Origin of the sequence: Rhizobium tibeticum (assembly GCF_900110205.1) — a bacterium.
Taxonomy (GTDB): Bacteria; Pseudomonadota; Alphaproteobacteria; order Rhizobiales; family Rhizobiaceae; genus Rhizobium; species Rhizobium tibeticum.
In genome coordinates this window covers 283,880-340,119 of the sequence record NZ_FOCV01000001.1, presented here as the reverse complement: position 1 = coordinate 340,119, position 56,240 = coordinate 283,880, and the positions used below count along the sequence as shown (strand labels likewise).

The 56,240-nt window shown below is 59.6% G+C and carries 60 protein-coding genes and 1 pseudogene (2 of these 61 running past the window's edge); 52 read left to right on the top strand and 9 right to left on the bottom strand.

Going from position 1 to position 56,240, the window contains the following annotated elements:
* The 7 genes from cheB to visR all read left to right on the top strand — a co-directional run.
* Positions 1-405: the 3' portion of a protein-glutamate O-methylesterase CheB gene (cheB, locus tag BSG20_RS01675; protein ID WP_072371026.1), read on the top strand. The gene continues 639 nt to the left of window position 1, outside the view; only the last 405 of its 1,044 coding nucleotides appear in the window; its start codon lies off the left edge, out of view; its stop codon occupies positions 403-405.
* A complete protein-coding gene (locus BSG20_RS01670) occupies positions 405-794 on the top strand; it encodes a response regulator (protein ID WP_007530058.1) in 390 nt (129 codons plus the stop codon). The genes cheB and BSG20_RS01670 overlap by 1 nt, the downstream gene beginning before the upstream one ends.
* Positions 791-1,345: a chemoreceptor glutamine deamidase CheD gene (gene cheD, locus BSG20_RS01665; RefSeq protein WP_024313038.1), complete on the top strand. Its 555-nt coding sequence runs from the start codon at positions 791-793 to the stop codon at positions 1,343-1,345. Before BSG20_RS01670 ends, cheD begins: the two co-directional genes overlap by 4 nt.
* Before the next feature lie 17 nt (positions 1,346-1,362).
* Positions 1,363-1,755, top strand: coding sequence for a chemotaxis protein CheT (cheT, locus tag BSG20_RS01660; RefSeq protein ID WP_072371023.1), 393 nt, complete (start codon positions 1,363-1,365; stop codon positions 1,753-1,755).
* A gap of 108 nt (positions 1,756-1,863) precedes the next feature.
* Positions 1,864-3,555, top strand: a complete 1,692-nt coding sequence (gene fliF, locus BSG20_RS01655; RefSeq protein WP_072371019.1) for a flagellar basal-body MS-ring/collar protein FliF — start codon at positions 1,864-1,866, stop codon at positions 3,553-3,555.
* Between the two features lie 372 nt (positions 3,556-3,927).
* Complete coding sequence (visN, locus tag BSG20_RS01650; protein ID WP_072371017.1) at positions 3,928-4,674, top strand: transcriptional regulator VisN; 747 nt, start codon at positions 3,928-3,930, stop codon at positions 4,672-4,674.
* Positions 4,675-4,686: 12 nt separating this feature from the next.
* Positions 4,687-5,433 carry a transcriptional regulator VisR gene (gene visR / locus BSG20_RS01645; RefSeq protein WP_072371014.1) on the top strand — a complete coding sequence of 249 codons (747 nt, stop codon included), beginning with the start codon at positions 4,687-4,689 and terminating at the stop codon, positions 5,431-5,433.
* 20 nt (positions 5,434-5,453) lie between these two features.
* Here visR and BSG20_RS01640 read toward each other — a convergent pair whose 3' ends face one another.
* The 6 genes from BSG20_RS01640 to motA form a co-directional block, all read right to left on the bottom strand.
* Positions 5,454-5,894, bottom strand: a complete 441-nt coding sequence (locus tag BSG20_RS01640) for a hypothetical protein (protein WP_072371011.1) — start codon at positions 5,892-5,894, stop codon at positions 5,454-5,456.
* Between the two features lie 4 nt (positions 5,895-5,898).
* Positions 5,899-6,978, bottom strand: a complete 1,080-nt coding sequence (gene flhB / locus BSG20_RS01635; protein ID WP_072371008.1) for a flagellar biosynthesis protein FlhB — start codon at positions 6,976-6,978, stop codon at positions 5,899-5,901.
* Between the two features lie 129 nt (positions 6,979-7,107).
* Positions 7,108-8,148 (bottom strand): flagellar motor switch protein FliG, encoded by a 1,041-nt coding sequence (gene fliG / locus BSG20_RS01630; RefSeq protein ID WP_072371005.1) that lies wholly within the window; start codon positions 8,146-8,148, stop codon positions 7,108-7,110.
* A 29-nt stretch (positions 8,149-8,177) separates the two neighbouring features.
* Positions 8,178-8,762 carry a flagellar motor switch protein FliN gene (gene fliN, locus BSG20_RS01625; protein ID WP_072371003.1) on the bottom strand — a complete coding sequence of 195 codons (585 nt, stop codon included), beginning with the start codon at positions 8,760-8,762 and terminating at the stop codon, positions 8,178-8,180.
* 64 nt (positions 8,763-8,826) lie between these two features.
* Entirely contained in the window at positions 8,827-9,765 is a 939-nt protein-coding gene (locus tag BSG20_RS01620; protein WP_072370999.1) for a FliM/FliN family flagellar motor switch protein, read from the bottom strand.
* Between the two features lie 6 nt (positions 9,766-9,771).
* A complete protein-coding gene (gene motA, locus BSG20_RS01615) occupies positions 9,772-10,644 on the bottom strand; it encodes a flagellar motor stator protein MotA (RefSeq protein WP_024313028.1) in 873 nt (290 codons plus the stop codon).
* A gap of 250 nt (positions 10,645-10,894) precedes the next feature.
* On the opposite strand from motA, the gene flgF reads away from it, so the two are divergent.
* From flgF to fliP, 13 genes are all read left to right on the top strand, one after another.
* A complete protein-coding gene (flgF, locus tag BSG20_RS01610) occupies positions 10,895-11,629 on the top strand; it encodes a flagellar basal-body rod protein FlgF (RefSeq protein ID WP_072370996.1) in 735 nt (244 codons plus the stop codon).
* Between the two features lie 14 nt (positions 11,630-11,643).
* Positions 11,644-13,035: a flagellar protein export ATPase FliI gene (gene fliI / locus BSG20_RS01605; RefSeq protein ID WP_072370993.1), complete on the top strand. Its 1,392-nt coding sequence runs from the start codon at positions 11,644-11,646 to the stop codon at positions 13,033-13,035.
* Between the two features lie 11 nt (positions 13,036-13,046).
* Positions 13,047-13,598, top strand: a complete 552-nt coding sequence (locus tag BSG20_RS01600) for a flagellar protein (protein WP_072370990.1) — start codon at positions 13,047-13,049, stop codon at positions 13,596-13,598.
* Positions 13,599-13,774: 176 nt separating this feature from the next.
* Positions 13,775-14,167 carry a flagellar basal body rod protein FlgB gene (flgB, locus tag BSG20_RS01595; RefSeq protein WP_024313024.1) on the top strand — a complete coding sequence of 131 codons (393 nt, stop codon included), beginning with the start codon at positions 13,775-13,777 and terminating at the stop codon, positions 14,165-14,167.
* 4 nt (positions 14,168-14,171) lie between these two features.
* A complete protein-coding gene (gene flgC, locus BSG20_RS01590) occupies positions 14,172-14,588 on the top strand; it encodes a flagellar basal body rod protein FlgC (RefSeq protein WP_037114251.1) in 417 nt (138 codons plus the stop codon).
* Positions 14,589-14,590: 2 nt separating this feature from the next.
* Positions 14,591-14,917, top strand: coding sequence for a flagellar hook-basal body complex protein FliE (gene fliE, locus BSG20_RS01585; protein ID WP_072370987.1), 327 nt, complete (start codon positions 14,591-14,593; stop codon positions 14,915-14,917).
* A 19-nt stretch (positions 14,918-14,936) separates the two neighbouring features.
* Positions 14,937-15,725: a flagellar basal-body rod protein FlgG gene (gene flgG / locus BSG20_RS01580; RefSeq protein WP_072370984.1), complete on the top strand. Its 789-nt coding sequence runs from the start codon at positions 14,937-14,939 to the stop codon at positions 15,723-15,725.
* A 17-nt stretch (positions 15,726-15,742) separates the two neighbouring features.
* Positions 15,743-16,228 carry a flagellar basal body P-ring formation chaperone FlgA gene (gene flgA, locus BSG20_RS01575; RefSeq protein ID WP_072370981.1) on the top strand — a complete coding sequence of 162 codons (486 nt, stop codon included), beginning with the start codon at positions 15,743-15,745 and terminating at the stop codon, positions 16,226-16,228.
* On the top strand, positions 16,225-17,346 hold the full coding sequence (locus BSG20_RS01570) for a flagellar basal body P-ring protein FlgI (protein ID WP_072370978.1): 1,122 nt from the start codon (positions 16,225-16,227) through the stop codon (positions 17,344-17,346). The genes flgA and BSG20_RS01570 overlap by 4 nt, the downstream gene beginning before the upstream one ends.
* On the top strand, positions 17,343-17,876 hold the full coding sequence (locus BSG20_RS01565) for a MotE family protein (protein ID WP_072370974.1): 534 nt from the start codon (positions 17,343-17,345) through the stop codon (positions 17,874-17,876). The genes BSG20_RS01570 and BSG20_RS01565 overlap by 4 nt, the downstream gene beginning before the upstream one ends.
* Positions 17,873-18,589 carry a flagellar basal body L-ring protein FlgH gene (gene flgH, locus BSG20_RS01560; RefSeq protein ID WP_072370971.1) on the top strand — a complete coding sequence of 239 codons (717 nt, stop codon included), beginning with the start codon at positions 17,873-17,875 and terminating at the stop codon, positions 18,587-18,589. The genes BSG20_RS01565 and flgH overlap by 4 nt, the downstream gene beginning before the upstream one ends.
* 11 nt (positions 18,590-18,600) lie before the next feature.
* Positions 18,601-19,116: a flagellar basal body-associated FliL family protein gene (locus BSG20_RS01555; RefSeq protein ID WP_072370968.1), complete on the top strand. Its 516-nt coding sequence runs from the start codon at positions 18,601-18,603 to the stop codon at positions 19,114-19,116.
* A complete protein-coding gene (fliP, locus tag BSG20_RS01550) occupies positions 19,113-19,850 on the top strand; it encodes a flagellar type III secretion system pore protein FliP (RefSeq protein ID WP_072370966.1) in 738 nt (245 codons plus the stop codon). The genes BSG20_RS01555 and fliP overlap by 4 nt, the downstream gene beginning before the upstream one ends.
* Positions 19,851-19,948: 98 nt before the next feature.
* On the opposite strand, the gene BSG20_RS01545 is transcribed toward fliP, so the two are convergent.
* Positions 19,949-21,874, bottom strand: a complete 1,926-nt coding sequence (locus tag BSG20_RS01545) for an O-linked N-acetylglucosamine transferase, SPINDLY family protein (protein ID WP_072370963.1) — start codon at positions 21,872-21,874, stop codon at positions 19,949-19,951.
* A 352-nt stretch (positions 21,875-22,226) separates the two neighbouring features.
* On the opposite strand from BSG20_RS01545, the gene BSG20_RS01540 reads away from it, so the two are divergent.
* From BSG20_RS01540 to folD, 26 genes and pseudogenes are all read left to right on the top strand, one after another.
* Complete coding sequence (locus BSG20_RS01540) at positions 22,227-23,117, top strand: flagellin N-terminal helical domain-containing protein (RefSeq protein WP_024313012.1); 891 nt, start codon at positions 22,227-22,229, stop codon at positions 23,115-23,117.
* 277 nt (positions 23,118-23,394) lie between these two features.
* Positions 23,395-24,285: a flagellin N-terminal helical domain-containing protein gene (locus tag BSG20_RS01535; protein WP_072370960.1), complete on the top strand. Its 891-nt coding sequence runs from the start codon at positions 23,395-23,397 to the stop codon at positions 24,283-24,285.
* Positions 24,286-24,526: 241 nt separating this feature from the next.
* Positions 24,527-25,435: a flagellin N-terminal helical domain-containing protein gene (locus BSG20_RS01530; RefSeq protein WP_024313010.1), complete on the top strand. Its 909-nt coding sequence runs from the start codon at positions 24,527-24,529 to the stop codon at positions 25,433-25,435.
* Between the two features lie 266 nt (positions 25,436-25,701).
* Positions 25,702-26,667 carry a flagellin N-terminal helical domain-containing protein gene (locus tag BSG20_RS01525; protein WP_072370957.1) on the top strand — a complete coding sequence of 322 codons (966 nt, stop codon included), beginning with the start codon at positions 25,702-25,704 and terminating at the stop codon, positions 26,665-26,667.
* A 164-nt stretch (positions 26,668-26,831) separates the two neighbouring features.
* On the top strand, positions 26,832-27,467 hold the full coding sequence (locus BSG20_RS01520; protein WP_072371125.1) for a hypothetical protein: 636 nt from the start codon (positions 26,832-26,834) through the stop codon (positions 27,465-27,467).
* Positions 27,464-28,762, top strand: a complete 1,299-nt coding sequence (locus BSG20_RS01515; protein ID WP_072370954.1) for a MotB family protein — start codon at positions 27,464-27,466, stop codon at positions 28,760-28,762. Before BSG20_RS01520 ends, BSG20_RS01515 begins: the two co-directional genes overlap by 4 nt.
* A 3-nt stretch (positions 28,763-28,765) precedes the next feature.
* Complete coding sequence (gene motC, locus BSG20_RS01510; protein ID WP_072370951.1) at positions 28,766-30,073, top strand: chemotaxis protein MotC; 1,308 nt, start codon at positions 28,766-28,768, stop codon at positions 30,071-30,073.
* A gap of 1 nt (position 30,074) precedes the next feature.
* The gene (fliK, locus tag BSG20_RS01505) at positions 30,075-31,493 is read left to right on the top strand and encodes a flagellar hook-length control protein FliK (RefSeq protein WP_072370948.1); all 1,419 of its coding nucleotides are present in this window, start codon (positions 30,075-30,077) and stop codon (positions 31,491-31,493) included.
* Entirely contained in the window at positions 31,435-31,998 is a 564-nt protein-coding gene (locus BSG20_RS01500; protein WP_037114196.1) for a lytic transglycosylase domain-containing protein, read from the top strand. Before fliK ends, BSG20_RS01500 begins: the two co-directional genes overlap by 59 nt.
* A 282-nt stretch (positions 31,999-32,280) precedes the next feature.
* Positions 32,281-32,952, top strand: coding sequence for a transcriptional activator Rem (gene rem / locus BSG20_RS01495; RefSeq protein WP_072370930.1), 672 nt, complete (start codon positions 32,281-32,283; stop codon positions 32,950-32,952).
* Positions 32,953-33,082: 130 nt separating this feature from the next.
* Positions 33,083-34,393, top strand: coding sequence for a flagellar hook protein FlgE (locus BSG20_RS01490; protein ID WP_072370927.1), 1,311 nt, complete (start codon positions 33,083-33,085; stop codon positions 34,391-34,393).
* A gap of 18 nt (positions 34,394-34,411) precedes the next feature.
* Positions 34,412-35,878: a flagellar hook-associated protein FlgK gene (gene flgK / locus BSG20_RS01485; RefSeq protein WP_072370924.1), complete on the top strand. Its 1,467-nt coding sequence runs from the start codon at positions 34,412-34,414 to the stop codon at positions 35,876-35,878.
* A 3-nt stretch (positions 35,879-35,881) separates the two neighbouring features.
* Positions 35,882-37,003, top strand: a complete 1,122-nt coding sequence (locus BSG20_RS01480) for a flagellar hook-associated family protein (protein ID WP_072370921.1) — start codon at positions 35,882-35,884, stop codon at positions 37,001-37,003.
* 36 nt (positions 37,004-37,039) lie between these two features.
* Positions 37,040-37,387: a flagellar biosynthesis regulator FlaF gene (flaF, locus tag BSG20_RS01475; protein ID WP_024312999.1), complete on the top strand. Its 348-nt coding sequence runs from the start codon at positions 37,040-37,042 to the stop codon at positions 37,385-37,387.
* The gene (gene flbT / locus BSG20_RS01470; RefSeq protein ID WP_072370919.1) at positions 37,384-37,833 is read left to right on the top strand and encodes a flagellar biosynthesis repressor FlbT; all 450 of its coding nucleotides are present in this window, start codon (positions 37,384-37,386) and stop codon (positions 37,831-37,833) included. The genes flaF and flbT overlap by 4 nt, the downstream gene beginning before the upstream one ends.
* Positions 37,824-38,252: a flagellar hook assembly protein FlgD gene (gene flgD / locus BSG20_RS01465; RefSeq protein ID WP_007796653.1), complete on the top strand. Its 429-nt coding sequence runs from the start codon at positions 37,824-37,826 to the stop codon at positions 38,250-38,252. Before flbT ends, flgD begins: the two co-directional genes overlap by 10 nt.
* A gap of 64 nt (positions 38,253-38,316) precedes the next feature.
* Positions 38,317-38,583 carry a flagellar biosynthesis protein FliQ gene (fliQ, locus tag BSG20_RS01460; protein WP_016552783.1) on the top strand — a complete coding sequence of 89 codons (267 nt, stop codon included), beginning with the start codon at positions 38,317-38,319 and terminating at the stop codon, positions 38,581-38,583.
* A gap of 88 nt (positions 38,584-38,671) precedes the next feature.
* A complete protein-coding gene (flhA, locus tag BSG20_RS01455) occupies positions 38,672-40,759 on the top strand; it encodes a flagellar biosynthesis protein FlhA (RefSeq protein WP_072370916.1) in 2,088 nt (695 codons plus the stop codon).
* Positions 40,756-41,508, top strand: coding sequence for a flagellar biosynthetic protein FliR (gene fliR / locus BSG20_RS01450; protein WP_072370913.1), 753 nt, complete (start codon positions 40,756-40,758; stop codon positions 41,506-41,508). The genes flhA and fliR overlap by 4 nt, the downstream gene beginning before the upstream one ends.
* A gap of 4 nt (positions 41,509-41,512) precedes the next feature.
* A complete protein-coding gene (locus BSG20_RS01445) occupies positions 41,513-41,926 on the top strand; it encodes a hypothetical protein (protein ID WP_072370910.1) in 414 nt (137 codons plus the stop codon).
* Positions 41,927-41,957: 31 nt separating this feature from the next.
* Positions 41,958-42,524 (top strand): rod-binding protein, encoded by a 567-nt coding sequence (locus tag BSG20_RS01440; protein WP_024312994.1) that lies wholly within the window; start codon positions 41,958-41,960, stop codon positions 42,522-42,524.
* Between the two features lie 17 nt (positions 42,525-42,541).
* Complete coding sequence (locus tag BSG20_RS01435; protein WP_007796675.1) at positions 42,542-42,907, top strand: hypothetical protein; 366 nt, start codon at positions 42,542-42,544, stop codon at positions 42,905-42,907.
* Positions 42,907-43,440 (top strand): hypothetical protein, encoded by a 534-nt coding sequence (locus tag BSG20_RS01430; protein ID WP_072370907.1) that lies wholly within the window; start codon positions 42,907-42,909, stop codon positions 43,438-43,440. The genes BSG20_RS01435 and BSG20_RS01430 overlap by 1 nt, the downstream gene beginning before the upstream one ends.
* A 298-nt stretch (positions 43,441-43,738) precedes the next feature.
* Positions 43,739-44,529, top strand: a pseudogene (locus BSG20_RS01425) (WecB/TagA/CpsF family glycosyltransferase).
* A gap of 125 nt (positions 44,530-44,654) precedes the next feature.
* Positions 44,655-46,388 (top strand): GumC domain-containing protein, encoded by a 1,734-nt coding sequence (locus tag BSG20_RS01420; protein WP_072370904.1) that lies wholly within the window; start codon positions 44,655-44,657, stop codon positions 46,386-46,388.
* 119 nt (positions 46,389-46,507) lie between these two features.
* The gene (gene folD / locus BSG20_RS01415) at positions 46,508-47,407 is read left to right on the top strand and encodes a bifunctional methylenetetrahydrofolate dehydrogenase/methenyltetrahydrofolate cyclohydrolase FolD (RefSeq protein WP_072371122.1); all 900 of its coding nucleotides are present in this window, start codon (positions 46,508-46,510) and stop codon (positions 47,405-47,407) included.
* Here the strand turns inward: folD and BSG20_RS01410 are convergent.
* The gene (locus tag BSG20_RS01410; protein ID WP_072370901.1) at positions 47,386-48,432 is read right to left on the bottom strand and encodes a LacI family DNA-binding transcriptional regulator; all 1,047 of its coding nucleotides are present in this window, start codon (positions 48,430-48,432) and stop codon (positions 47,386-47,388) included. The two genes, folD and BSG20_RS01410, sit on opposite strands and share 22 nt — an antisense overlap.
* 283 nt (positions 48,433-48,715) lie before the next feature.
* Between BSG20_RS01410 and BSG20_RS01405 the strand changes: the two genes are divergently transcribed.
* The 6 genes from BSG20_RS01405 to BSG20_RS01380 all read left to right on the top strand — a co-directional run bounded on the left by BSG20_RS01405 (position 48,716) and on the right by BSG20_RS01380 (position 55,831).
* Positions 48,716-50,077, top strand: coding sequence for an ABC transporter substrate-binding protein (locus tag BSG20_RS01405; RefSeq protein WP_072370898.1), 1,362 nt, complete (start codon positions 48,716-48,718; stop codon positions 50,075-50,077).
* 163 nt (positions 50,078-50,240) lie between these two features.
* Positions 50,241-51,254 carry a carbohydrate ABC transporter permease gene (locus BSG20_RS01400; RefSeq protein WP_072370896.1) on the top strand — a complete coding sequence of 338 codons (1,014 nt, stop codon included), beginning with the start codon at positions 50,241-50,243 and terminating at the stop codon, positions 51,252-51,254.
* Position 51,255: 1 nt separating this feature from the next.
* Complete coding sequence (locus tag BSG20_RS01395) at positions 51,256-52,419, top strand: carbohydrate ABC transporter permease (RefSeq protein WP_072370893.1); 1,164 nt, start codon at positions 51,256-51,258, stop codon at positions 52,417-52,419.
* A 26-nt stretch (positions 52,420-52,445) separates the two neighbouring features.
* The gene (gene bglA, locus BSG20_RS01390; protein WP_072370890.1) at positions 52,446-54,098 is read left to right on the top strand and encodes a beta-galactosidase BglA; all 1,653 of its coding nucleotides are present in this window, start codon (positions 52,446-52,448) and stop codon (positions 54,096-54,098) included.
* Between the two features lie 20 nt (positions 54,099-54,118).
* Entirely contained in the window at positions 54,119-55,210 is a 1,092-nt protein-coding gene (locus BSG20_RS01385; protein ID WP_072370887.1) for an ABC transporter ATP-binding protein, read from the top strand.
* 267 nt (positions 55,211-55,477) lie between these two features.
* Positions 55,478-55,831, top strand: a complete 354-nt coding sequence (locus BSG20_RS01380) for a hypothetical protein (protein WP_007796711.1) — start codon at positions 55,478-55,480, stop codon at positions 55,829-55,831.
* A 78-nt stretch (positions 55,832-55,909) separates the two neighbouring features.
* Here BSG20_RS01380 and edd read toward each other — a convergent pair whose 3' ends face one another.
* Positions 55,910-56,240, bottom strand: the 3' end of a protein-coding gene (edd, locus tag BSG20_RS01375; protein ID WP_072370885.1) for a phosphogluconate dehydratase. It continues 1,490 nt past the right edge of the window; only the last 331 of its 1,821 coding nucleotides appear in the window; the start codon falls outside the window, past its right edge — the gene reads right to left on this strand; the stop codon is at positions 55,910-55,912.

Below are 56,240 nucleotides of genomic sequence, written 5' to 3'. Positions count from 1 at the left end.
GACGCCGCGCGTCTGGAGATCGGTAAGATCTACCTTGCGCCAGGTGGCGAACGCCATCTGCAGGTTGCCAACGCCCATGCGCCTTGCTGCCGTCTCATCGAACGTGATCCCGTGAACGGCCACAGGCCGTCCGTCGATGTGCTGTTCGATTCGGTGGCCGAACTGGCTGGCCGCAATGCGGTCGGCGTGATTCTGACCGGCATGGGACGTGACGGCGCGGCCGGTCTATTGAAGATGCGCCATGCCGGCGCGCGCACTCTCGGTCAGAACGAAAAGACAAGCGTGGTCTATGGCATGCCGAGAGTTGCTTACGAACTCGGTGCCGTCGAGCAACAGTTGCCGCTGAGTGGCATCGGCGAAGAAATCTTGAGAATGACAGCCGCCCGAAAGGAAGGAACCGACTAATGTCAATAGCAGAGAAAATCAAAGTTTTGATCGTCGACGATCAGGTCACCAGTCGACTGCTGCTCAGCGACGCGCTGACCCAGCTCGGCTTCAAGCAGATCACCGCTGCCGGCGACGGCGAGCAGGGCTTGAAGATCATGACCCAGCAGCCGCACCATCTTGTCATCTCCGACTTCAATATGCCGAAGATGGATGGCCTCGGCTTCCTTCAGGCCGTCCGTGCCAACCCGGCGACGAAGAAGGCGGCTTTCATCATCCTGACGGCCCAGGGAGACCGTGCGCTGGTCACGAAGGCGGCGCAGCTCGGGGCCAACAACGTTCTCGCCAAGCCCTTCACGATCGAGAAGATGAAGGCGGCTATCGAAGCCGTATTTGGAGCATTGAAATGAATCTCGACGTTGCAGCCCGCCGCGTCAATATCATCCAGGGCGAATGGAAGGTCCTGAATGATCCGAATGCGGTACTGACGACCATCCTTGGATCGTGTGTGGCTGCATGCCTGCGAGATCCCGTGGCAGGCGTTGGAGGAATGAACCATTTCCTCCTGCCGGGGACAGGAAACACGCCGATGACGGGTGGAGATGCCACGCGTTACGGCGTCCACTTGATGGAACTGCTGATCAACGGTCTCCTGAAGCAGGGCGCGCGCCGCGACCGCCTGGAGGCGAAGATCTTCGGTGGGGCGAAGACGATCTCGACATTCTCGAATGTCGGCGAACAGAACGCCGCCTTTGCTGTGCAGTTCCTGAAGGATGAAGGCATTCCCGTCGTCAGCTCAAGCACCGGTGGTGAGCACGGGCGCAAGCTCGAATACTGGCCGGTCTCCGGACGGGCTCGACAATATCCGCTCACCGGTGCGGAAACGCAGAGAACTGTTGCGCTTGAGCAGCGTCCGGTCGCTCCGCAGAAACCTGTCGAAACCAGCATCGAATTCTTCTGAGGGCGAGGACGTTATTAATGACTGTGAATGCAATGACAGAGCAGCCGTCCCCCGCCGAGGCCCTGCCCGATGTCCTGATGCGCATCGTCTCGGAACTGCATGACGTCGCCTATCTGATCGAGCGGATCGAGCCACAGCTCCTCGAAGTCGGGGGCGGTGCCGAACTGCTGAACTCGCCGGAAAGCATGAAAGTCATGCAGGGAATTGATCTTGCCGTACAGAAGACGCGCGGACTTGCCGAGTTCATCGACACCATCACCGGCGAAATCCCACAGGACTGGGCAGTCGATGTCGCAACGGCATTGAGCCTTGTCAAGCTCAGCGAAATGCAGCGCGCGCTAGGCGGCGCCATGCATCGTGGCACCGTTCAGCCTCTGGCCAAGGCCGCCGGAGAGTTCGACTTCTTCTGATCCGGGTTTCACTCGCACGTCCCACGAAACGTTCGCACAAGTTTCGGCATCTATCGTCGAAATGAGGCAATAAGCCTGCTTTGTCTGTGACGGTCGTGCGAGAACAGAATGAATCTGTTAAATCAATTAGTTCAAATTTTTAAGAACTTCAGTTCGCTAGGACGGAATCGCCTGCTGGCGCTGACCGGCGTGGGTGTCGTTTCAGTCGTGCTGATCCTGGCGGCAGCTTTTTTGGTCAACAAGCCGGCTCAGGAAACACTTTACGTCGGGCTTGATACGCCGGATCTGAACCAGATCAGCATGGCGCTCGCCGAGGCGAATATCGGATTTCAGGTCGGAAGCGACGGCACCAGCATCACGGTTCCTGCCGGCATGACCGGCAAGGCGCGGCTCCTGCTCGCCGAGCGGGGCCTCCCGAACAGCGCCAACGCAGGCTATGAACTCTTCGACAATGTGGGTTCGCTCGGCCTCACCTCGTTCATGCAGGAAGTCACGCGGGTTCGCGCCCTTGAAGGCGAAATCGGGCGCACGATCCAATCGATTTCGGGCATCACCTCTGCACGCGTCCACATCGTCATGCCCGAGGTCGGCAACTTCCGCAAAGCCGAACAGAAGCCCACTGCCTCTGTTATGATCCGCGCCAGTGCCGCGGCCGGCCGCAATGCGGCGACATCGATCCGCCACCTTGTTGCATCGGCCGTTCCCGGCCTCGATGTCGGCGATGTCACAATCCTCGATTCCGCGGGCCAGTTGCTCGCTTCTGGCGACGAGGCCAGCAATAGTTCGCTGAACCGTTCGCTGAACATCGTTCAGAATGTCCAGGGCGAAGTTGAATCCAACATCGACAAGGCACTCGCACCCTTCCTCGGCATGGACAACTTCCGCTCCAGCGTCACGGCCGAATTGAACACCGACAGCCAGCAGATCCAGGAAACAACCTACGATCCGGAATCGAAGGTCGAGCGCTCGATCCGGACGACCAAGGAAGCCTCTCAGTCGCAGCAGAAGCAGTCCGACAACGCCACGACCGTTGAGCAGAACATTCCGCAGGCAGCGCCCGACTCCGGCGGCGCCACCGGTCCGGAATCGCAAGACAAGTCTGACAAGAAAGAAGAGCAGACCAACTACGAAATCAACAGCAAGACGACTGCAACGACGCGCAACAGCTACAAGATCGACAAGCTCTCCATCGCCGTTGTCGTCAACAAGGGCCGCATTGCTCAGATGGTCGGCGAACCAGCCGATCAGGCGAAAGTCGATGCCTATCTCGCCGAGATGCAGAAGATCGTCGCATCGGCAGCCGGCATTAGCACCAACCGCGGCGACGTCGTGACCGTCACGGCCATGGACTTCCTGGAGAACCAGCTTCTCGAGGAGACGGGTAGCGGCGTGCGTGTGATGGATATGCTGAGCCGCAACCTTGCAGGCATCATCAATTCGCTCGCCTTCGTCGCAGTCGCCTTCCTGGTGATCTGGATGGGCGTCCGCCCGATGATCCGCAGTGTGACGGGCAATGGTGTGGCGGCTATCGGCGACACGTCGCCAGAAAGCGCCGGTCTCGAACTTCCGGACTTCGCCCCAGCCGCGGGCGCGGGCGCAGGTGGCGCGCTCATGGATGGCTTCGGCTCCGACTTCGGCTTCGACAGCACCGAGGACCTGCTCAGCCTTGGTGACGACGATGGCAACTTCAACCGCCGCGTCAAGGAAGGCCCGGAACGCAAACTGGCGCGCATGGTCGAGATCAACGAGGAGCGCGCCGCGAAAATCCTCAGAAAATGGGCGGTCGATAACGCAGCATAGTAAATGGCCGGGCAACCGGCCTTTTGCTTTGCCCATTTGCTGCACGGCGATCCGGTCGGATTTTGCATTTGCTCGGGCGCGCGTGAAGATTTCTGAGGATAGGCTTGACACAGGGCCGATATGGCCACGCGTTCTACGCGAATCGTATTGTCAGAATTCCCCGAATCACTTTAATTTAAGAATTCCTTAATAAGCGGAATTTGCGTGCGAATCAGCGCACGAAATGCAGAGCATGTAAATCCCAAGAACTCGGAGATGGTGGATTTTGCCACCTATCGTAATCTTGGGTGATTCGCGGAGAGGTCGTAGTTTGTTCAGGAGCGTGCGGATCAAGCTTCTGTCTTAGTCGTTCACAGCCGCAGGGTTTTGCCAATGGACATGCATATATTGCAGGCTCTCAAGAGCGATGCGCACAAGGCAAACTTCGTTGGCATCGCAGCGACAAACCTTTCCTCGCGTGACGAGTTGATCGCGCAGCTCTGCGAGATTTCGAACACGGGACGGTTGCAGCCGGGGCTCCGCGCGTTGACGGATTATGTCGGCGCTTCGCACTATCTGTTGGCGCGAGCGGACCTGGTGCAGGAGGCGGGTCTCGATTTCGTAGTCTCCTCGGACTGGCCGTTCGACCTCGTCACCAATCTGGCGCATGCCTTCGTAGGCGGGTTCGCCCGTGCGACGGAACTCGAAAAGTGCATGCTGCTATTCAAGCCGCATTTCGCCCTCCTGCCGGATACGGCGGACGCCCCTGATGGCGCCAGCCGCCAATTCTGTTCGCTGATGTTCAATATCGGCCGCTCCCGCCTCGTGCTGATGTTCCTGTTTGATGATGGGTTCATCCTGTCGCAGGAGCGGTTGCGGGATGTGGGGCTTCTGGCGGCATATTTTGCCAGCTTCCTGCAATGCGGTGCTACCAAGACTGACCGGGACTTCGAATTGACCGATCGGGAACTGGAGTGCCTTTTCTGGATCGCCGAGGGAAAGACGAGCGACGAGATTGCGATGATCCTCGGCATCTCCCGCAACACCATCAACAACTACATCACCAGTGTCATGCGAAAGACGGCTACGAAGACTCGTTCTGAAGCCATCGCATTCGCGGTGAGGAACAATCTCGTCTAAGGGGACGGCGTTATGGGGCAGCCATCCGGTAGGTCGATAGGAAATTCGGAAACGATGCGCGGCGTGCGAGTGAACAAGGTGGCGAGCCGGTCTGACCTGTTCCCGCGCCTGATCGGCATGCAGAAGCTTGCCTATGCCCAGAATTTCGCGGTCTACCGTGTCAGCGCCGCCGGTGTCCCGGCAAAGCAGCGCCTGGTTTGCGAACTGGAGAATTGGGGTTCTGTCAACAGTGGCTTCAGCCGGGCATTCATCGACGCCCATGGCGAAGCGCTGCTTGATCATATCGAGAAGTCGCTTCTGCCCGTCGTGTGGGCTGGGGGCCTCGATCGCGCCCCTCCGCGGCCTGCAAGTATTGCTCCCTTCATGGCGCGCCTGACGGGCGGTGTGGTTCCGTTCTCCGGCATGGCGTTTCCGGTGCGCCTAGGCGCCATTGGCAACGGCTTCGTTGTCTTCACCGGCGACGATCTTGAACCGGCGAGCGACATGATCGTTGAGCTGCACGCGAGGTCCTGCCAGATCATGATCGACCTGCTCTCGCTCGACGAGCGCCGTGTGGCGGCCGCCGAAGCACTCAGCGAACGCGAGATTGCCTGCCTGCAGCTTGCCGGCGACGGACGCATCAGCGAAGAGATTGCAGACAAGCTTGGCCTCTCCGTGCATACCGTCAACGCCTATCTCGGCTCGGCAACGATCAAGCTGGATTCAGTCAACCGAATCCAGGCGATCGCGAAGGCCATTCGCCTCGGATACATAAGCTGACGAGAAGGCGCGCGGGCGCTTTAGCCCGCCAATGCCCGCAATGGCTCGACGTTATAGCGTGCGTCGCGCAGACTCTGCTCGAGGACAGCGGTGTTTTCGTCCGGGTCCGTCGACGGACTTTGGAAGGCGATGTGGTTGATTTCGATACCGGCATGCTCCTCGGCAAGCGTGAGCTGCGCATAGATGGTGACGCCGCGCGGCTTGATTTCGAGATCGATCACCACTTCGGGCTTGCCGCCCCACTCCAGCGTATAGCTGCCGCCATGGCCGAAATTGACCGTGCCGGGATGGAAGAAAAGTTCGGCGGCTGACGATACCAGATCGGAAAGATTGCCGTAGTACTCGAAGCGCAGAAGAGAGATGAGGTCCGAAGCGTCCAGAAGCCGCAATTCCGTGGCCACAGGGCTGATTGCTTCAGCCAGGATTTTTTCACGCTGGGTCGAGTAGGGGCATTTTTTCATTCGGCTATCTTACCCGTTTGTTCTTGGCTTGCGTCGCGTAAACCCGATGGATGAGTTCCGCGACTGCCTTGTAGAATACAGACGGTATGACACTATCGACCGAGACTTGCGCAAACATGGAGCGCGCGAGAGGCGGGTCTTCGAAAACCGGAATGCCGTTCTTTTCCGCGATCTCTCTGATTTTCAACGCAATTAGATCCTGACCCTTGGCGACGACGACAGGTGCGTCATTTTCCTCTCGCACGTAGCGCAGGGCGACGGCAAAGTGCGTCGGGTTGGCGATCACAAGCGTGGCGCGATCGACGTTGGCGATCATGCGGCGGCGGGCACGGTCGCGCATCACCGAGCGCTGGCGGCTCTTGACGAATGGATCGCCCTGCGACTGCTTGTTTTCTTCCTTGACCTCGTGTCGCGTCATCTTCAGTTCGGTGAACCAGTGATAGCGCGTCCAGAAGAAGTCGGCGATCGCCACGACCCCGGTGGCGATCAGGACGACGATGGTGATCTTCTGCATCGACGTCATCATGCGCGTGAAGATCGTCTGCGGATCGGAGAACATGGCGTCGATTGCGTTGAAGTATTCGCTTTTCAGCACAAAGAACATGACGACGCCGACGATCACGATCTTCGTTAGCGACTTGCCGAACTCAACGAGGCCGGGCAGGCTGAACAGCCGCGACCATCCCTTGGCGATCGAAATACGCGAGACCTGCGGCCGTATGCGCTCCAGCACCGGCGTCGGCAGGTTCTGCGAGATGGACGCGGCGACGCCAAACACCATGAACAGGATAAAGGCAGGTGCGAGCAATGCCGCCGAAACCCAGCCCAGGTGAACGAATAGGGAAAGCGCATCCGGCCCGGTTTCGAGCTTCCATTGGTCGGGCTGCTCGAAAATGTCCTTCAGCGCCTCGCCGACTTTGCTGAGCCCGTCCGGCAGGAAGAAGATGATGTAGACGAAGGTGGCAAGTACGGTGGCAAAAAGCGGCACCTCGCGCGAAAACGGCACGTTGCCTTTCTCGGCAGCGTCGCTTTTCTTTTTCGCTGTCGGGTCTTCTGTTTTGCTATCCTTGTCGTCGTCGGCCAAGGCCGAGGCCCTCCATCAAAAGAAACGGCCGCGCCAGGGCGCGGCCTTTCCGGAAGGGTATCTCCCTTTTGCCGCCGCGATCAACCACGGGCGGTAGGGAGGGCGCGCTTCGTGCACAACAACAGCGGTTTAGGCCGCTGCGGAGCCTTCGGCCTCGGTCTCCTTGAGCTGGATTTGTCCGGAATTTGCCAGGCGAATCGCTTCCTGGGCAATGGCGCGCCGCGCGATGGCGATTTCGCGCGGATTGATGCCGGCCGTTCCGCTCTGCAGATCCGATTCGATCATGCGGCGCTGGCGCGGGCTGATCGAGGCGAGCACCGCCTCGCGCATTTCGGCCGCCGAGCCGCGCAACGCCATGGTGAGGATGTCTGACGAGATGTCGTTCAGCAGCATCACGCGGCTGCGCTGCGGCATGAGCATGAGGTCGTCGAAGAGGAAGATCTTCGGACGGACCTTGTTGACCGATTCGCGGCTGATCGATTCGAGCGAGGTGAGCAGGGTATCGACCTGCGGCTTGTCCATCTCGTTCATCAGCTCGGCAACCTTCGTCGAGCCGATCGAATTCTTCTCGGCGTCGATCTCGGTCAACAGGCTCATCACCTGCTTCTCGATGATCTGCGCGGCCTTGGGGCTGACGGACTTGAGGTTGACGGTACGGTTCATGATGTCTGCGCGGCGACCGTCCGGAATCTGCATTAGGACCTTGGCGCCGAACGAGGAGGGCATCATGGAGAGAATATAGGCAACCGTCTGCGGATGTTCGCGCAGGAGGAACTTGCCGATGAAAGCCGGGTCGCCTTCGCCGAGACGGTCCCAGATCGACGTCTCGTAGGCCTGGAAGGTGGTGCGACGGCCGAGGAGGCTGTCGACTTCGTCGGGGGTCAGGCCCTCTTCGAGGATGCTCTCGATTGCCTTGGCGTTGTCCATGAGACCCGCACCCTCGGTGAACAGGTCCTCGAATTCGGCCACAAGCCCAAGCAGTTCATCAGGCGGGATCGCACGCAGCGTTTGCGCCGATCCGATGATCGTCTGCAGCTCGGCCTGCGTGAAATACTTCAATAGCCTGCCGGCGACCCCTTTCCCCATAGCGAGGAGAACGGCCGCCGCCTTTTCAGCCTGGGTCAACGGTTTCTCGGCAAGAGCGCCGCCGAAATCGTCAAAGTCCATCATGGTCTAACCTCTCCGTCCCTGCACCGGGATCAGGCTTTTTTCGTACTCAAAACTTCTATCAGCTTGACGCCGAAACGCGTGTCGTCGTTTTCCAGAACGGTGATCTCGCCGCGAGCAATCTTGCGGCCGTTCACCATGATTTCGACCGGCTCACCGATCTTCTTGTCGAGCGCGATGGTTGCGCCTTCGTTCAGGTTCATCAGGCCGGCGACCTGCATGCGGCTGCTGCCGAGCATGATCTGGACGTCGATCGGGATGTCCATGATCAGGTCGAGGTTCGACTGCATGGCGCTGCCGAGCGGCGCCGGTTCGGAAGCGACCGCACCAAAGGAGGCGTCACCGAAATCGGAAGAGGCGCCAAAGTCGGAGGTTGTGCCAAAATCGCTTCCACCGAACGCAGGCTCCCCGGCCGCGTCATCGAAATCGCCGCCAAAGGTGGATAGATCGGTGCTGCCGCTGAAGGCGTCACTCTCGTCGGCGAAGTCCGGCAGGCCGCCTTCCGCGTCGGTCTTCAGGACGCCACGCAGGTCATCGATGGCCTGATCAAGCTCGGCCTCGTTGCCCGGGAGCTCCATTGAAAGGTCGCTGTTCTTGGGTGTCTTCTTCGTCGCCATGAAATCACTATTCCAGTTGAAACTTGCCTCAAGCTGCCGTGCGGCAGCCCGGTTGGAAAATGGGCTAATTCATCAAGTGGCGGATGAGATCGTCATCCGAGTTAATCGTGTCCTTCACCCGGACGGTATAATTCTCGCCCGAACGTCCAAATTCGCAGATGTACAATTCCTTGCTGTTGGCGCTCACTTCGACGCGGACGTCGCCGCGATCGTAGAAGGGGATGACATCGCCCGCTGCAAGCTTCGAAATGGTCCGCAGCGTCAAGTCCTGCAGTCGGATCTTGGCGTTGAGCGTTACCTGCGAGCGGCGCACCTGCTCGCTGAGTTGATCGCTCCATTCAGACGATTTTGCTGACTGCCCCTTGGGCTTCGGAGCCGTTACGCTCGTCTTCAGCAGAGCAGCTTGGGGAACGATCAGCGAGACATCCGAGGTAATGCCGGAAAGCGTGATCGACATGTTGATCGCGGCCGCAAACTCGTCAGGCTTGTCTTCGGCCGGCTTGGCACGCGTTTCGAACGCGTAGGGAAATTCCAGGGCCGGCTCGAAGCCGCCAGGCGCGTTCACCGCCGAGCGAAGAACATTGGCGATCTTGTCGAAGACCATGACCGCAAGCTCGAGCTCGATCACGGACAGCAGGCGGTCGGCCGGCTGCTCGACCGTCTCGGCGGACGCACCCAGCAGATGCTCCATGAGCGTGATGACGAAGCTGTTGCCGCAGGCGAGCGTAATGTTCTGCGACCAGTTGCGTAGCGTCGCCTCGACAAGCGTCGTGTTGCCGCCGAGATCGGCGACGAGGTCATTCTTGTGTCCGCTGTCACAGCCGAGATAGGCCACTTCGACGTCGAGGTTGGTCTCGCTTTTGATAACGTCGGGCAGGAAGGCCGTATAGACATCGCCGAATGCGCTGCAGATCTTCTCGATGGTGGCCTTGTCGCCGAGTCTGCCCGTCAGTTTGGCAAGAAGGGCTTCGTCCATAAGGGGTTTCTTGAGGGTAGCGTTCATGACCGTTTACGCCGCCTTGTTCTCGCCGCCGGGATTCATCATTTCCTGTTCGACTGCGTCGATCGAAGGACGCTCATAGGCCGAGATGGTCTTGCGACCGTACTCGAGGGCAACCTGCGGCACGGAGCCGTTCATGTAGGCAAGCAACGTCTGCTTGACGATGACATAGAGGCGATGCTGCTTGTTGCGGACGATCTTGATCTGGGAAACGATCGGCGAACACACACAATAGGACAGGAGAATGCCGAGGAAGGTGCCGACGAGCGCCGAGCCGATCAGGTGGCCGAGAACTTCAGGCGAATCGTTGATGTGTGCCATCGCTTTGATGACGCCGAGAACAGCCGCGACGATACCGATTGCGGGGAAGGCGTCGCCCATGATCTGGATGGCGTGATAGGGCTTCATCTTGTCGTGCAGGATCGTGTTGATCTCTTCGTCCATCAGCGCCTCGATCTCATGCGAACGAGCATTGCCGATGATGATCAGGCGGACGTAATCACAGATGAATGCCGTCAGTTCCTTGTTCTTGAGGATCGTCGGAGCGGATTGGAAGATCGAGGATTCGGCCGGATTGTCGATATGTGCCTCGATCTCGTTGCGCGACTTCGTACGAAGGTCGCGCATCAGGGAATAGAGAACACCAAGCGTATCGAGATAGTTCCGTTCCTTCGGGACCGTGTGCTTGAAGGCTTCCCCAAGCGCCTTGCCGGAATCCTTCACGACCTTCATCGGGTTGCCCATGACGAAGCTGCCCAGGCCGGCCCCGCCGATGATGACGAGCTCGAAAGGCTGCCAAAGCGCCTCCACATGGCCGCCCATCGCCATGAAGCTGCCGATGATGCAGCCGCAGGTAATCACAAATCCGATAATGATATTCATCGTCAGTCCAAACCTGATCGTTATTTTCAACCCAAGGGATAGGGTTGCTGGCTTGCGTGAGGCTGATGATTGCCCCTGCAAATCAAGCTTTTCCATGCCAGCTTCGCGCAAGCATTTGCTGTCAGCTTGTCGGTGACGAATGGGCATCCGTGCCTGTTTCTGAGATGCCGCCTCAGCGAGATCCGTGGTCCAACCGACTGCAAACACCCGGATTTCGTACCGTTCATCGCCAATGCAGGAGCCTATCGGGATGCAATCCGGTCTTTATGTTTCGTTGTCGTCGCAGATAGCACTCGAACGTCGCCTCACCACCATCGCCGACAATATGGCAAACGTGAACACGACTGGCTTCCGCGCAACGGAGGTAAAGTTCGACGAGATGCTCGGTGAGACCGGCAACAAGATCAACGCCAAGGTCGCCTATGTTTCACAGGGCAACGACTATCTGTCGGGTGACAGCGGCGAGCTCGAGCACACCGGGAACATGCTCGACTTCGCGATCAAGGGCGATGCCTGGTTCTCGGTGGATACGCCGGCTGGCAAGGTTCTGACCAAGGATGGCCGCTTCACGATGAAGGAAAACGGCGAGCTGGTTTCGGTCCGCGGTTATCCGGTTCTCGATGCCGGCGGCGCACCGATCACGCTCAGCAAGGCTGCGGGCGAACCGAAAGTCGGTGCTGACGGATTGATCTATCAAGACGGCAAGCAGGTTGGTTCGCTGGGTCTCTTCGAGGCCGATATCAGCAAGGGCTATCTGCGCTATGAGAACAGCGGCATCATGACGACCGAGCAGCCGCGTGCTGTCACCGATCGCTTCAATGTCGGCGTCCAGCAGGGCTACCTCGAAAATTCCAACGTCAACGCCATGCGCGAAATCACGCAGCTGATCGAAGTCAATCGCGCCTTCGAGAGCATGACATCGCTCTCGAAGGACAGCGAGGCTTCGTTCAGCGAAGCGATCAAGACGCTCGGCGGCAGCCGTTAGCCGAGGTCTGACACATGGCCAACACGCCGCTCACCGAAGCCGATCTCTCGCCGAAGCTCGCCCACCTCGCCGGGCTCGTCTCGCGCTATTCCAACCCCGAGTTCCTGGTCGCCCCTGGCGGCCATGTGCAGACGATCGCCGCCGGTCACTACACCGTGACCGGCCTCTCGCGCCATGTGCGGCTCGGCGAATTCGTGGCGCACAAGTCGTCGACCGGCATCCACCTCGGCGAGGTCCTCCGCGTCGAGCCTGAATTGACCTATGTTTGCCCGATCGAGCCGGGCGAGCCGATCGGCATCCATGATACGGTCATTCGCAAGGGTGCCTTCCGCATTTCGCCGTCCGACGACTGGTGCGGACGCACGATCAACTCGCTGTGCGAGCCGATCGATGGCCTGGGTCCCATCGTCGAAGGCCTCGGCCGCCGTTCTATTTCGAATACCGCGCCGCCATCCATGACGCGAAAGCGTGTGGAGAAAGGCTTCAAGACAGGCGTTCGCGCCATCGACATTTTCTCGCCGCTCTGCCTCGGCCAGCGCCTTGGCATCTTCGCCGGCTCAGGCGTCGGCAAATCGACGCTGCTCTCGATGGTGGCGCGCGCCGATGCCTTCGACAAGGTTGTGATCGCACTGGTCGGCGAACGCGGCCGCGAAGTACGCGAATTCATCGAAGATACGCTTGGGGCCAACATGAGGAAGGCGATCGCCGTTGTTGCGACGAGTGATGAGAGCCCGATGCTGCGTAAGATGGCTCCGCTGACTGCCGTCACCATCGCCGAGCATTTCCGTGACCAGGGCGACAACGTGCTCCTGATCGTCGATAGCGTCACCCGATTTGCCCATGCCATCCGCGAAGTCGCGACCGCGTCCGGTGAGCCGCCGATCGCGCGCGGCTATCCCGCTTCCGTTTTCACCGAGCTGCCGCGGCTGCTGGAGCGTGCGGGTCCGGGCCCCGAAGGCACGGGGACGATCACCGCGATCATCTCGATCCTGGTCGATGGCGACAACCACAACGACCCGATCGCCGATTCGACGCGCGGCATTCTGGACGGTCACATCGTCCTGCAGCGTAGTCTCGCGGAGGAGGGACGCTACCCACCGATCGATCCGCTTGCCTCGATCTCGCGCCTGGCGCGCAAAGCCTGGACCCCGGATCAGGAAAAGCTTGTGTCGCGCCTCAAGACGCTCATCCACCGCTTCGAGGAGACACGCGACCTTCGCCTGATTGGCGGTTACCGACCGGGCGCCGACCCTGATCTTGATATGGCGGTCAAGCAGGTACCGATTATTTACGATGTTTTGAAACAGTCGCCGGGCGACGTCGATTCGCAGGATGCCTTTGCCGATCTGGCTGGCGCCCTGAAGGCCGCGGCCGGCATCGGCGGCCAGCCGAATATCCGCAGGTAGAAAGGCGCGAAGTGACCGATTTCGATGACGATGAGAAGATCGCCCCGCTGAAGCCTCTGCGGCGCAAAACCGTCTTTCTCGACCGCGTTCTGACGATCGCCGGCCTTATCCTGGCGGGAGCGTCCGCGTTCTTTCCGTGGTACGTTTTCTTCAACGAAGACAAGTTCGGCATCAATGTTGCGCAGGGTGACCGGACGCGCGACCTTCCGGACTGGCCGGCGCGGAACGTCTTCAGCGTCTCGCCCCTCGCGATGGCCAACAAGAACCAACATGAAAAGAAGCCCGAGATCCCGGTCGATCCGCTGACGACGGCGACGGTTACCAATATCGGCAGGGAAGACGACAAGGGCGCGCCGGCCGAAGACCAGCCGTTTCCCGGAAAATCGGGTTTTCGCCTCCTCCACGTCGCAAATGGCCGCGCCCTCATCGAAGACACATCAGGAATGTACGTCGTGCGTCTCGGATCCATCCTGCCGGACGAAAGCCGGCTGGCGACACTGGAGGAGCGCGATGGCAAATGGGTCATCATCACCTCCAAGGGCGATGTCTACCAGCACAATTGAACGCGTGCCGGCCGCGCAGCGAATCAGTCGAAGGGGCTCCACCGGATACGGTCGGAGCCTTCATTGCATTCTGGAGGCAGGACCCGACGAGGTTCCGATTTCCGGGCCCGCATTCTCCGTAAGTCTGACGCAAGATTACCGCCGTAGGTTCGCCTCAGTAAAAACGGAGAGTTCCCATGCAACCGATTCAACTTTTCGACTTGGCCTCGCGGCAGGCCGAATGGCTGACGATCCGTCAGGAGGTTGTGGCCGGCAACATCGCGAACGCGAACACGCCGAAATACCGCGCCAAGGACATCACGCCCTTCCAGGCCGCCCTCGATAAGTCGGACATTAACATGGCGCGTACCAATGCTGCGCACCTGACCGGCAACGATCTGGGCACGAAGAGTGAGATCGACGTCAAGGATGCGGCTCTCGATCAGGAGATCGGCGTCCAGGAATCCGGCAACACGGTCGGGCTTGCCGAAGAACTTTCCAAGTCCGGTGAAATCAAGCGTCAATACGATTTGAACACCTCGCTGGTGAGCTCGTTCAACCGAATGATGCTGATGACGGTGAAGAGCTAAGATCATGGATCCTTTGTCAGCAGCACTCAAAATCGCAGGATCGGGGCTCGAGGCGCAATCGACGCGCCTGCGCATCGTGTCCGAAAACATTGCCAACGCCCGCTCGACCGGCGACACGCCCGGCGCCGATCCCTACCGCCGCAAGACGGTCACCTTCGGGGAAGCCGTGGATCGCGCCAATGGCGTCACCACGGTCAACGTCAAGAAGCTCGGGGAGGATGAATCGAAGTTCATCACCGAATACGACCCCAGCAATCCGGCTGCGGATGAAAAGGGCGTGGTCAAGCTTCCGAACGTCAACATGCTGGTCGAGATGGCCGACATGCGGGAAGCCAACCGCTCCTACGACGCCAACCTGCAGACCATCAAGCAATCCCGCGACCTGATCTCGGCAACGATCGATCTCTTGAAGAGCCAATAGCAATGATCAACAACGTCAATAGTGTCAGCTCCCTGTCGATGACCCGCGGCCTCGCCGCCATCGATCAGGACAACTCCTCGGCCTCCTCCGCTGCAGAAAGCGCGGCAAATGACGGTGGCTTCGGTGCGGTTCTCAGCAACGTTGCCACCGGCGCCCTGAATACCCTGAAGAATGCGGAAGGCATGTCCTTTGCCGGCATCAAGGGCACAGCCACGACGCGTGAAGTTGTCGATGCCGTCATGCAGGCGCAGCAGACCCTTCAGACCGCAATCGCCATTCGCGACAAGGTCGTTACAGCCTTTCTCGACGTTACCCGGATGCAGATGTAATTGATTTAAGGACGAAGCCATGAGAGCGCTTGCCATTGCTGCAACGGGTATGGACGCCCAGCAGACCAATCTTGAAGTCATCGCCAACAACATCGCGAACATCAACACGACGGGCTACAAGCGCGCTCGCGCTGAATTCACGGATCTGCTGTATCAAACCGAACGGGCAAAGGGCGTCTCCAACCGCGCGAACCAGTCGATCGTACCGGAAGGTGCAAACATCGGTCTCGGCGTTCAGACGTCGGCAGTCCGCAATCTGCACATTCAAGGCGAGCTCTCGCAAACCGGCAACGACCTCGACGTGGCACTGATCGGCCGCGGCTTCTTCCAGATCCAGGCGCCTGACGGCACGACGCTCTACACCCGCGCCGGCGCCTTCAACAAAAACGAGACCGGCCAGATAGTCACCGTGGACGGCTATCTGGTGGCGCCGAACATCACGATCCCGCAGGGTTCGACGCAGGTGACCATCAGCCGGTCGGGCGAAGTTTCGGCGAAGCTGCCGGGCAACACCGATCCGACCGTGCTCGGCCAGCTGCAGATCGCCGACTTCGTCAACGAAGCCGGTCTTCAGCCCCTCGGCGACAACCTGTTTCAGCAGACGCCCGCTTCCGGCGATGCCGTCGTCGGCACGCCCGACGAAGAGGGCTTCGGCTACATGAAGCAGGGTTACCTCGAATCGTCGAACGTCGATCCGGTGAAGGAAATCACCGAGCTGATATCGGCGCAGCGTGCCTATGAAATGAATTCCAAGGTCATCACCACCGCCGACGAAATGGCCTCCATCGTCAGCAAGAACCTGAAGTAATCGGGAAGGGCCGAAACATGATGTTTTGCCGGGTCAAAGGTATCCTCGGATGGGTGGCAGCTGCCGCCATTGCGATCACCGCATTTACCGCGCCGCAGGCAGCCGTCGCTGCCGGCATGGGCTATGCGGTGGTTCCGACAACGACCATTTACCCCGGCGAAACCGTTTCTGGCGCCCAGCTCCAGGAAGTGGAAGTGACCAATCCCAACCTGAGGGGCGATTATGCAAAGTCGATCCGCCAGGTCGAAGGGATGATCTCCAAGCGCACGCTCCTGCCGGGACGCACGATCTCCGTTTCGGCGCTGCGGGAGCCCTTTACCGTGACGCGCGGCTCCTCGATCCGGCTGATCTTCACGCTCGGCGCGATGACGATCTCGGCAGCCGGGTCGCCACTTGAAGACGGCATGACGGGGCAGCTCGTCCGCGTTCGCAACATGGATTCCGGCGTGATCGTCAGCGGCACCGTGCTCGCCGACGGCACCATACACGTGGCCGCAAAATGAAGATGTTGTTCCGCCTTTTCGTCGCCCTCGCGTTTCTGTCCCCGAACGTTGTCGCCGTCACGCCCGCTGCGGCCATGAACTCGCGCATCAAGGACATTGCTTCCCTGCAGGCGGGACGCGACAACCAGCTGATCGGCTATGGTCTCATCGTCGGCCTCCAGGGCACCGGCGACGGCTTCCGCGCGTCGCCGTTCACCGAGCAGTCGATGCGTGCGATGCTGCAAAACCTCGGCATCTCCACTCAGGGCGGCCAGTCCAATGCGAAGAATACGGCGGCCGTCATGGTCACGGCCAATCTGCCGCCTTTTGCCAGCCCCGGCAGCCGTATCGATGTCAGCGTTAGTTCGCTGGGCGATGCCACGTCGCTGCGCGGCGGAACGCTGATCATGACGTCGCTGTCGGGCGCCGATGGCCAGATTTACGCGGTCGCACAGGGCTCCGTCGTCGTCTCGGGGTTCAACGCACAAGGTCAGGCCGCGACCGTGACCGAGGGTGTGACGACGGCGGGACGGGTGCCGGGCGGTGCCATCATCGAACGGGAGCTGCCGTCGCGCTTCAAGGATTCCGTCAATCTCGTTCTGCAGCTGCGAAACCCGGACTTCTCGACGGCCATTCGCATCGCCGATGTCGTCAACGGCTACGCTTCCGCTCGCTTCGGCGGCCCGGTCGCGGAGGCCAAGGATGCGCAGGAAGTCATCGTCCAGAAGCCGAGAACGGCGGACCTCACGCGCCTGATGGCCGACCTGGAGAACCTCGTCGTCGAGACGGATACGCCGGCGAAGGTGGTGGTGAACGAGCGAACCGGAACGATCGTTATCGGCGCCGATGTGCGCGTGTCGCCGGTTGCCGTCAGCTATGGTACTTTGACGGTCCAGGTGACCGAAACACCGCAGATCATTCAGCCCGAGCCATTGTCGCGCGGCGTGACCGCGGTTCAGCCGCAGACCGATATCGCTGCGCAGAAGACGGGCGGCAAAGTGGCGCTGCTGGATGGGCCTGATCTCAGGACACTCGTGGCGGGTCTCAACAATATCGGCGTCAAGCCGGATGGCATCATTGCCATCCTCCAGGGCATCAAATCAGCCGGCGCGCTGCAAGCGGAGCTCGTCCTGCAATGATGAAGAACATGACTGCATCTGACTTGCTTCGGCGACTTGCCCTGCCTGCGATGGCCGTGGGGGCGCTGTCCATCCCCGGCGCCTTTGCGCAGGAGCAGCCGGCGCCGAAGGGTGAAATGACCTCGCAGGAGGAGATCAAGCAGTTCTGCACGAACATTGCCGATCCCGCTCGCGACCAGCGCTATCTCCTGCAAAAGCAGGAACTCGAGAAGCTTCGCACCGACGTCGATTCCCGCATCGCGGAAATGAACAAACGCAAGGAGGAATATCAGGACTGGCTGAAGCGCCGCGATGATTTCCTCAAACAGGCCGAAGCGGGCCTCACCGATATCTACAAGAAAATGAAGCCGGACGCGGCCGCATCGCAGCTGCAAGAGGTCAAGATCGAAGTGGCGGCAGCCGTCATCATGCGGCTGAACGCCACGCAATCGAGCCTGATCCTCAACGAGATGGATCCGCAGAAGGCTGCGATCATCGCCAACATCATCGCCAGTGCGTCCGATCCCAATACGTCGAAGGATCCCTCATGAACAAGCGTTTCCCGGTCGCGATTGCAGCCGTCGCCCTGCTTGCAGGCTGCGCATCGCCGCAGGCTGTCAATGAGATCGGTCGCGCCCCGGCCATGAGCCCGATCGGCAGCGGTCTCGCTTACGGCCAGACGCCGCAGATGGCGCTCTATCCGAAGCAGCCGCGCCAGGTCGCACAGGGCTATTCTCTTTGGAGCGACTCGCAGGCCGCCCTCTTCAAGGATGCTCGCGCACTGAATGTCGGGGACATTTTGACCGTCAACATCCAGATCAACGATAAGGCGAAGTTCGAGAATGACACCAGCCGCAGCCGGACCAATTCGAGCGGCCTCAACTGGGACGTCGACGCCAACATCATGGGCTGGAATCCGTCGTCGAAGACCGATGTGACCTATGGTTCCGACACCAGTACCGACGGCAAGGGCAAGATCGACCGGTCCGAAACGCTGAAGCTCATGGTCGCGGCCGTCGTCACTGGCATTCTCGAAAACGGCAACCTCGTGCTCAGCGGCTCCCAGGAAGTCCGCGTCAACCAGGAGATCCGCATTCTCAATGTCGCCGGTATCGTTCGCCCGCAGGACGTCAACGCGGACAACCAGATTTCCTACGAGAAGATTGCTGAGGCCCGCATCTCCTACGGCGGCCGCGGCCGCCTGATGGAAGTGCAGCAGCCGCCGCGCGGCCAGCAGGCCGTCGATCTCTTCTCGCCGCTCTGAGGCAGAACACCATGGCAGAGACAGAAGCCGCCGAAGGCCAGCCGAAGAAAAAATCGGCCGCAATGATGACCATCGCCGGGCTTGCGATCCTGACGCTGCTTGGCGCCGGCGGCGGCTGGGTGGTCGGCGGCCTGGTCGCACCCAACATCTTGGGTGCTGAACAGGCGGAGCAGGCCAAGAAAGCCAAGGACGAGGCCGCGCAGAAGGAAGGTGAGGCAGGCCTGCCTCACGTTTCGACCGAAGCCAATAATGTCGTTCAGCTTGAGCCGATCACCTCGAACCTCGCCTATCCCTCCGAGAACTGGGTTCGTCTGGAAGTGGCGTTGCTGTTTAACGGCCCGCCCGACGTGAAACTCGCAGAAGATATCCATCAGGATATTCTTGCTTATGTCCGCACGGTTTCGCTGCAGCAGATCGAGGGGCCGCGAGGCTTCGAATATCTTAAGGATGACATCCAGGAGCGTGTTGACCTTCGCGCGCAAGGGCGCGTATCGAAGGTCATGTTCAGGACCTTCGTCGTCGAATGATTCGCTTCCTACTGCTGTTTGCTGCCATGATGGCGGCACCGGAGCTGGCGCATGCGCAGCAGCTCCCGACAAACCTGTTGAACTTGCCGGTCGACGGTTCGGTCGCGGCATGGATCATCAGAACGTTCGGCCTGTTGACCGTTCTTTCGGTGGCGCCGGGCATCCTGATCATGGTGACGAGCTTCCCGCGCTTCATCATCGCGTTCTCGATCCTTAGGTCGGGCATGGGCTTGTCCTCCACCCCCTCGAATATGATCCTGCTGTCGCTCGCGCTGTTCATGACCTTCTACGTCATGCAACCGACCTTCGATCTAGCATGGCAGACCGGCGTTCAGCCGCTCCTATCGAACCAGATCGACGAGCAGCAGGCAGTGGCACGCATCGCCGAGCCCTTTCGCACCTTCATGGCGAGCAACACGCGTGACAAGGACCTGGCGCTTTTCGTGGATTTGGCGAGAGAGCGGGGCCAGAGCGTCCAGACCGAAGAAAAGATCGATTACCGCGTCCTCATTCCCGCTTTCATGATCTCGGAGATCCGGCGCGGCTTCGAGATCGGTTTCCTGATCGTTCTTCCCTTCCTCGTCATCGACCTGATCGTGGCCACCATTACCATGGCGATGGGCATGATGATGCTGCCGCCGACATCGATTTCCTTGCCGTTCAAGATTCTCTTCTTCGTGCTGATCGACGGCTGGAACCTTTTGGTCGGAAGTCTCGTCCGTTCCTTCCACTGAACACGTTTCGAGACGCCGCGCCCGCATCCCGTCTAGGCACGAGATGAAAGCCCGCCAGGAGCTTCCCCGGCGGGCTCTTTACCGTGTGAATTTGCTTTTTAGTCGAAGCTGAAGAATGGCGTTGTACGGGGTGGCAGCGCCGGCACGTCGATGTGGTCCGGTTCCAGCCGCATCTTCGCGCGCTCCACCATGATTTCGTAGGCCCTTTCGAGGTGCAGCGTGAAGCGCTCCGCATCGAAGAGGGGCATGATGCCGGCGTTCCGTCTGATGCGCTGCTTGTATTCAGCAATGCGCTCGGGACTGTTCGCAAGCACGACCGCCATGTCCTCGTAGGCTTTGATATCGGCGGCCACCAGTTCCGGCAAGCCTATGGCGTTGAGCAGACTTTCGCTGACGCGAGAGGCAAAATTGGTGCCCTGGACGGTCAGAACCGGCAGGCCGCCCCAGAGTTGCTCGGAGGTCGTTGTGTGACCGTTGACCGGAAACGTGTCGATGCCAAGATCTGCCATCTGTTGGCGATCGATGTGCTCTTCGTAGGACACGCGCGGGCAGAAGATCACTCGATCCGAATCGATCCCCTTCTTGTTGATGTAGTTGAGCAAGTTGGTCTGGGTGTGGGGCGACGAAAGCATCAGCCAAAGCACGCCGTTTGGCGCGCGCTTGAGGATGTTGCACCAGACGTCCAGTATCTCTGTGTTGATTTTGCGGTTCGCATTGAACGAGGCAAACACGAACGCGTCCTCCGGCAATCCAACCTGGGTGCGGGTCGTCGGCTTCGGCTTCGGGCGATTTGCGGGGTCGTTGGGTTGGTAGCTCTCCGGCATGCGCACCAGCTTCTCGTGGTAGTGTGCTTCGCTGCTCTCCGGCAGCACGAACCGATCGCCGATGGCGTAATCAAGATCGACGTCGGTCACGCTGCCGGGGAAACCAAGCCAGGTTGCCTGCAGCGGAGCGCCGCCATAGTTCAGTATTCTGGATCGACCGCCGAATGTGTGTCCCTTTAGGTCGACCAGGATGTCGATCTGGCGCTCCCGGATTGCGTTCGCGGCTTCCTCGTCGGTCATGCCTCGAACGATGCACACGTCGCCCCATTGCGAGCGATCGACAGTGCCGGCCTCATGTTCCAGGTACTTCTCCTCGGTATGGCAGAAGAGCGTTATTTCGAATTTGTCGCGGTCGTGCAGCTCCAGAATACGGCGCAGCAGCTTCATGGTTGCGTGTCCGGCCCAGAAATCGGACGAAAGATATCCGATACGGATCTTCTTGCTCCAGGCGTGGGGAACGGCTCTTCGTCGCGCTGCAGCTTCCTTCAATGGAAGAGACGGATTGTGAGAAGCAAGCGCATTGAGCGCTTCGTCGCTGCACCAGTGGAGGTTGTAGAAGGGATTGTCGCGCTCCAGGACGCTCAGGTCGCCTTTGTCGAGCATCCGTTGTACCGCCAGAAACTCCCTGGCGACCAGGTCGAAGTCGCAGACCTCGCGCGCGAAGACCAGCTTGAGGAGCCGGAGCGGCATGATGTCGGGAAATTTCTTGAAGAGATTGTGAACAAGCGTCGCGTTCGTCGCGTCCAGAATGTCGTCACTGAGGAGTTGCACTGCAAGGCGGGCATGGTCGGGATTGCTGCTCTCGGAAATCACCTTGCGGTAAGGGCTCACGAGATCCTTCCGGCCTTGCCTGGTGTGGATAGAGGCAAGAACGCAGGCAAGATCGGCGTCCGAGCGGGCAAGTGTCATGACGCGCAAGGCCTGGAGCAAGGCTTGCTCTTCGTCGCCGCAGGCAAAATACAGAAGCGCGGCTTCGCGTGTGTAAGGCGACTCCTTGTTGCTGTCGCGTTCGCCGGCAAGCGCATACGCGCTTGCCGCTTCCGATTTAAAGCCCAACTTGAGAAGGTTTTTGGCCAGGAGAACGTAGGTCTTGACGTCCTGCTGCGTGTCGATGAGTTTGTTCAGGACTTCAAGCGACTTGAGATATTGCCCCTTTTGATAGTCCTTCGATGCCGCCGCAAACGAAATATTGGTATTCAAGAGCCCACTCCATCCTGAACTTCTTCAACGAGCGTCGTGGCCAATCGTGCGCTGGCCTACACGGCGCCCCAGTTTGCACCATCTAGGCACACCAAGCTTGCTCCAAGCCGGTGTGCGCTCCTGCGACAAGGCGTTCGAAGAATGTTTGGAGACTGTTAACCACCGGCCCATGCGACGCCGTTTCCCCAGCCGTTTTAATGAGTTGGCAATGAATGGGTGCGAGATTGCCTCTCGACATGACGGGTTTGGTTGCTCAAGAGAACGGCGCCGAGTGGCATGAAGCTGGTCCGTCATCGCCGGTATTGAAGTCCGGTATGTCCTCCTTTTGTATTTTGTTTTTGGGGACAGACTTATGACAAGCATTAACACCAACAATTCCGCAATGGCGGCACTCCAGACGCTGCGTAACGTCAACAAGGGCTTGAGTGACACGCAGAACGCCGTTTCGTCTGGCCTGCGCGTCGGCAAGGCTTCCGACAACGCCGCCTACTGGTCGATCGCTACGACGATGAAGTCCGACAACAAGGCGCTTTCGGCTGTGTCCGACGCCCTCGGCATGGGTGCCGCCAAGCTCGACACGGCCTACACCGCTGTCGACAGTGCAATCGACGTCGTCGGCGAAATCAAGGCAAAGCTCGTTGCAGCCAGCGAAGCCGGCGTCGACAAGACCAAGCTTCAGGACGAAATCACGCAGCTGCAGTCGCAGCTCTACAGCGTCGCTCAGTCCGCTTCGTTCAACGGCGAAAACTGGGTCAACAACGCCGGCGGCACTGTCAGCGTCGTTTCGTCCTTCGTGCGCGGTACCGGCGGCGCGGTCTCCATCAAGACCACCGACTACACGCTCGGCGCCACCAACACGCTGTTCGACGGCTCCACGACAGGCGGCATCCTCGGTGCTAACGGTGCGAGCTCGGGCAGCTCCATCTACGGCTTCACGATCGGCTCGAGCACGACCCAGGGCGACATCGACAACCTGCTGACGGACGTCGAGAGCGCTCTGAAGAACATGACGACCCTCGGTTCGCAGCTCGGTTCGCTCCAGACCCGCGTCGACATCCAGACCGACTTCGTCTCCTCGCTCAGCGACTCGATCGACTCCGGTATCGGCCGCCTGGTTGACGCCGACATGGAAGAAGAGTCCTCCAAGCTCAGCGCCCTGCAGACCCAGCAACAGCTGGCGATCCAGTCGCTGTCGATCGCAAACTCCTCGTCGCAGAACATCCTCTCGCTGTTCCGCGGCTGATAGCCGTCACCAGCCATCTGAGAAGCGATTTACGGCCGGGTTTTCCCGGCCGTAAATGTTTTAATCGCAAGTTAATAAGGCGAGCTAACAGAAGGATATTTTTAACTATTTTTCTTTTTATGGTTCAGGGTTTCTTAACCATGATGCTGTCTTATGTGCCTATCGAAACGGCGAGTTGACTGAGCACAGCAAAAGCGGTCAATAGGCATGACGCTGACCGCCGTTCCCGGTAGTCCGGAATGTCCCTTCCTACACATTCTGCCAAAGGGGCAATTAAATGACCAGCATTCTGACCAACAACTCCGCAATGGCAGCTCTCCAGACGCTGCGTAACGTCAACAGCAATCTGTCGGATACGCAGAACGCCGTTTCGTCTGGTCTGCGCGTCGGCAAGGCTTCCGACAACGCTGCTTACTGGTCGATCGCCACCACGATGAAGTCGGACAACAAGGCGCTTTCAGCCGTTTCCGACGCCCTCGGCATGGGTGCCGCCAAGCTCGACACGGCTTACACGGCCGTCGATAGCGCCATCGACATCGTCGGCGACATCAAGGCCAAGCTGGTTGCAGCCAGCGAAGCTGGCGTCGACAAGTCGAAGCTGCAGGACGAAATCACGCAGCTGCAGGCACAGCTTTACAGCGTTGCTCAGTCCGCTTCGTTCAACGGCGAAAACTGGGTCAACAACGTCGGCGGCACTGTCAGCGTCGTTTCGTCCTTCGTCCGCGGCACCGGCGGTGTGGTCTCCATCAAGACCACCGACTATTCGCTCGGCGCCACCAACACGCTGTTCGACGGCTCCACGACAGGCGGCATCCTCGGTGCTAACGGTGCGAGCTCGGGCAGCTCGATCTACGGCTTCACGATCGGCTCCACCACGACCCAGGGCGACGTCGACAACCTACTGACGGACGTCGAAACCGCTCTGACGAGCATGACGACGCTCGGCTCACAGCTCGGCTCGCTCCAGCAGCGCGTCGACATCCAGAGCGACTTCGTCACTTCGCTCAGCGACTCGATCGACTCCGGTATCGGCCGTCTGGTTGACGCCGACATGGAAGAAGAGTCCTCCAAGCTCAGCGCCCTGCAGACCCAGCAGCAGCTGGCGATCCAGTCGCTGTCGATCGCAAACTCCTCGTCGCAGAACATCCTCTCGCTGTTCCGCAGCTAATCGCAGGAGCGCCTCCGGGCGTCTCGAACAGAAAGATCGCCAATCGAAAGCCGCGCTACCGAGCGCGGCTTTTTTCATGCCTGTTAACTCCGCGTTAACCAAACTCATGTCTTCTGCCGTCAACGAAACGGTATGTTAACCAAGCTTAAGAAGCGGTTAGCGGGCATGATGCTGATTGCCGTTCCCGGTGGCGGACCGGAATGTCCCTTTTCAAGATTTGCCATCAAGGGGCGATAATTTCATGACCAGCATTTTGACGAACGTCGCGGCAATGTCCGCCCTCCAGACCCTGCGCAGCATCAATGGCAATCTGGAAGACACCCAGAACCGTGTTTCGTCCGGCTACCGTGTTGCCGAAGCCAAGGACAATGCTGCCTATTGGTCGATTGCGACGACCATGCGTTCGGACAACAAGGCTCTATCGGCTGTCTCCGACGCGCTCGGTCTGGGTGCGGCAAAGGTCGATACCGCCTATTCGGCGATGGACAGCGCCATCGATATCGTCAGCGAGATCAAGGCGAAGATCGTGGCCGCGACGGAAAAGGGCGTGGACAAGACCAAGATTCAGGACGAAATTGGACAGCTTCAGCAGCAGTTGTTGAGCGTAGCTCAGTCCGCTTCCTTTTCCGGCGAGAACTGGGTGGCAGGCAATTCCACTAAAAGCGTCGTCTCCTCGTTCGTGCGCGATGCGAACGGCCAGGTTTCCGTTCAGACGACACAGTATGTGCTTGATGACTCGACGAGCGGCAACGTTCTGTTCGGTATGACGACTACGGGAGCGATCGATACCTCGACGGGTATCATAGGGACGTCGAGCGGCAGCGTCGGCTCGATCTACAGCATGGACATCACCAGCTTCAGCTCCAGCGACATCGACCTTGCGCTGACCACCGTCGAATCAGGCCTCAGTGCCCTGACAAAGGCGGCCTCGCAGCTCGGCTCGATCTCGACCCGCATCGACCTGCAGGAAAGCTTCGTTTCCAACCTCAGCGATTCGATCGACTCGGGTGTCGGGCGCCTTGTTGACGCTGACATGGAAGAGGAATCGAGCAAACTAACGGCCTTGCAGACGCAACAACAACTGGCAATCCAATCGCTGTCGATCGCGAATTCCAGCGCGCAGAACGTTCTCACGCTCTTCAAGAACTAAGCCGCCGAGCACTATCCGAAGGAGATGGAAAGCCGTGTCTTTGACGCGGCTTTCTCTTTGTTTTTGAAGCGATAATCAAGATTGCGCGAGGCTTGCGACACTGAAGCCATGGCCCTTGCGCCCGTCGAAAGCCTTGGTTAACTTCCCTTAACAGTTGATTTGTTTTTAGCGACAAACCGGGCCTGGGGGACCAGCCGGGGGCATGACGCCAGGTCAGTCGCTGCCGGTTGCCGGCCTGTCCCGTTTCCCTACTCAGAGCCAGAAAAATGACATACAAAATTACCAGCTCGGCACAGGTAAACGCCCTCGCGGCGCTGCGCATCATCAACAAGGACGTTGCAACGGTTCAACAGCAGGTTTCGTCAGGCTATCGCGTCGAAACGGCTGCCGACGATGCGACCTACTGGTCGTATGCAAGCGTCATGCGCTCGGACAGCAGCTCGCTGCAAAACATTCACGACGCGCTCGGCGTCGGCGCATCGAAGGTCGATACCGCCTATACGTCGATGGAAAGCCTGATCGACCAACTCGGCGAGATCCGCAAGACCCTCGTGACGGCGCAGGAAGCCGGGGTCGACAAGACGAAGCTCAACACCACGCTCACCGAGCTGAAGGGGCAACTGCAGACGACCGTCCAGTCGACGAACTTTGCGGGCGAGAATTGGCTGCTTAATCGCGACACGACGCTTCCGATATCGCGCTCCGTGATCGGCGGTTTCGCGCGCGGTACGAACGGCGAATACCAAGAGCAAACGATTGATTTCCCTGCTGACCAGACCGTCATGATCGACACGACGGACGCCAATCGCGGACTTCTCACCAAGACCGTCGACGCAAACGTGCTGAATGCGGACGGCACCTCGACGGCACGCAACTACTATCTGCTCAACGCCGGATCGACTTCGCCAGCCAGCGGGACGGAGATAAAGCTTGATAGCAACACGACCTCCGCGCAGTTGAAGGACATGCTGGCAGTGGTCGATTCCGTATTGTCGCAGCTGACGACGACGGCGGCCGGCCTCGGCACGATGAGCGCGCGCATCAGCGATCGCGTTGCCTACACCGCGGATATGTCTGACTTGATCGACAAGGGTGTCGGCGCGCTCGTTGACACCGACATGGACGAAGCGTCGACCCTCCAGAAGGCGTTGCAGACGCAACAGCAGATGGGTGTTCAGGCGATCTCTATCCTGAACACGGCTGCCAGCAAAGTGCTGATCCTGCTGCAATAGTGGCCGGGTGCGTTGGGCTTTCTCGGCTTTGCCCTTCATCCTCGCGCAAGTTTGACACCATAGTTTCGGTACAAAGGCGCAGTGCGGAAACCGTGCCTGATGAGTTGTCAGTTCATGATGGGGCGCGAGATGTCGCAGTCTTCTGCAGCGAGAGGGTGGATTCGGTGAGCGCGCTGCTTTCTCGGTACCTCAAGGATTTTGGTGAGCCGGCCGTGGTTGCTCCCGTCGCCGAAGCCGACGATCTTGCGAATGATTTCGGCGGCTTTGCGGACATCGCATCCGAACCGGTCCTGGATCTGGAAGCCGAGCGCCACAGCGCTCATGCCCGAGGCTATGCCGAGGCAACCGCTGCGCTGACCGAGAAGTATAATTTGGAAACGCAAACAGTCGCGCTCGTTCATCAGCGCGAAGTGGAAGAGCTCCGCGACCGATACGAGGTTGAGGCCGCTGAGCTAATTGCCTCCCGGCTTGACGTGATGGCGGGTGAGATTGCCGAGCTTGTCAGCGCGACGGTCGCAAAGGCGCTGGCGCCTGTTATGACCGATGTTCTGTCGCAGAAGGCTGCCGTCGATCTCGCCGGCATCCTTCGCGAGGCGGTCCTGGAGGGCGATGTCGGTATCGTGACGGTCAAAGGGCCGGCACGGCTTTTCGATGTGCTGAAGAGCACACTTGGCGAAAAGGCTGGTCTTCTGCGCCATCATGAAACGGGCGATGTCGACCTGACCGTCGAATTTGGCGACGCTGTCCTGGTCACGCGGATGTCGGCCTGGGCGACGAGCTTGAAGAAAGTTCTGGAATGAGTGAGAGCGAAAACCACCACCACGGCAAGAACGAGATCATCATCGTCAAGCGACATGGCGGCGGGGATCACGACGGGGCTCATGGTGGCGCCTGGAAGATCGCCTATGCCGACTTCATGACGGCCATGATGGCGTTCTTTCTGGTCATGTGGTTGGTCAACGCTGCGAACGAGGAAACCAAGGCCTCGGTTGCGACCTATTTCAATCCGATCAAGCTCGCCGACGAGAAGCCCACGGAAAAAGGCCTGAAGAAGCCCGTCGATCAGGCGGATGGCGACCAGAAGCAGGACAAGTCGAAGGAAAAGGAGGACGAGCCTACCAAGGGCGCATCGGCCGCAAACGGCGATGACCAGACCTCGACCTCCGGCGACCAGACCAACTACTCCGAAGCCGACTTCTTCGAGAATCCTTATTCGGTCCTGGCGGAGATTGCGCAGGAAGTCGGCCAGCAGGCAAACGTCAGCGCCAAGGGTGAGGGCGGTGCCAGCGATTCCGGTCCGGCAACCGGCGCTGACGGCGGTCAGGCCTATCGCGACCCCTTCGATCCGGATTTCTGGACGAAGCAGGTCGAAGTGACGCACGCCGACAAGACGCAGCCGGCATCGAGCGCCGCGCCCGCCGATGGTGCGGCAGACGCGACCGAAGTTGCCAAGGCGCAATCTGAGAACCCGGCGGATCTGACAAAGGCCGAGGACGCCGGCAAGGGTCATGACGAGCGGGCCTCGGAAACGGCAGAAAGCAAACCGCAACACGATGCTGCACCGGTGGAAACGGCTGCCGGAAATGCCGAGGGCGAGGAAAAGCCGCAGACCGAGGCGCAAAAGGCCGCCGAGCAGAAACGGGCCGAGGACCTGCAAAAGGAAATCGCCCAGCAGATCAGCGGCGTTGCCGGCAAGCTCGCCGAGGGTCTCACGGTAACACCGTCGGAAGGCGGCCTTTTGGTCAGCATTTCCGACCAGAGCGATGATTCCATGTTCAACATCGGATCGGCCGTTCCGCGCAAGGAAATGGTGCTGGCGATGGAAAAGATCGGTGAGATCCTGAAGGGCAAACCAGGCGCCGTTGTCATTCGCGGCCACACGGACGGCCGTCAGTATAAGGGCGAGAACGAGAACTGGCGCTTGTCGATGGATCGCGCCCAGGCTGCCTACTACATGATCGTTCGCGGCGGGCTCGACGAAAAGCGGGTCTCCCAAGTCTCGGGCTTTGCCGACCGCAAGTTGAAGGATCAGGCCGATCCCTTCAACGCGACCAACAGGCGCATCGAAATACTGCTGCAGACGGATCAGGGATAATCCATGATCCGTCTCCACCAACGTCTTCTGCTTCTGCTTCTCGGCCTCGCGGGGAGCCCTGCTGGCGTCGCGTATGCGGAAGATCAGGAGGACATTGCACCCTACAAAATGCTGCGGTCGCTGCAATTCGTGCAGGATTCCGTCGTGCTTGGCGATCATTCTGCCGCCGAGATGCAGCGCTTCATGCTCGGCACGATCGATCAGCGCCTGCGCACCATCGATCCATCGGTTTTCGATGATGACCGCAACGTCGATGCGGCGCTGATCTACGCAATGAGCGGCGGCAATCCGGAAACCCTCGAATACCTCGTCGCCCGCGATGTAAACGGTCACTTCGACAATCGCATCAGCGATGTGTTGCGAAAATATTTGAGTGGCAAGGGATTGCTGGTGGCCAAGAGCCTTGTCGAGACTGCGAACGAATACAAGGATAAGAAAATCGGTCCCTATCTTGCGCTGGTCGGCGGCAACGTCACTCTCGCCAAGAGCCCAATGGAGGCGCTGAAGCTGTATGACCAGGCGCGCCTCAATGCGCCGGGCACGATCGTCGAGGAGGCGGCGCTGCGACGCTCCGTGTCGATCTGCGTCGAAGCCGGGATGGTGGACAAGGGGCTCGATTATTCGCAGCGCTACGTGCGCCGCTTCCTGCATTCGCCTTATGCGAGCCAGTTCGCGGATCTTTTCGTCAAGCTGCTGGTCAATCATGATCACGAGGTGAAGCCGGACGACGTTGTTGGCATTCTCTCCTTCATGGATGAGGCCAGGCAGCGGGAAGTCTATCTCCGCATCGCTCGGGCAGCCGCGATCGCCGGCAAGGGTGATCTCGCACGGATGGCAGCAGCGCGCGCCCAGACGCTTGCAAGCGATTCCGACAACGCCTTTGGAGCGCTGGCCGATTTCTACGGCGGCATGGCGGCGATCCCGACGGACAAGATCGATACGGCCGCGAGGAACATCGCATCCATTGCGGACCAAGAGCTGTCCCCGCGTGACCAGGCGCTTAGGGCGGCAGCAAAAGCCATTGCAGAACAAGTGCTTCGCCCGCCGGACCCGGCAAGCCTGACGCAAGCGACCGCCCCTAAATCTTATCGTCAAGAAATCACTTCTGAACAGGCCGCAGCCTCACCAGAGGCCGAGCAGGGGGAGATACCCAACCTGGCTCAAGGTCCTGTTGTGGGAGAAGCGGCAGGGACGCCGCCATCCAATGTTGGGGGACAGCAGGACGCCGACCCGTCATTCAGCGCATTCGTGACGTCAAGCCGATCGCAACTGGATGAGATCGACGGCCTCTTGAACAAAGAAAGCAATTGAGATGATGGACATCAGCGTTTCGGGGGGAGCGTCTGGAGCAGGGGCTGCCTCTGCCGCGGCCATTGGCCGTCAGACCGGCAACGGTGGTGATACGGATGCAGGCGGGTTCTCTGACGTCCTGAACAAGGCAAGCGGCGCAAAGCAAGACTCGGCCGAGCAGCCCGCGGTGGGCCAGCACGCCGGCGACGGCACTGACGGCACTGACGGCAGTGCGTCCGCTGCGCCGCGCCACGCGAACACGAAGGCATTGATCGATCTCGGCAGCGCCTCCCTGGCGGCGCAGGCGGAGATGAAAGAAAAGACGTCCGGGTCGGCCGACAAGGAGACCAAAAGGGCGGACCCGAAGGCCAAGGGCAAGCACGCTGATGACGCCGACTTGCAGGATCTGTCCGACAAGCTCGACGATGAAGCGACGGCACATTCGGCCAAGGGCACGAAGCTGACAAAGGCTGACGGCACCGAGGTCAAGAAGGGCGCCGAGGACGACGCGATCTCCGATGTCCTGAGCTTACTGAAGCAGGTGCCGACCGACGGAACGGCGGCCGCAGCGTTCGCCGCAATGGCCGCGGCGAACCAAAAGGCTGACGGCAAGGTAGCGACCGATCCGAAAGAAAAGTCCGTTGCGGGTATCATGCCCAAGGAAACCTCCCCTGACGCGGCCCTGAGCGTCGATGCGACTGTCGACGCTCAGCTGCCCGGCACAGTGGTTGCCGGCGATACCGACGCGACGACATTCCGGCTGAGCCGTGCCAATGGCCGCGGTCAGTCGATGGATATGCATCTTGGCATCGACAGGGATGCCACCGGTGAGTCCGGCGGCAAGGCTAACATCGAGAGCGTCTCTGTTCTGGACTCGCGCCGCTACATCGGTCTTGCGCAGAACACCAATTCTGCCGCAGTGACGGCGGCGATATCCGGCGATCCGGAATGGGCGCATGCCATGCAGGCGAGCTCCGCCCTGTCGAACGCGGCCGAGTGGACGAGCACTGGCAAGGTGGTCAATACGCTCAAGATCCAGATGAACCCGATCGACCTTGGTCTCGTCACCGCTACGATGCGGCTGCACGGCGATGCACTGAATGTCGACCTGAAGGTAGAGAGCGGCGCGGCCTATCGCCAACTCAAGGAAGATCACGGCAAGATCATCGAGGCATTGCGCAGCCAGGGCTACACGATCGACAACGTTACGATCAGCATGGCGCCGGTCGACCGCTCGGACGCCGGCAATCAGGCGAACGCACAAAGCCAGCAGCAGGGTCATGCCTCTGCCCAGCAAGGTCAGGGCGGCGAGGCGCGGGAACGCCAAAATCAATCAGGACAGCGAACTGGCGGAGGCTCCAATGGCTCGGGCGAAAGCGGTGTTGAAGGCACTTCTCCTGGCGCCGCTGGCAGCGGTCGCACTGGCGACGTCTATCTCTAGCGCACAGGCGTCGAACAGTGCCTGTGAGCAGGAGATTCAGGCGGCCGCACTGAAATACGGCATCCCCGAGGGCATTCTCTACTCCGTTGGCTTGACCGAGACGGGACGCAAGGGATCGCTCTACCCTTACGCCCTGAACATCGAAGGGAAAGCCTTCTTTCCACCCTCCGAGCAGGACGCTCTGAGACAGGTTGACGTTGCGCGCAGGTCAGGCGCGAAGCTCATCGACATCGGCTGCATGCAGATCAACCAGTACTACCATGGTGAGAATTTCCGGTCTGCGGAGGAGATGTTCGACCCCCGTCGCAATGTGGAATATGCGGCAAGGTTCCTGCGCAATCTCCACGACCGGCACGAAACATGGACGATGGCAGTGGCCCGCTATCACGCCGGACCCAACAATGACCCGGCCCAGAAGCAGTATGTCTGCCGGGTCATCGCCAATCTGGTTGCCACCGGCTACGGCAAATGGACTCCCAATGCGAGCAACTTCTGCCAGAATTGATTCAATCGAAACGAGTAAAAATAGAACAAAGCAGAAATGTGTCATATTGTGGCGAGAATCTGTCTCAATATGGCAAGGCAAGTCACATTTTAGACCTTGTTAACTTTTCCACGAAATTTTTGTGTGCACAATTTCGATCTCCTACTACATCTAGATCAAATCGCGCCTCAATTCTTAATCAACTATTAATTTCTGCCAGTAAGTTCCTGCAGCTTGTCCCAGAATCGCGCGATTCGTACCCATAGAGCATCGAGGTACCACAAGTGATTCGGAGGCGGACGAATGATCGTAGTGGTTGATGAGCGTGAGCTCGTGAAGGATGGTTACACTTCACTTTTTGGGCGGGAAGGCATTCCTTCCACGGGATTTGATCCAAGTGAATTCGGCGAATGGGTTCAGACGGCGGCGGATTCAGATATCGCGGCTGTCGAGGCATTCCTGATCGGGCAGGGGCAGCGGAATTTCGAGCTGCCGCGCGCAATCCGCGACCGGACCATGGCGCCGGTTATCGCGGTCAGCGACCAGCCGTCGCTCGAAAACACCCTTGCACTTTTTGATTGTGGTGTCGACGATGTCGTGCGCAAGCCGGTGCATCCCCGCGAAATCCTGGCTCGAGCCGCCGCCATCCGGCGCCGCCTGAAAGCGATTTCCAGCCACACCGACATCGGCGCGATCCGCGTATTTTCCGACGGTCGCGATCCGGAAATTCATGGCGAAGTCTTCGCGCTTCCCCGTCGCGAGCGCCGCATCCTGGAGTATTTGATCGCAAACCGCGGTCGCCGCGTCACCAAGACGCAGATCTTCAACGCGATCTACGGGATCTTCGACGACGAAGTCGAAGAAAACGTCGTTGAAAGCCACATTTCCAAGCTGCGCAAGAAGCTCCGGAAGAAGCTCGGCTTCGATCCGGTCGATTCGAAGCGCTTCCTCGGCTACTGCATTGACTGGAACTGATTTTTTCAGAACGGGCCGTGTTGCCTGGCCATAGTCGCTGCATTCTCATCGATGATGGTTCAGCCCCAGACAGCTTCACGCAAGGCCCACCAAATACTCTCAAGCCTACTCAGGGAATCGAGGTTTTCAGATGAGCATTTTTGGCAGCATGAAGACGGCCGTGTCCGGCATGAACGCCCAGGCAAACCGCCTCAGCACCGTGGCCGATAACATCGCAAACGCAAACACCACGGGCTACAAGGCCGTGTCGAGCGCTTTCTCGTCGCTGGTTCTGCCTTCGACCTCGGGTAACTACAATTCAGGCGGTGTCCAGACCTCCGTTCGTCAGTCCGTTTCCGAGCAGGGCGATATCTCCTACACGACGTCGAGCTACAACCTGGCGATCTCCGGTGATGGCTTCTTCATCGTTCAGAGCCCGGACGGCGTTCCGGTTCTGACCCGCGCTGGCGATTTCAGCAAGGACGATCAGGGCAACCTCGTCAACGCCGCCGGCTTCAAGCTGATGGGCTATTCCTACGACGCCGGTGCTCCGGCTGTCGTCGTCAACGGCTTCTCCGGCCTCGTCCCGATCAACGTCAACCAGTCCGGCCTGACAGCGATCGCGTCGACGACGGGCACCTTCACCGGCAACCTGAACTCCAATGCCAACGTTGCGACTGGCAACCTTCCTGCCTCCAACACGGCTCCGATCACGACCGACACGAAACAGATGTCGATGGTGGGTTACGACAAGCTCGGCAATACGATCCAGTACGATTTCTACTTCACCAAGACAGCGGGCGCGACGGCAGCTTCCGCTGGTCCGCCGCCGGTTGCCGCAACCTCGGGCACGTGGCAGGTCGCAGTCTTCCGCCACGCCGATGCGGCAACAGGTGGAACCTCATCATTTCCCTATGCTGGGGGAGCGTCGGCTCTCGTTGGCACGACGGGTTTGACCTTCGACACAAACGGCAAGATGGCCTCCACCGGCGCGATGACGATCACCGATCCGGTAACGGGTGGAGCAATCGCCATGGACCTGAGCGGCTTTACGCAGCTTGCTTCTGAGTTTGCCGGTAGCGGCACACCGAACGGCCAGGCAGCCAGCCCGGTTGATAGTGTGTCGATCGACAAGGACGGTACCGTCTATGCCAAATACACAGATGGAACGTCAAAGCCGCTTTACCGTGTCCCGCTCGCAACCGTTGCAAGCCCGGACAACATGACGCTGATGAGCGGCAACGTTTATAGCGCCAACGGGCAGTCCGGCGTCACGGTCACCGGCTTCCCGCAGACCAACGGCTTCGGCAGCATCCAGGCCGGCGCACTCGAAAGCTCGAACGTCGATCTTGCCGGCGAGCTGACCGAGATGATCGAGTCGCAGCGCAGCTACACCGCCAATTCCAAGGTGTTCCAGACGGGGGCCGACATCATGGACGTCCTCGTTAACCTCAAGAGATAAGTAGGGTACGGATAAGCCATGTCGCTCACTTCCGCACTGAATACGGCGCAGAGCATATTCAACAATACCGGCACTCAGAGCAGTGTGGTATCGAACAATATCTCAAACTCCAGCAACAGCGATTACGTGCGCCGGCAGGCGATGATCACCACGTCGCTGAATGGCGCGCAAGTCGTGAAGATCAGCCGCGCGCAGGAAGACGCGCTGCAGAAGCAGTGGCTGAAAGCGAGTGCGCAAGACAGTGGCCAGCAAACGCTGCTTGGCGGCCTGACCGACCTGAAATCGATCATGGGTGGCAACGATTACGAAACGTCGCCGGCAAACTATCTCTCGACGTTTCGCGAAAAGCTGCAGGCCTTTCGCACGTCGCCGAGCAGCACGATTGCCGCGCAGAGCGCGGTCACGGCCGCGCAGGACGTCGCCAATTCACTGAACAATGCAACGAAATCCGTGCAGGCCGTCCGTCAGGGTGCGGACAAGGAAATCGCAACCCAGGTTGCGACACTGAACACCCTGCTTGCGCAGTTCAAGACGGCGAACGATGCCGTCAAGAGCGCTACCGCCACCGGCGGCAATCCAGCCGATGCACTGGATGAGCGCGACAAGCTGCTGAAGCAGATCTCCGCAATCGTCGGCGTCAACGCGGTCGATCGCGACAACGGCGATATGGCGCTCTATACGACAGACGGCACGGTCGTTTTCGACACGATACCGCGCACAGTCACCTTCGTCGCACAGGACACCTACACTGCCCAGACCAAAGGCAATGCGATCTACATCGATGGCGTAGCGCTTGCGAGCGGCAAGGGCTCGACGAGCACGGCCCAGGGAAGCCTGCAGGCGCTCCTGCAGGTGCGGGATGACATCGCTCCGACATTCCAGTCGCAGCTCGACGAGATCGCGAAGTCGCTCGTCACCATGTTCTCCGAAACCGGCGGCGCGCCCGCCACGACGCAGCCAGGCCTCTTCGTCTGGAAGACCGCGGTGGGCACGCCGGGCGGCACGCCGAGCGCATCAGGCGTCATCGACGGCATCGCCGGCACTATCACTGTAAACACTGCCGTCATTACCAGCCAGGGCGGCGACCCGATGAAGTTGCGCGATGGGTCAATCTCCGGCCTCACCAACCTCAATCCGACCGGCAAAAGCGGCTTCTCCGACAATCTCGACGCGCTCTACACGGCGATGGGCACGGCTCAGACCTTTTCAGCGACCGCTGGCCTCTCGTCCAACGTCAACATCATGGATTACGCCTCGAATTCGATCGGCTGGCTCGAGCAGTATCGAAGCGATGCGACGACGGCGTCCGAGAATACCTCGGCAGCACTCTCGCGTTCGACGGAAGCCTATTCCAACGAGACCGGCGTCAACCTCGACGAGGAACTGACGCTGCTTCTCGACATCGAGCAGTCCTACAAGGCGGCCACGAAGATCCTCAACGCTGTCGACGAAATGTTGAAGTCGTTGCTGGACATAGCGAGTTAAGCCATGAAAAGTTCATTTATTTCTAGTTCAGCCATTCAAAACGCGATGCGATTGACGATCCGCCAGTCGCAGAAGCAATTGGTCAGCGCTTCTCTCGAAGCAACGACGGGCGTTTACGCCGACATCGGCGCCTCCCTGGGTTCTGGCGCAGCCAAGAGTGTGAACTTCACGTCCGAGGTCAGCCGCATCAAGGCTCTCAAGGGCAGCAATTCCGTCGTATCGGCACGTCTCGAAGCGTCGCAGCTTGGCCTCAACAGCATGAAGAAGGCCGGCGATGCGCTGGTCTCCAAGTTGACAGCGCTTCAGGGCAGTCAGGACAAGACCAGCATCACGGTGGCGATGCAATCTGCCGGCGACGCGCTGTCGCAGTTGATGGATACGGGCAATTCCATGCTCAACGGCGAGTACCTGTTCTCCGGTATCAACACCGATGTGCAGCCGCTCACCAACCAGCAGAATGCCGCGACGACCGCCATTCAGACGAACCTCACGGCCTATGCAAGCGGCCTTGGCAAACCGGTGAGTTCTCTGACCGGCGCCGAGATGGGTAAGTTCATTACTGACTTCGTTGAGCCGATGTTCTCGCAGGACACCTTCAACGGCACCTCCACGCCGATCGCGTTCCCGCCATCCGGCGCGCCGATCCCGCTTGCGCCTGCGGCCTATGTGACGCCGCCGGCCTGGAGCGACTGGTCGGCCGCATCGAACCAGAACATGACGAGCCGTATCAGTAACTCGGAAGTCGTAACATCGTCGACCAACGCCAACTCGGGCGGCATGCGCTACTTCGCGCTCGCTTCGATCACCGTCTCGGCGCTGGCCAGCCAGAATGTCAGCGCTGACGCATTGAGCACGGTTACCTCCAAGGCGATCGGCTATGCGGCGCAGGCAACGACCGGCATCGTGACGCAGGCAAGCCAGCTTGGTCTTTCGCAGGAGCGCGTCGAGAAGGCCAACGATGCCCTCGATGCACAGTCAAGCATCATCCAGAACAAGCTCGTCGATCTCCAGGGCGTGGATACCTCGGAAGCATCGACACTCGTCAACACGCTCCAGACGCAGTTGGAGACGGCCTACACCATCGTATCGAAAATCCAGCAGTTGAGTCTCGTGAACTACCTTTGATGATCAAGGGTACGAAAGACAAAGAAGGATGCATGAATGTATCAGTTCTCTTACTCCGAGGTCATGGAGGACTCGGTGGCCGATGCGAAGGAGCGGGAGCGTCAAGTTCTCGACCGGTCCATCGAGCTGCTGTCGATTGCGCGGGACAAAGAGAAATACAGCCGGGAAGCCATTGATGCATTGTTCTACACCCGGCGTGTTTGGGTGAGTTTCATCGAGGATCTCAAGCATCCGGACAACCAGCTTGAGATCCAGCTGCGGGCCAACCTCATCTCCATCGCGATCTGGATCTTGAAGGAGTGCGATCGGATCAGGCGCCGGCAGTCGACGAACTACCAAGGCATTATCGACGTTACCACCATCATCAGGGATGGACTAAAATGAAAAGCACACTTCGTATCTCGCTAAAAGCCGGGGAAAAGATCTTCATTAACGGCGCAGTCTTGCGCGTCGATCGCAAGGTCGCGCTGGAATTCCTGAATGATGTAACGTTCCTTCTCGAAAACCACGTTCTCCAGCCGGAAGAGGCGACAACGCCTCTGCGCCAGCTCTATTTCATTGCGCAGATGATCCTCATCAATCCTGAGGGCAAGGAGCAATCGACGGCGATGTTCCGCAAGTCGGTCACCATGCTGCTGACCTGCTTCAAGAACGAGGAAGTTCTGGCCGAGCTGAAACGAATCGATGGTCTCGTTTCGACCGGACGTGCATTCGACGCCCTGAAGGCGATCCGCGGTCTGTATGCGATCGAAGATGGCATACTCAACAACCACGAAATGCCGCCGACGATGGTCGAGCAGATTCGTAAGGAGATCGCACCATGGCGGTAAGTGGCGTTTCGAGCACGTCGAGCACCTCGTCCTCGTCGAGCACCTCGAGCGCGCAGCAGAAGGCAACGCTCAACTACGACAACTTCCTGCAGCTGCTCATCGCGCAGATGAAGAACCAGGATCCGACGGATCCGGTGGATGCCAGCGAGCAGATGTCGCAGCTGGCGAGCTTCTCGCAGGTCGAGCAGACGATCCAGACGAACAGCAAGCTGGACACGCTGCTTGCCAGCTCCAGCCTGACGCAGGCCGGCAGCTACATCGGCAAGTACATGACCAGCGCTGACGGATCCGTCAAAGGCACGGTTGCTTCGGTCAAGGTCTATTCCGACGGAATTGTCGCGACGACGACCGACGGGAAGAGTATCCTTGTTCAGGCGGGAATCACGCTTGCCGACAAGGCGCCGACGACGTCGAGCTAAGTGCAACTATGAGGCGGTTTGGCCATATCGGGCGGACCGCAAGGCGATATGAGGTTGCCTGACAATGAATGAAGCTGATGCTCTTGACCTTTTCCAGGCCGCGATCTGGACCGTTCTTGTTTCGGCCGGCCCAGCGGTTGCGGCAGCCATGGTTGTCGGTCTGATCATCGCGCTGTTCCAGGCGCTGACGCAGGTTCAGGAAGCAACCCTCACCTTCGTTCCGAAAATCGTGGCGGTCCTCGTCACCATCGGCATCTCGGCTCCGTTCGTCGGATCGCAGATTTCGATTTTCACCAATCTGGTGTTTTCGCGCATTCAGTCGGGTTTTTGAGCCACCTTCGCGCAAGCTTCGCCATTTAATTCTCATTCCGAATTGGTGGGCATCATGCCCGCACCTCTCATGAAGAGACGGAACAGAAATGGCGCAACCTCCCGCACTCCCCCTCCCGAAAGCCGGACTTAGCGTACGCGATATCGGTTTTGCCATGGGCATCATCCTTATCATCTGCGTCCTCTTTCTGCCGATCCCGCCGTTCTTGATCGACATGGGTTTGGCCTTCTCGATCGCTTTCTCGGTGCTGATCCTGATGGTGGCGCTGTGGATCCAGAAGCCGCTCGACTTCTCATCATTCCCGACCATTCTTCTGATCGCGACCATGACGCGCTTGGCGCTGAACATCGCGACGACGCGCGTCATCCTTTCGCACGGTAACGAGGGTCATGATGCAGCCGGCGGCGTCATCGCAGGCTTTGCCAGTCTCGTCATGTCCGGCGACTTCGTGATCGGTCTGATCGTCTTTCTGATCCTGATCACCATCAACTTCATCGTCATCACCAAGGGCGCGACACGTATCGCGGAAGTCGGCGCGCGCTTCACTCTCGATGCGATCCCCGGCAAGCAGATGTCGATCGACGCCGACCTCTCGGCCGGCATCATCGACGAGAAGGAAGCCCAGCGTCGCCGTAAGGAACTGGAAGAGGAAAGCTCCTTCTTCGGTGCCATGGACGGCGCGTCCAAATTCGTTCGTGGCGATGCGATTGCCGGTCTTCTGATTACCTGCATCAACATTTTTGGCGGCATCATCATCGGCTATTTCCGGCACGGTATGCCGATCGGCGAAGCCGCCGACGTCTTCGTCAAGCTCTCCGTGGGCGACGGCCTCGTCTCGCAGATGCCGGCCCTCATCGTTTCGCTCGCAGCCGGCCTTCTCGTGTCGCGCGGCGGCACCGTCGGTTCCACTGAACAGGCAGTCGTCAACCAGCTCAGCGGTTATCCGCGCGCCCTTTCGGTATCCGCGGTTCTGATGGCAATCCTCGGGCTCATGCCGGGCCTGCCGTTTTTCCCTTTCATGTTCCTGTCTGGTCTTCTGGCCTTCGGCGCCTGGTTCATTCCTCGTCAGGTCGAGGCCGAGAACAAGGCGCGGCGCGAGCAGGAAGAGAAGAAGGTCGTCCAGAACAAGGAGCTCGAAAAGGACTCCGTCAAGTCGGTGCTGCGCACCTCGGAAATCGAACTCGCGCTCGGCAAGATGGTGTCGACGCGTCTGCTTGGTGCTCACCAGGAGCTCGCCTTCCGCGTCGGCAAGATGCGCAAGAAATTCGCGACGCAGTACGGCTTCGTTGTTCCGGAAATCAAGGTCACCGACGATATCGCCATCGCCGAGAAGTCCTATCAGATCCGAATCCACGGTACGACGGTTGCTTCCAACATGCTGCGCGTGGGCGAGGTTCTGGTCGTCACCGGATCCGGCCGTAAGCCAAGCATTCCGGGCGACGAGATTCGCGAACCAGCGTTCGGCATGCCGGCGGTTTCCATTCTTGAAGCCTTTGCCGAAGACTTGAAGCGCGAAGGTTTCCAGCCGATCGACAATGTCTCGGTCGTGCTGACGCATATGAGCGAAGTCATCCGCAACAATCTGCCGGCGCTTCTGTCCTATAAGGACGTGAAGGTGCTGATCGACAGGCTCGATCCCGAATACAAGAAGCTGGCCGACGAGATCTGCTCGTCGCACATGTCCTATTCTGGCCTGCAGGCTGTGTTGAAGCTGCTTCTCGCCGAGCGCGTGTCGATTCGCAACCTGCACCTCATCCTGGAAGCCGTCGCCGAACTCGCGCCGCATGTGCGCAAGACCGAGCAGATTGTCGAGCACGTCCGCGTTCGCATGGCACAGCAGCTATGCGGCGATCTCGCCGACAATGGTGTGCTTCGCGTACTGCGGCTCGGCAGCAAGTGGGACCTGGCTTTCCATCAGGCGCTGAAGCGTGACAACAAGGGCGAGATCGTCGAATTCGACATCGACCCGCGCATGCTGGAGGAGTTCAGCGAGCAGGCGACGAAGGTTATCCGTGAATTCATGGATCGCGGCCTGCCGTTCGCCCTTGTCACCTCGCCGGAAACACGTTCCTATGTGCGTATGATCATCGAACGATTGTTCGCAACGCTCCCGGTTCTATCGCATGTCGAGCTGGCCAAGGGCATCGAGATAAAGATTCTGGGCTCGATTTCATGATAACTGACCCGCAAGGGACCGTCCTGGCGCTGTTCCTGATCTTCTGCAGGATCGGCGGCTGTGTCCTGGCGATGCCTGGCTTTTCGTCGGCCCGTGTGCCGGCGCAATTGCGGGTTTTCATCGCCGCCGCCCTGTCCCTTGCGATCCTGCCTGTGCTTTGGGATACTGTCTATCCGATCGTCCACACATCGAACGCCACCTATATCGGTTACATTTTCAGCGAATCGCTGATTGGCGTCATGTACGGAATGCTCGCCCGTGTCTACACGCTCGGCCTGCAGTTCGCGGCCAGCGTCATTGCGATGATGATCGGATACACCCAGCCGAGCGCGGGCGATATCTTCGAAGATACCCCCGAAACCAGCCTTTCTGGCTTCATCACCTTTGCCGGCATGATGATCCTGTTCATGATGGACTTTCATCACATCGTATTCCGGGCATTGATCGATTCTTACACGTCGATGCCTTTCGGCGGCATCATGCAGCTGCGCAGTACGCTCATCTCGTTCACCGACACGCTGTCATCGACGTTCATGATCATGCTGCGGCTCTCTAGCCCGTTCCTGATCTACGGCCTGATGTTCAACATCGCCATCGGCTTCATCAACAAGCTGGCGCCGCAGATCCCGGTGTATTTCATATCGACGCCCTACCTGCTCCTCGGCGGCCTCTTCCTTTTCTACTTCTCCGTGGCGGCGCTGGTCAGCCAGTTCGGCCAATCCTTCGCCAGCGTTTTCATCGGCAGGTAGTGGTATGGCGGACAAGACACGCTCCCAGAAACTGAAACGCCTCGTAGCGGTTCAACGGCATCTGGAGCAGATGGCCGAGTTCGATCTTGCCGAAACGAGCCGTCAGCGCGCGGAAGTCAACGACCAGATGGACAGCGTCATTCTGGCGCTCGGCTCCATGGACCCCGTCCATCATGCCTTTTCGCAGGGCTATGCGGATCGATTCAACCGGCTCGGGATCAAGGACAAGCAACTGACCGGCATGCAGCAGATTCACGAAATGCGCGTCGTTCAGGAGCGCGCCAAGGGCGATCGGCTGGAAGACGGGATGCGCGAAGCGCTTGAGTCCGAGCGTCGGGAAGCCGACGACAATGCAGTCTATGATCTCATCGATCAAGCGTTCGGTACGCCAGCCTCCAGCAAGCTTCAAAAATCATAATCGTCACAATCTTAATCAAGAGGATTGTGACTTGGCTATTTCACCTCCGAGTGATCTGGTCCTGGATGTTGTCAAAGCTGCGGACCCGCTCGAGGTTCAGGCAGCCCAGGAAAAACTGAAGGCAAACCAGGCGGCTTTTGCCGCAAACAGTCTCGCCGAAGCCGGCAACGGCTTCACGTCGGCCGTCGATATTCTCGATCGCGCAGTGGGCAAGACCGGTTTGAGCGACAGCAAGAACCGCAGCACCAAGACGGAAGAGGTGCCGGAAACCTACCGCAAGTTCGAGGCGATGGTCCTGCAGAACTTCATCAAGAACATGCTGCCGAGTGAAAGCGAAGAAGTCTACGGCAAGGGTGCCACCGGTGATATCTGGAAGGGCATGATGGCCGAACAGCTCGGCAACGAGATTTCGAAGGGTGACGGCATCGGCATTGCCAAGCAGCTTTATCAGGATGCGCTGAAGAAGCAGGAAGGCAAGGTGGCCAACGCTTCCACCGATCAGGACGATCGCAATATGGCGATGAGCATGATCGACGAGTTCCAGCGCAAGACCTTCGGTACAACAACTGCGGACAACAAGTCCGCCAATGACGCCTGAGAGAATCGAGGACAAAAATGGAAATAATCTCGAACGACTACCGTATCAAATCGGTTCTTGGACGCCTTGAAATGATCATCGACAACGAGAATACACGTATCGGCAACGATCCGCAGTTCGATCTCAAAGTGTCGAATGCACACAAGAGCCGCTGCCTCTATGAGCTGTCGATGCTCTTCCGCGACACCGATCCGAAGGAGCTGGCCGCCACGCATCTCGATCAGCTGCACGGGTTGAAGAAGAAGCTCGTGCTGAACGCACGACGCGTCGAGGCACATCTGGAAGCGGTCCGTACCGTTGCCGATCTCCTGAAGAATGCAGTCCAGGATGCGGATGCCGACGGCACCTATTCCCAAGAGCAATTCGTAGCACGTGACGCTTGATGATTAAGCTCGTTCTGACAGGTGTCTGGGTTTGCGCGATCACGCTGGCATCGGTCTATTTCTCGGTGCACATGGCAACGGCTCCTGCGCCGGCTCCCGATGATTCCAAGCAAAGCCAGCTCGAGCTTGTAAAGGGCGAGACGATCACCGTGCCGATCATTGCCGACGGCGCCGTCACCGGCTACTTCCTCGGCAAGGTGAATTTCATGATGAACAAGGACACGGTGAAAAACCTGTCCTTGCCGCTGACGGAAATGACGACCGACGAGCTCTTTACGCTGCTCGTCGGCAACAAGATGGTCGACATCTCCAACATGAAATCCTTCGATGCGAATGCTTTCCGGGAGATGATCAAGAAGGACATCAACCAGCATCTCGGTGGAGACTACATCGATCAGGTGATGCTGGAGCAGCTCGACTACCTCTCGAAGGAAGACGTCAAGGCGAATGCTTCCGGACAGCAGAAGAAAACGGTCAAACCCGTGAAGGTCGTAGCCCCGGCACCTCCGTCGGACAAGGCTGCAACAGAGTAGACCTAGTCATCGCCCCGAAGCGGCGCCTCTGGCGCCGTCTTGCGTTTGTCCCGGGCTGCGAGGGTTAACAATTCCTTCGCCCGAGGCGAGGAATTCAAGCGATTTTCCTAAGAGATAGTTGAAGTCGCGCTGCTACAAGTGCCGGCGATGGGCTGACTGTGCACCGGCATTCCGGTTCTTGGAATTCTTTCATGCGCTCCCAGGCGAACGCTATTGGTCGATGCTGAATCGTCTGGTGCGGCTATGTGATCTGTTTCGGGATGCATGCAGCATGAAACACTATCGTCAGGAAGCCGGCATGAACCTGATCGCGAATTTCGCGGTCCTGTCGTCGCGTCGTGCAATCTTCGATCTACCGGTCTGCGATCTTGGCTGGGATGACGCGCTCGTGTTCATCAATGAACTCCTGTCGATACCGGTCGGGCAGACATCGATCTCGTTTGTCAACGCGCGCAATATGCTGGTGACGTTGCGCGATAGCGACTACCGCGCTGTTCTCGCGCAAAATCTGCTGCTTCCCGAGGGTCCGGGTCTCGATATTGCATCGAAGGTGGCGCACGGATCGCCGTTCCCGCCAGCCTGAAGGCCGCCGATTTCGTACCGGCGCTGCTGACATTCATGGAGATCCCGCGGCGTATCGGCCTCATCGGCAGCACGCCTGAGGCGGTCAGGAAGGCCGCTGCGAAGTTCCGGTGGCACGCTCCGTGGCATGAATTCATGATCATTTCGGACAGCTTCGCCGAGACGGAAGACCGAGCGGCGATCGTCAAAGAGATCGACCGGCAATGGCTCGACATACTCATCGTCGGAACGGACACGCCATCCCAGGAAAAATGGATCCATAAGAACATCCGGGCGGATCAGGCCCGGCTTGTGCTTGCTGTCGGCGACCTATTCGGTGCCGTGGCGGGTACCGACCACCGCACACCAAAGCTTGTACGGATGATGGGAATTGCACGCGCCTACCACTGGATGCGGGAGCCGAAGCGCGCAGGCGTGCAGTATGGCTTCGCCTTTGCAGTTTTCCTGTACTCCGTGTTTCAGTATGGTGGGAAGCGGCGCAAACGGATACTGAACCGATCCAGGTGAGGCGCAGCTCTGCAGCACGCTGCGAGTTGGCGCCAGTTAACCATTTCTTTGCCATGAACATTTAAGGTTGGTTAACCATCCGCAGTCGCGGGCGGCTCGACCGTTCATACGCATGAGATGTGGCGATGTACGACAGCAATCCGAGAAGCCAAGCCTTCCGCTCCCCGACGGCACGGCACCACCGTATCGCGAGGCCGTCCGAAGCCGCGGCGACGATGCCGGCGCCGGAAGCAAAATTGCTCGGCGTGATCGAGCGCGCGCTTGAGCAACAGCGGGCGAGCCGCGATGCCGTGCCTGAAGCGCCGCCGCTTGTCAGCCGCATCGAAACGATCCTGGGCAAGCGGCTCGAAGCTGCAAACGATGTCGGGGCGGCTGCGGCCGACCCGCTGCCGGCCGCGCCGGCGTCCGAAGTCACGGGTTCCACGAAAGCGGCCGCAAGCCTCAATCAGGCGACACGCGCCGTCGGCAAAGGTGCGCCGAAATCCAGGCGTTTGAAACCTCTTGCCATGGTTGGTCTCATCTGTGCGCTGGGTGCAGCGAGCGGTAGTCTGATCCCCGCTCAACCGACGCGCTATAGCGCGAGAGGGATACTCGCCGTCAAAGGCGCCGGCGAAAGTCGCACTGCAGTCACGAGAGCGACCGAAAAGAGGCTTTCCTCCTCCCCTACGATGGCAGCAACGGTTGCGGCATTGCAACTCGACCGCGATCCGGAGTTCTCCGGCGTCTCCTCGGATGCATTAGCGGTGGCTATCGACCTGCTATCGACCGATGGCGCAGCCGCCGACCCTGTTTCGCGCGCACAGGCATCGCTCGTTTCCGCGATCAGCACCGCGACCGATCCTCACGCCGGCACGATCGATTTCAAGGTGACAACGGGCAGCGCGGAAAAATCCGCGCGCATCGCCGGCTACCTTGCGTCCGTCGTGACGGGCTCAGGGGCAGCAACTGGGCCGGCCGAAGGCGGATCGCTGCAAAAGGCGGACGATGCGGCGCAGCTCGAGCTTGAATCTTTCACGCAGAAGAGCGGCGAAGGCAACGTCAAGGTTGCGGCCCTTCTGCAGCAACAGATCGGAAGCATTGATGCAGAGCTGAAGGCCGCCGAGCAGCGCATCGTTGCGGCGCAAGAGAAGGCGGGCCGGCTGAAGGTTGCCAAGGTCGCTGATGTCCTTGCCGGCACGCTGGATGCGGACCTGATGTCGCCGACACTCATCGACCGTCGAGACAGCTATGTGGCCGCACACCTGTCTCTGTCACAGCTGTCGGCCGATCTCGGCCCCCGCCATCCGCGGCTGCAGGCGCAGCAGGCCGAAGTTGACGGCTTGCAGGACGCGATTGGAGAGGATCTCGGTCGGCTGCTGCGCGATGCGAATGACGAGATGAAATCAGCCACCGTCGACAAACGGCAGCTGAGTGATCGCCGCAATGCGCTGATCGCGCAGAGCAAGGATACGGGTGTCGATCTGGCGAAGCTAACCGAGCTGCGCGACAAGGCAAGTGCGGCGCGCTTGCGCCTGGAGGCTGCGATCACCACCGGAGCCGTTGCGCCAGGTATTGGCAGCGTGCAGCTGCAGAAGAGCGTGCAGATCGCCGCCGTGCCGGCGGACCAGCGCTGGCTTGCGCCGCTGCTCGGCGCTCTTGCAGGGCTCGCATTCGGCCTGGCTGTCGTCTCTGCCAGGGCGCGCTCCACGCTTGCTGCGTCCGCAAGGAAGGAGCCATCGCTACGCACTCCGGCACCGGAGCCAAATGTCGGCACGCCATCAACGGCCGAACCCGCCAAAGGGCCGCGGGACGTCGACATCATTCGCGCGGAACTCGCCACCATGCGCGATAGGCTGCGCACCCGTTCGATAGCGTCCTGACCTCGCCTGCGACACGATTGTTCTTGCATTTGCCATTTTAGGCAGGATAGGGCGTGGACAGGCAAATCGCGCTGAGCGCCACCCGCTACAATGAGCGAAAGCAAGGGCAGGAGACAGTCTTGACGACAGTGATTGATGGCAAACAGGTCGCCGCTTCCGTAATCGAAACGGTGAAGGCAGCGACATCGGCGCTGGACAAGCAAAGTGGTGTCAAGACGGGCCTTGCCGTCGTGATCGTCGGCGACGACCCGGCCAGCCATGCCTATGTCAACTCCAAGGGCAAGATGGCGAAGGAATGCGGATTCAAATCCGTTCAGCACACGCTGCCGGCCGAGACCACGCAGGAGGAACTGGCGGCACTCGTCACTGCGCTGAACAGCGATCCGTCGATTCACGGCATTCTCGTCCAATTGCCGCTGCCGAAGCATCTAAAGTCAGAATTGATCATCCAATCGATCTTGCCCGAAAAGGATGTCGACGGTCTGCACGTCGTCAATGCCGGCAAGCTTGCGACTGGCGACCTCGAAACGGGCCTCGTGTCCTGCACCCCGGCTGGCGCGATGGTCTTCGTGCGACGCACGCATGGCGAAGATCTTTCCGGCCTGAACGCGGTGGTCATCGGCCGCTCAAACCTGTTCGGCAAGCCGATGGCGCAACTGCTGCTCAATGCAAACGCCACGGTGACCATCGCTCATTCACGCACCAAGGATCTGCCGGCCGTCTGCCGCAACGCGGATATACTGGTGGCCGCCGTCGGCCGCCCGGAGATGGTCAAGAGTGATTGGGTGAAGCCGGGCGCCACCGTCATCGATGTTGGTATCAATCGTATTCCTGCCCCGGAAAAGGGCGAAGGCAAAACGCGCCTTGTTGGCGACGTCGCCTTTGAAGATGCCGCCAAGGTTGCCGCCGTCATCACGCCCGTTCCCGGTGGCGTGGGCCCGATGACCATCGCGATGCTGATGGCCAACACCGTCATCGCCGCCCATCGCGCGGCCGGTCAGACACCGCCGACGTTCTGAGCCTGCCGCGGAGCGGGGCCGGTCGAGGCCCTGACAATCAGTTCGGTTTTCCAGAGTTCCTGCTCTGGAAATGGCCCGTCCTGCTTCACCGTTCCGATGAGCCGTTGGGCGATGCGCACGCCTGCGGCGCGCAGCGATGACCGCGTTGTCGTCAACGGCACAGAGAAGTTCTCGGGCTTGAGATGGGGCAAAACGTCGTCGTGCGCGATCAGCGAGATATCCTCGCCGAGCTTGAGCCCAGCCTGATTGGCGGCGCGGATGGCGCCGAGCGCCAGCACCGTACTGGAACAGAGGATCGCCGTCGGCGGCTCCGGCATCTGTAGAAATCGTTCCATCGCGGACTGGCCAAGTTCGTCCGTCATCGATGTGTGGCTCATGCAGTCTTCTGGAAGCGACAGTCCCCGCTCGGAAAGCGCAGCGACAAGTCCGTTCTTGCGACGGATCGCAAAGTCGAGATGTCCCGGTCCGTTGAGCAGGGCAAAGCGCGTATGCCCGAGCTGAAGCAGCAGCCGCGCCGCGTCGTAGAAGGCCGCCTCGTTGTCGATGTCGAGGTAGGGGTAGTCGGGCTCGGACCCGAAGGAGCGGCCATGCACGAGGAATGGCATGGAAAGCGACTTCAGCATCGGCAGCCGTGGGTCGTGGCCGCGCATATAGGCCACGAACAGCGCATCGACATTGCCGCTGACCGCAAGCCGGCGCAGTGCGCCGACCTCGTCGTTCGGATCGGCGGGCATGATGACGAAATGAAAGTCGTGGCGCACGGCTTCCTCGCCAAGACCCGTCAGGAACTCACCGAAGTGCACATCGGAATAGTGATCAGGAGCTGTCGGCATCACGAGGCCGATCGACCCGGCCTTGCCGGTCGCAAGCCGTTGTGCCGCCTTGTTCGGGCGGTAACCTGTCTCCTTCACGGCTTGCAGGACCCGCTCGCGCGTCGCCTCATTGACTTCGGGATAGCCGTTCAATGCACGGCTTACCGTTGTCTGCGACAGGCCAAGCAATTCCGATAGCTGTTTCAGATTCACGTGCTATTCTTCCTCCGCTCGCACTGGTCGCCAGCTCCCAATGGCATCCAAAGCGCTTTTAATTATGTAGCAGTTGTGCCGCTTGACTCAAGAAAAATCGCTCCATATTCCCAGGGTATGGCGTCGAAACCTTGATGCAACAGGCCGCATCTTTTGCGCTTTTCGCGAAATAGCTTGACTCTTTTCCGCCGAAAGTGACATGAGTGCTTTTGTCAAAGCGCTTTGGAACGGCGTCAAAATGGTTTCAAAAGTGCGGTTGGGATTGTGATGGGAGGTTGATCACATGAGAAAGACGTTTTTGATGAGCGTCGCTGCGGCGGCGCTTCTTGCCGGTGCCGCGTCTGCTGCCGATCTGAAGTTCGCTCCGGGACAGGATTCGAAGTTCAACTGGAAGAGCTACGACGATTTCAAAGCTGCGCACGCCGATCTCAAGGGCGAGCAGATGACGATCTTCGGGCCCTGGCGCGGCGAAGACGAAGCCTTCTTCCGCAGCATTCTGGCCTACTTCACCGAAGCAACCGGTGTAGACGCCAAGTACTCGTCTTCGGAAAACTACGAACAGCAGATCGTCATCGACACACAAGCCGGTTCGCCGCCGAATATCGCGGTCCTGCCGCAGCCGGGCCTTCTGGCCGATCTCGCCAGCAAGGGCTTCCTGACGCCGCTCGGCGATGAGAATGCAAAGTGGGTCAAGGACAACTACGGCGCCGGCGATAGCTGGGTCGGTTACGGCACCTACAAGGGCAAGGACGGCAAGGAAGCCTTCTATGCGTTCCCTTATAAGGCCGACGTGAAATCGCTCGTCTGGTACGTGCCCGAGAATTTCAAGGAAGCGGGCTACAAGGTCCCGACGACCATGGAGGAGCTGCATGCTCTGACGGAGCAGATCGTCAAGGATGGCGGCGTGCCGTGGTGCATCGGCCTTGGTTCCGGTGGCGCAACTGGCTGGCCGGCAACGGACTGGATCGAAGACATCATGCTGCGTCAGCAGAAGCCTGACGTCTACGACAAGTGGACCACCAACGAAGTCAAGTTCACCGATCCGGCCGTCGTTGCTGCGATCGAGGAATTCGGCTCGTTCGCCAAGAACGAGAAGTATGTCAGTGGTGGCGTTGCCGCCGTGGCAGCAACGGACTTCCGCGATAGCCCGAAGGGTCTCTTCGGCGTGCCGCCGAAGTGCTATCTGCACCATCAGGCGTCGTTCATCCCGTCGTTCTTCCCGGAGGGGACGAAACTCGGTCAGGATGCCGACTTCTTCTATATGCCGACCTACGCGGCCCATGCCGACCTCGGCAAGCCGGTTCTGGGCGCTGGCACGCTTGTTACCGTCACCAAGGACTCCAAGGCCGCCCGTGCCTTCGTCGAGTTCCTGAAGACGCCGATCGCGCACGAAGTCTGGATGGCACAGTCAAGCTTCCTGACGCCGTACAAGGGCGTCAACACGGCAGCCTATGCCAACGACCAGATGAAGAGGGAAGGCGAGATCCTGACGACCGCGACAACCTTCCGCTTCGACGGTTCCGACCTGATGCCGGGCAAGATCGGCGCGGGTGCATTCTGGACCGGCATGGTCGATTTCGTTGGCGGCAAGTCGGCCGAAGACACCGCCAAGGAAATCCAGAGCTCCTGGGATGGCATTAAGTAATCTCACCTGACATCCGTGCCGCCGGCTGCGGCGGCATGGCTGAAATGCATGGCCGGATACTTTGAGTGTCCGGCCATCGTTGCCTGTCGCGTTGAAAGCGCTGGGCATGTGACGATCAGCGCACAAACCCGTCAGGATGGACAGGGTAGCAGGGGAGGGACGAATGCTGTCGCAGATAGTTTCCGCTTTGGGGGTCGTGGTCGTGGCGGTCTTTGCCTGCTCGGCCTATTTCTATTTCTCGAACAAGATCCTGGATTGGTCGCTGCCAGTGAAGGATGGCGACATCCATTCCGCGGCGCGCAACCTGAACCGCCGGGCGATGATCCGGCCGTGGCTGTTCATCGGGCCAGCCCTTTTCCTTCTTGTCGTCTACCTTGTTTATCCTGTGATCGCCACGCTGATCCTGTCCTTCTACGACCGCTCCGGCGTGAAATTCGTCGGCTTGGCGAACTATCAGTGGGCTCTCACAGACCGCGAATTCCGCCAGTCGATCTTCAACAACATCCTGTGGCTGGCCGTCGTGCCGGCGGCCTGCACCTTCTTCGGCCTCGTCATCGCCGTGATGACCGACCGCATCTGGTGGGGCAACATCGCCAAGAGCATCGTCTTCATGCCGATGGCGATCTCCTTCGTCGGCGCATCCGTCATTTGGAAGTTCATCTACGAATATCGTGGCGGCAACGATGTGCAGATCGGCCTGCTGAATGCGATCGTCCAGCTGTTCGGCGGGACGCCGCAGGTGTGGATCTCGGTGCCCTTGTGGAACAATTTCTTCCTGATGGTCATCCTCATCTGGATCCAGACCGGCTTTGCGATGGTGATTCTGTCGGCAGCGCTGCGCGGCATTCCTGAGGAAACCATCGAGGCTGCCGTCATCGATGGCGCCAATGGCTGGCAGATCTTCTGGCGCATCATGGTGCCGCAGGTCTGGGGCTCGATCGCGGTTGTCTGGACGACGATCACCATTCTCGTGCTCAAGGTGTTCGACATCGTGCTGACCATGACCAACGGCCAGTGGAATTCGATGGTGCTTGCCAACCTGATGTTCAACTGGCTCTTCCGGGGGGGCGGCGATTCCGGCCGAAGCGCGGTCATCGCGCTGATCATCATGCTGGCCGTGACGCCGATCATGGTCTGGAACGTCCGCCGTGCCAATCGCGAGCTGGGAGGCCACTGAGATGACCTTGTCAGGAAGTTTCTTCAAGATCGGCCCGGCCCGCCTCTTCGTTCACTTCGCGGTGCTCGTCATCGTCATCATCTGGCTGATACCGACGCTCGGCATCTTCGTCAGTGCTCTGCGAGACAAGGACCAGCTCGTTTCTTCCGGCTGGTGGACGGCCTTCGTCGGCTCCTCCCGAACAGTGGCGGCTCGCCTTGGGCAGCCGGACCAGCAGAAGCAGGACGGGACAGTTTACGTCATCGCTGGCAATGTTCTCGAGGGACAGCAGGGCCGCTCCATCAGGGCGTTCGGCACGCGTGTCCAGCAACCGGCCGCATACAAGGCCGGCGAAACAGCCGACCTTGGCGACGGACTCTCACTCACCGTCAACGATGACGGCAGCTATCGCTACACGAAGACTGCCGCCTTTGGTCCAGATGACGGCGGCCGGCGCGTCTACATTTCGGTCGCGACGCCGCCGGAATTCACCTTGCAGAACTATAAGAACGTTCTCACCAGCGAGGGGATCGGCCAGTCCTTCATCAACTCGCTGACCGTCACCATCCCGGCGACGATCATCCCGATCCTCATCGCCGCCTTCGCGGCCTACGCACTGAGCTGGATGGAGTTCCCGGGCCGGGCCCTTTTGATCGCGCTTGTCGTCGGCCTCATCGTCGTGCCGTTGCAGATGTCGCTCATCCCGCTTCTGCGGCTTTACAACGGCATTGGGTCGCTGCTCGACGCGCCGTCGAAAACCTATCCCGGCATCTGGTTTGCGCACACTGCCTTCGGCATGCCGCTCGCCATTTATCTGCTGCGGGCCTATATCGCCGGCCTCCCGAAGGAGATCATCGAATCGGCGCGCGTCGACGGCGCCAGCGACTTCGAAATCTTCACCCGTATCGTACTGCCCTTGTCCTTCCCTGCGCTCGCATCCTTTGCGATCTTCCAGTTCCTGTGGGTGTGGAACGACCTGCTTGTCGCCATGGTCTTCCTTGGCACCGACAGGGATCATCTCGTGCTCACCGGGGCGTTGAACGCGCTGCTCGGCTCGCGGGGGGGCAATTGGGAAATCCTGACGGCCTCGGCCTTCGTCACCATTGTCGTACCGCTGCTCGTGTTCTTTGGCTTGCAGCGCTATCTGGTGCGTGGTCTGCTTGCGGGCTCGGTCAAGGGCGGTTAGCAACCCAAGAGCATCCAACAGGAAACATGAGCATGGCATCCCAATCCATTTTGACGGCCGACAAGGACTGGTGGCGTGGCGCGGTGATCTATCAGATCTACCCACGCTCCTACCAGGACTCCAACGGCGACGGCATCGGCGACCTGAAGGGCATCACCGCCCGCCTGCCGCATGTCGCAGCCCTCGGCGCCGACGCGATCTGGATCTCGCCCTTCTTCACCTCGCCGATGCGCGATTTCGGCTATGACGTTTCCGACTACGAGAACGTCGATCAGATCTTCGGCACGCTGGTGGATTTCGACACGCTGATCGCTGAGGCCCATCGCCTCGGCATTCGCGTGATGATCGATCTTGTCATTTCGCACAGCTCCGACCAGCATCCCTGGTTCGTCGAAAGCCGCACCAGTAAGACGAACGCCAAGGCGGATTGGTATGTTTGGGCCGATGCCAAGCCGGATGGCACGCCGCCGAACAACTGGCTGTCGATCTTTGGCGGTTCCGCATGGGCGTGGGACCCGACGCGCATGCAGTATTACATGCACAATTTTCTGACGTCGCAGCCTGATATGAACCTGCACAATCCCGAGGTTCAGGACCGGCTGCTGGATGTCGTCCGCTTCTGGTTGAAGCGCGGCGTCGATGGCTTCCGTCTCGATACGATCAACTTCTACTTCCACGACAAGGAACTGCGCGACAATCCGGCGCTTGTTCCCGAGCGCCGCAACGCGTCGACGGCTCCGGCGGTCAATCCCTACAACTTCCAGGAACATGTCTACGACAAGAACCGGCCGGAGAATCTGGCGTTCCTGAAGCGATTCCGCGCCGTGCTCGAAGAGTTTCCGGCAATTGCTGCCGTCGGCGAAGTGGGCGATAGCCAGCGTGGGCTGGAGATCGTCGGAGAATACACCTCCGGCAACGACAAGATGCATATGTGCTATGCCTTCGAGTTCCTGGCGCCGGATCCCTTGTCTCCCGAACGTGTCGAGGAGGTCATGGAAGACTTCGCGGCGGCCGCGCCGGATGGCTGGGCCTGCTGGGCCTTCTCCAACCATGATGTCATGCGCCATGTCAGCCGCTGGGGATCACTGGTCGCCGATCACGACGCTTTTGCCAAGCAGTATGCATCACTGCTGATGACGCTGCGCGGTTCGGTCTGCCTTTATCAGGGCGAGGAACTCGGCCTGACCGAAGCCGATCTTGCCTATCAGGACCTGCAGGATCCTTACGGCATCCAGTTCTGGCCGGAATTCAAGGGGCGTGATGGTTGCCGCACGCCGATGGTATGGGACAGTCAGGTCACCCAGGGCGGCTTCTCGACCGTCACGCCATGGCTGCCGGTTCCGGTCGAGCACATCCTGCGCGCTGTCAGCGTCCAGCAGGGCGACGAGACCTCTGTGCTCGAGCACTATCGTCGCTTCCTTGCCTTCCGCAAGCAGCACCCGGCCTTCGCCAAGGGCGAGATCGAGTTCATGGAGCCGCAGGACGACGTGCTGCTCTTCGTGCGCGAGTATGGCAACGAAAAGCTGCTCTGCGTCTTCAACATGAGCGCTGCCGAAGGCGCGGTCGTTTTGCCTGCCGGTGATTGGCAGGCGTTGACGGGCCACGGTTTCGTCAGCAATAACTACGGTGAGAAGATCGATATTCCGGCGTGGGGAGCATACTTTGCTCGTCTCGCCTGACGATTCAGGAGGAGGAATTAATGACTGGACTGACGCTCAAGGATATTCGCAAATCCTACGGTTCCGTGGATGTTCTCCACGGGATCGATCTGGAGATCAAGGAGGGCGAGTTCGTTGTGTTCGTCGGTCCTTCGGGCTGCGGCAAATCCACTCTGTTGCGCATGATTGCCGGCTTGGAGAACATTACCGGCGGCGACATGTATATCGACGGCCAGCTGGTCAACGATGTCCCTCCCTCCAAGCGCGGCATCGCCATGGTGTTCCAGTCCTATGCGCTCTATCCGCATATGACCGTCTACGACAACATGGCGTTCGGCATGAAGATCGCCGGTGAAAGCAAGCAGGAGATCGATCGCCGCGTTCGTGCCGCGGCCGAAAGCCTGCAGCTCACCAGGTATCTCGATCGCCTGCCGAAGGCGCTCTCCGGCGGTCAGCGTCAGCGCGTCGCAATCGGCCGCGCCATCTGCCGCAACCCCAAGGTTTTCCTCTTCGACGAGCCGCTGTCGAACCTCGACGCAGCGCTTCGTGTCGCGACCCGCATCGAGATCGCCCGTCTCAACGAGCAGATGGCGGACACGACGATGATCTATGTCACGCATGACCAGGTGGAGGCGATGACGCTTGCTGACCGCATCGTCGTCCTGTCCGCCGGCAATATCGAGCAGGTGGGCGCGCCGCTGGAACTCTATGAGCGTCCGGCAAACCTCTTCGTTGCCAAGTTCATCGGCTCTCCGGCCATGAATGTCATTCCGTCTACCATCACCGAGGTTGGCAATACGACGACGGTGACCCTGACAGGCGGCAAATCGGTGACATTGGACCTTCCGACGGCCGCCTCCGAGAAGGGCAAGACCGCAAGCTTCGGCGTTCGTCCTGAAGATCTGCGCATTGCCGGTGCCGGTGATGACTACCTCTTCGAGGGCGAAGTTTCGATTGTTGAGGCGCTCGGCGAAGTGACGCTTCTCTACATCGAGGGCCTCGTTCCGGGCGAACCGATCATCGTCAAGCTGCCAGGCATTTACGACGTCAGGAAGGGCCAGAAGATGCACTTCTCGGCCGACCGTTCCAAGCTGCATCTCTTTGATGCGGACGGTCGCACGTACCGTAGATAAAATCGCTTTGCGGCCAACAACAAAAAACAAGCCCGGACAGCATATCATGTTGCCCGGGCTTGTTTTGTGCATTTAGTCGCAAACGGAATTTTTCTCGAAAATCCGCTGTGTCTTTCTGAGTGTATCGCGGTCGAAATCGAAACTATTCTCACCTTCTGTTAAGCATCGCCCGCTAGTATTTCCTCATTGAGTATCGAGGGGAATACGGCGGTGGCGCCATCCAGTCCAATGCCTTCCGGGCACTTTCTGAACAAAGAGGAATCCTTCATGTACGACCGCGAAGTGCGGTTCAAGATGGAGGATACGATGAACGCCGCACGCATCGAGTATACCGAGAAGGGCGTCATGCACATGGCGTCCCGGCGATGCGACATCATTCGCATTTCGAAGAGCACCGCGGTCCTTGCACTGCTCACGCAATACGCCCTTCCGAAGCAGTTCTATCTCGATATCCCGGATGCCCGCATCACCAAGGTCGGCTGTATGCTGATGCGGGTGAATGCCAACAACACGATCGAAGTCCGCTTTCTGCGGATGCTGAATGACAAGGAACTCAACAAGATCTTTGTTTACAGCACTCACCCGGCGCACCGCGATCGCGTGCTCGACATTCGCGCCTGATTTCTCGACGCATCGAACGACAAAGCCCGCGAGTCATCTCCTCGCGGGCTTTGCTGTTTTTTAGCGCCACGTTGCGGCTCAGTGGAACAGCACGCTTGCACCGCGATCCGAAGGGCCAACGGCGCGGCGGAAGGGAGCAAACAGGTCGCGGCCCATGCCGAATTCGTTGTCGGAAAGATCGGCGACCACGGGCTCGCGCTCAGCCATGTCGGCGGCATCGACCAGAACTTCCAGGGTGCCCGCGATCGCATCGAGGCGAATGATGTCGCCATCCTTGATCCGCGCGATCGGGCCGCCATCGACAGCCTCCGGCGTCACGTGGATTGCTGCCGGCACCTTTCCTGATGCGCCCGACATGCGGCCGTCGGTCAGCAGCGCGACACGGAAGCCGCGGTCCTGCAGCACGCCG

Bases quoted from the DNA above. Each gene is read 5' to 3' on its own strand.
- BSG20_RS01670 (WP_007530058.1), top strand. From the start codon at position 405: ATGTCAATAGCAGAGAAAATCAAAGTTTTGATCGTCGACGATCAGGTC.
- cheD (WP_024313038.1), top strand. From the start codon at position 791: ATGAATCTCGACGTTGCAGCCCGCCGCGTCAATATCATCCAGGGCGAA.
- cheT (WP_072371023.1), top strand. From the start codon at position 1,363: ATGACTGTGAATGCAATGACAGAGCAGCCGTCCCCCGCCGAGGCCCTG.
- fliF (WP_072371019.1), top strand. From the start codon at position 1,864: ATGAATCTGTTAAATCAATTAGTTCAAATTTTTAAGAACTTCAGTTCG.
- visN (WP_072371017.1), top strand. From the start codon at position 3,928: ATGGACATGCATATATTGCAGGCTCTCAAGAGCGATGCGCACAAGGCA.
- visR (WP_072371014.1), top strand. From the start codon at position 4,687: ATGGGGCAGCCATCCGGTAGGTCGATAGGAAATTCGGAAACGATGCGC.
- BSG20_RS01640 (WP_072371011.1), bottom strand. From the start codon at position 5,894: ATGAAAAAATGCCCCTACTCGACCCAGCGTGAAAAAATCCTGGCTGAA.
- fliG (WP_072371005.1), bottom strand. From the start codon at position 8,148: ATGATGGACTTTGACGATTTCGGCGGCGCTCTTGCCGAGAAACCGTTG.
- fliN (WP_072371003.1), bottom strand. From the start codon at position 8,762: ATGGCGACGAAGAAGACACCCAAGAACAGCGACCTTTCAATGGAGCTC.
- BSG20_RS01620 (WP_072370999.1), bottom strand. From the start codon at position 9,765: ATGAACGCTACCCTCAAGAAACCCCTTATGGACGAAGCCCTTCTTGCC.
- motA (WP_024313028.1), bottom strand. From the start codon at position 10,644: ATGAATATCATTATCGGATTTGTGATTACCTGCGGCTGCATCATCGGC.
- flgF (WP_072370996.1), top strand. From the start codon at position 10,895: ATGCAATCCGGTCTTTATGTTTCGTTGTCGTCGCAGATAGCACTCGAA.
- fliI (WP_072370993.1), top strand. From the start codon at position 11,644: ATGGCCAACACGCCGCTCACCGAAGCCGATCTCTCGCCGAAGCTCGCC.
- flgB (WP_024313024.1), top strand. From the start codon at position 13,775: ATGCAACCGATTCAACTTTTCGACTTGGCCTCGCGGCAGGCCGAATGG.
- flgC (WP_037114251.1), top strand. From the start codon at position 14,172: ATGGATCCTTTGTCAGCAGCACTCAAAATCGCAGGATCGGGGCTCGAG.
- fliE (WP_072370987.1), top strand. From the start codon at position 14,591: ATGATCAACAACGTCAATAGTGTCAGCTCCCTGTCGATGACCCGCGGC.
- flgG (WP_072370984.1), top strand. From the start codon at position 14,937: ATGAGAGCGCTTGCCATTGCTGCAACGGGTATGGACGCCCAGCAGACC.
- flgA (WP_072370981.1), top strand. From the start codon at position 15,743: ATGATGTTTTGCCGGGTCAAAGGTATCCTCGGATGGGTGGCAGCTGCC.
- BSG20_RS01570 (WP_072370978.1), top strand. From the start codon at position 16,225: ATGAAGATGTTGTTCCGCCTTTTCGTCGCCCTCGCGTTTCTGTCCCCG.
- BSG20_RS01565 (WP_072370974.1), top strand. From the start codon at position 17,343: ATGATGAAGAACATGACTGCATCTGACTTGCTTCGGCGACTTGCCCTG.
- flgH (WP_072370971.1), top strand. From the start codon at position 17,873: ATGAACAAGCGTTTCCCGGTCGCGATTGCAGCCGTCGCCCTGCTTGCA.
- BSG20_RS01555 (WP_072370968.1), top strand. From the start codon at position 18,601: ATGGCAGAGACAGAAGCCGCCGAAGGCCAGCCGAAGAAAAAATCGGCC.
- fliP (WP_072370966.1), top strand. From the start codon at position 19,113: ATGATTCGCTTCCTACTGCTGTTTGCTGCCATGATGGCGGCACCGGAG.
- BSG20_RS01540 (WP_024313012.1), top strand. From the start codon at position 22,227: ATGACAAGCATTAACACCAACAATTCCGCAATGGCGGCACTCCAGACG.
- BSG20_RS01535 (WP_072370960.1), top strand. From the start codon at position 23,395: ATGACCAGCATTCTGACCAACAACTCCGCAATGGCAGCTCTCCAGACG.
- BSG20_RS01530 (WP_024313010.1), top strand. From the start codon at position 24,527: ATGACCAGCATTTTGACGAACGTCGCGGCAATGTCCGCCCTCCAGACC.
- BSG20_RS01525 (WP_072370957.1), top strand. From the start codon at position 25,702: ATGACATACAAAATTACCAGCTCGGCACAGGTAAACGCCCTCGCGGCG.
- BSG20_RS01515 (WP_072370954.1), top strand. From the start codon at position 27,464: ATGAGTGAGAGCGAAAACCACCACCACGGCAAGAACGAGATCATCATC.
- motC (WP_072370951.1), top strand. From the start codon at position 28,766: ATGATCCGTCTCCACCAACGTCTTCTGCTTCTGCTTCTCGGCCTCGCG.
- fliK (WP_072370948.1), top strand. From the start codon at position 30,075: ATGATGGACATCAGCGTTTCGGGGGGAGCGTCTGGAGCAGGGGCTGCC.
- rem (WP_072370930.1), top strand. From the start codon at position 32,281: ATGATCGTAGTGGTTGATGAGCGTGAGCTCGTGAAGGATGGTTACACT.
- BSG20_RS01490 (WP_072370927.1), top strand. From the start codon at position 33,083: ATGAGCATTTTTGGCAGCATGAAGACGGCCGTGTCCGGCATGAACGCC.
- flgK (WP_072370924.1), top strand. From the start codon at position 34,412: ATGTCGCTCACTTCCGCACTGAATACGGCGCAGAGCATATTCAACAAT.
- BSG20_RS01480 (WP_072370921.1), top strand. From the start codon at position 35,882: ATGAAAAGTTCATTTATTTCTAGTTCAGCCATTCAAAACGCGATGCGA.
- flaF (WP_024312999.1), top strand. From the start codon at position 37,040: ATGTATCAGTTCTCTTACTCCGAGGTCATGGAGGACTCGGTGGCCGAT.
- flbT (WP_072370919.1), top strand. From the start codon at position 37,384: ATGAAAAGCACACTTCGTATCTCGCTAAAAGCCGGGGAAAAGATCTTC.
- flgD (WP_007796653.1), top strand. From the start codon at position 37,824: ATGGCGGTAAGTGGCGTTTCGAGCACGTCGAGCACCTCGTCCTCGTCG.
- fliQ (WP_016552783.1), top strand. From the start codon at position 38,317: ATGAATGAAGCTGATGCTCTTGACCTTTTCCAGGCCGCGATCTGGACC.
- flhA (WP_072370916.1), top strand. From the start codon at position 38,672: ATGGCGCAACCTCCCGCACTCCCCCTCCCGAAAGCCGGACTTAGCGTA.
- fliR (WP_072370913.1), top strand. From the start codon at position 40,756: ATGATAACTGACCCGCAAGGGACCGTCCTGGCGCTGTTCCTGATCTTC.
- BSG20_RS01445 (WP_072370910.1), top strand. From the start codon at position 41,513: ATGGCGGACAAGACACGCTCCCAGAAACTGAAACGCCTCGTAGCGGTT.
- BSG20_RS01435 (WP_007796675.1), top strand. From the start codon at position 42,542: ATGGAAATAATCTCGAACGACTACCGTATCAAATCGGTTCTTGGACGC.
- BSG20_RS01430 (WP_072370907.1), top strand. From the start codon at position 42,907: ATGATTAAGCTCGTTCTGACAGGTGTCTGGGTTTGCGCGATCACGCTG.
- BSG20_RS01420 (WP_072370904.1), top strand. From the start codon at position 44,655: ATGTACGACAGCAATCCGAGAAGCCAAGCCTTCCGCTCCCCGACGGCA.
- BSG20_RS01405 (WP_072370898.1), top strand. From the start codon at position 48,716: ATGAGAAAGACGTTTTTGATGAGCGTCGCTGCGGCGGCGCTTCTTGCC.
- BSG20_RS01400 (WP_072370896.1), top strand. From the start codon at position 50,241: ATGCTGTCGCAGATAGTTTCCGCTTTGGGGGTCGTGGTCGTGGCGGTC.
- BSG20_RS01395 (WP_072370893.1), top strand. From the start codon at position 51,256: ATGACCTTGTCAGGAAGTTTCTTCAAGATCGGCCCGGCCCGCCTCTTC.
- bglA (WP_072370890.1), top strand. From the start codon at position 52,446: ATGAGCATGGCATCCCAATCCATTTTGACGGCCGACAAGGACTGGTGG.
- BSG20_RS01385 (WP_072370887.1), top strand. From the start codon at position 54,119: ATGACTGGACTGACGCTCAAGGATATTCGCAAATCCTACGGTTCCGTG.
- BSG20_RS01380 (WP_007796711.1), top strand. From the start codon at position 55,478: ATGTACGACCGCGAAGTGCGGTTCAAGATGGAGGATACGATGAACGCC.